The sequence below is a fragment of the Agromyces sp. Y182 genome, assembly GCF_059445385.1.
Genome location: NZ_JCAIUF010000001.1, coordinates 796037 through 850813 on the forward strand (window position 1 = coordinate 796037; position 54777 = coordinate 850813).

At 67.5% G+C, this 54777-nt stretch carries 62 protein-coding genes (2 of these 62 only partly in view); 37 read left to right on the top strand and 25 right to left on the bottom strand.

Features of this window, described 5'->3' with window-relative positions; translation table 11 throughout:
• Positions 1 to 23, top strand: the end of a protein-coding gene (locus AC1C2R_RS03620; protein ID WP_495378990.1) for a hypothetical protein. It extends 568 nt beyond the left edge of the window; the window shows 23 of its 591 coding nt (coding positions 569–591); its start codon lies off the left edge, out of view; it ends in the stop codon at positions 21 to 23.
• A gap of 73 nt (positions 24 to 96) precedes the next feature.
• A complete protein-coding gene (locus AC1C2R_RS03625) occupies positions 97 to 669 on the top strand; it encodes a dienelactone hydrolase family protein (protein WP_495351183.1) in 573 nt (190 codons plus the stop codon).
• Positions 670 to 808: 139 nt separating this feature from the next.
• On the opposite strand, the gene AC1C2R_RS03630 is transcribed toward AC1C2R_RS03625, so the two are convergent.
• Positions 809 to 1177 carry a MerR family transcriptional regulator gene (locus tag AC1C2R_RS03630; protein WP_495378991.1) on the bottom strand — a complete coding sequence of 123 codons (369 nt, stop codon included), beginning with the start codon at positions 1175 to 1177 and terminating at the stop codon, positions 809 to 811.
• A 53-nt stretch (positions 1178 to 1230) separates the two neighbouring features.
• Between AC1C2R_RS03630 and AC1C2R_RS03635 the strand changes: the two genes are divergently transcribed.
• The 6 genes from AC1C2R_RS03635 to AC1C2R_RS03660 all read left to right on the top strand — a co-directional run bounded on the left by AC1C2R_RS03635 (position 1231) and on the right by AC1C2R_RS03660 (position 6971).
• Positions 1231 to 2178 carry an aldo/keto reductase gene (locus tag AC1C2R_RS03635; RefSeq protein WP_495378992.1) on the top strand — a complete coding sequence of 316 codons (948 nt, stop codon included), beginning with the start codon at positions 1231 to 1233 and terminating at the stop codon, positions 2176 to 2178.
• A gap of 215 nt (positions 2179 to 2393) precedes the next feature.
• Positions 2394 to 2861, top strand: coding sequence for a hypothetical protein (locus AC1C2R_RS03640; RefSeq protein ID WP_495378993.1), 468 nt, complete (start codon positions 2394 to 2396; stop codon positions 2859 to 2861).
• A 194-nt stretch (positions 2862 to 3055) separates the two neighbouring features.
• The gene (locus AC1C2R_RS03645) at positions 3056 to 3664 is read left to right on the top strand and encodes a hypothetical protein (RefSeq protein WP_495378994.1); all 609 of its coding nucleotides are present in this window, start codon (positions 3056 to 3058) and stop codon (positions 3662 to 3664) included.
• 31 nt (positions 3665 to 3695) lie between these two features.
• Complete coding sequence (locus AC1C2R_RS03650; protein WP_495351188.1) at positions 3696 to 4475, top strand: PspA/IM30 family protein; 780 nt, start codon at positions 3696 to 3698, stop codon at positions 4473 to 4475.
• Positions 4476 to 4608: 133 nt separating this feature from the next.
• Positions 4609 to 5004, top strand: coding sequence for a hypothetical protein (locus AC1C2R_RS03655; RefSeq protein WP_495351189.1), 396 nt, complete (start codon positions 4609 to 4611; stop codon positions 5002 to 5004).
• 8 nt (positions 5005 to 5012) lie between these two features.
• Positions 5013 to 6971: an acyl-CoA dehydrogenase family protein gene (locus AC1C2R_RS03660; protein WP_495378995.1), complete on the top strand. Its 1959-nt coding sequence runs from the start codon at positions 5013 to 5015 to the stop codon at positions 6969 to 6971.
• 228 nt (positions 6972 to 7199) lie between these two features.
• On the opposite strand, the gene AC1C2R_RS03665 is transcribed toward AC1C2R_RS03660, so the two are convergent.
• A complete protein-coding gene (locus tag AC1C2R_RS03665; protein ID WP_495378996.1) occupies positions 7200 to 11927 on the bottom strand; it encodes a family 78 glycoside hydrolase catalytic domain in 4728 nt (1575 codons plus the stop codon).
• Between the two features lie 129 nt (positions 11928 to 12056).
• A complete protein-coding gene (locus tag AC1C2R_RS03670) occupies positions 12057 to 12407 on the bottom strand; it encodes a metallopeptidase family protein (RefSeq protein ID WP_495351191.1) in 351 nt (116 codons plus the stop codon).
• Between the two features lie 124 nt (positions 12408 to 12531).
• On the opposite strand from AC1C2R_RS03670, the gene AC1C2R_RS03675 reads away from it, so the two are divergent.
• The 10 genes from AC1C2R_RS03675 to AC1C2R_RS03720 all read left to right on the top strand — a co-directional run bounded on the left by AC1C2R_RS03675 (position 12532) and on the right by AC1C2R_RS03720 (position 21915).
• Entirely contained in the window at positions 12532 to 13089 is a 558-nt protein-coding gene (locus AC1C2R_RS03675) for a DUF1697 domain-containing protein (protein WP_495351192.1), read from the top strand.
• Positions 13090 to 13226: 137 nt separating this feature from the next.
• Positions 13227 to 14522: an ABC transporter substrate-binding protein gene (locus AC1C2R_RS03680; protein WP_495378997.1), complete on the top strand. Its 1296-nt coding sequence runs from the start codon at positions 13227 to 13229 to the stop codon at positions 14520 to 14522.
• An 87-nt stretch (positions 14523 to 14609) separates the two neighbouring features.
• Complete coding sequence (locus tag AC1C2R_RS03685) at positions 14610 to 15605, top strand: carbohydrate ABC transporter permease (RefSeq protein ID WP_495378998.1); 996 nt, start codon at positions 14610 to 14612, stop codon at positions 15603 to 15605.
• Positions 15602 to 16513, top strand: a complete 912-nt coding sequence (locus AC1C2R_RS03690) for a carbohydrate ABC transporter permease (protein ID WP_495351195.1) — start codon at positions 15602 to 15604, stop codon at positions 16511 to 16513. Before AC1C2R_RS03685 ends, AC1C2R_RS03690 begins: the two co-directional genes overlap by 4 nt.
• Position 16514: 1 nt before the next feature.
• Complete coding sequence (locus AC1C2R_RS03695; protein WP_495351196.1) at positions 16515 to 17954, top strand: GH1 family beta-glucosidase; 1440 nt, start codon at positions 16515 to 16517, stop codon at positions 17952 to 17954.
• A 91-nt stretch (positions 17955 to 18045) separates the two neighbouring features.
• Entirely contained in the window at positions 18046 to 19074 is a 1029-nt protein-coding gene (locus tag AC1C2R_RS03700) for a LacI family DNA-binding transcriptional regulator (protein ID WP_495378999.1), read from the top strand.
• A 102-nt stretch (positions 19075 to 19176) separates the two neighbouring features.
• Positions 19177 to 19902 (top strand): NADPH-dependent F420 reductase, encoded by a 726-nt coding sequence (locus AC1C2R_RS03705; protein WP_495379000.1) that lies wholly within the window; start codon positions 19177 to 19179, stop codon positions 19900 to 19902.
• Between the two features lie 53 nt (positions 19903 to 19955).
• Positions 19956 to 20486 carry an NAD(P)H-binding protein gene (locus AC1C2R_RS03710; protein WP_495379001.1) on the top strand — a complete coding sequence of 177 codons (531 nt, stop codon included), beginning with the start codon at positions 19956 to 19958 and terminating at the stop codon, positions 20484 to 20486.
• Positions 20487 to 20559: 73 nt separating this feature from the next.
• A complete protein-coding gene (locus tag AC1C2R_RS03715) occupies positions 20560 to 21228 on the top strand; it encodes an NADPH-dependent F420 reductase (RefSeq protein ID WP_495379002.1) in 669 nt (222 codons plus the stop codon).
• Between the two features lie 102 nt (positions 21229 to 21330).
• Entirely contained in the window at positions 21331 to 21915 is a 585-nt protein-coding gene (locus AC1C2R_RS03720; RefSeq protein ID WP_495379003.1) for a TetR/AcrR family transcriptional regulator, read from the top strand.
• A 114-nt stretch (positions 21916 to 22029) separates the two neighbouring features.
• On the opposite strand, the gene AC1C2R_RS03725 is transcribed toward AC1C2R_RS03720, so the two are convergent.
• From AC1C2R_RS03725 to AC1C2R_RS03735, 3 genes are all read right to left on the bottom strand, one after another.
• Positions 22030 to 22905 (bottom strand): RNA polymerase sigma-70 factor, encoded by an 876-nt coding sequence (locus AC1C2R_RS03725; RefSeq protein ID WP_495379004.1) that lies wholly within the window; start codon positions 22903 to 22905, stop codon positions 22030 to 22032.
• Positions 22902 to 23495 carry a carboxymuconolactone decarboxylase family protein gene (locus AC1C2R_RS03730; RefSeq protein WP_495379005.1) on the bottom strand — a complete coding sequence of 198 codons (594 nt, stop codon included), beginning with the start codon at positions 23493 to 23495 and terminating at the stop codon, positions 22902 to 22904. Before AC1C2R_RS03730 ends, AC1C2R_RS03725 begins: the two co-directional genes overlap by 4 nt.
• 187 nt (positions 23496 to 23682) lie before the next feature.
• A complete protein-coding gene (locus AC1C2R_RS03735) occupies positions 23683 to 24027 on the bottom strand; it encodes a RidA family protein (RefSeq protein ID WP_495379006.1) in 345 nt (114 codons plus the stop codon).
• A gap of 228 nt (positions 24028 to 24255) precedes the next feature.
• Here AC1C2R_RS03735 and AC1C2R_RS03740 point away from each other — a divergent pair, with 228 nt between their 5' ends.
• Positions 24256 to 24666, top strand: coding sequence for a hypothetical protein (locus AC1C2R_RS03740; protein WP_495379007.1), 411 nt, complete (start codon positions 24256 to 24258; stop codon positions 24664 to 24666).
• Positions 24667 to 24737: 71 nt separating this feature from the next.
• On the opposite strand, the gene AC1C2R_RS03745 is transcribed toward AC1C2R_RS03740, so the two are convergent.
• From AC1C2R_RS03745 to AC1C2R_RS03770, 6 genes are all read right to left on the bottom strand, one after another.
• Complete coding sequence (locus tag AC1C2R_RS03745; protein ID WP_495379008.1) at positions 24738 to 25805, bottom strand: winged helix DNA-binding domain-containing protein; 1068 nt, start codon at positions 25803 to 25805, stop codon at positions 24738 to 24740.
• 92 nt (positions 25806 to 25897) lie between these two features.
• Positions 25898 to 26380, bottom strand: coding sequence for a recombinase family protein (locus AC1C2R_RS03750; protein WP_495379009.1), 483 nt, complete (start codon positions 26378 to 26380; stop codon positions 25898 to 25900).
• A gap of 97 nt (positions 26381 to 26477) precedes the next feature.
• Positions 26478 to 26795 (bottom strand): ArsR/SmtB family transcription factor, encoded by a 318-nt coding sequence (locus tag AC1C2R_RS03755; protein ID WP_495379010.1) that lies wholly within the window; start codon positions 26793 to 26795, stop codon positions 26478 to 26480.
• A complete protein-coding gene (locus AC1C2R_RS03760; RefSeq protein WP_495351209.1) occupies positions 26792 to 27271 on the bottom strand; it encodes an SRPBCC family protein in 480 nt (159 codons plus the stop codon). Before AC1C2R_RS03760 ends, AC1C2R_RS03755 begins: the two co-directional genes overlap by 4 nt.
• A 30-nt stretch (positions 27272 to 27301) precedes the next feature.
• Positions 27302 to 28504: an MFS transporter gene (locus AC1C2R_RS03765; protein ID WP_495351210.1), complete on the bottom strand. Its 1203-nt coding sequence runs from the start codon at positions 28502 to 28504 to the stop codon at positions 27302 to 27304.
• Positions 28505 to 28566: 62 nt separating this feature from the next.
• Entirely contained in the window at positions 28567 to 29361 is a 795-nt protein-coding gene (locus tag AC1C2R_RS03770) for an SDR family NAD(P)-dependent oxidoreductase (protein ID WP_495379011.1), read from the bottom strand.
• A 241-nt stretch (positions 29362 to 29602) separates the two neighbouring features.
• Between AC1C2R_RS03770 and AC1C2R_RS03775 the strand changes: the two genes are divergently transcribed.
• The 4 genes from AC1C2R_RS03775 to AC1C2R_RS03790 all read left to right on the top strand — a co-directional run bounded on the left by AC1C2R_RS03775 (position 29603) and on the right by AC1C2R_RS03790 (position 32865).
• Positions 29603 to 30022, top strand: coding sequence for an acyl-CoA thioesterase (locus tag AC1C2R_RS03775; RefSeq protein WP_495379012.1), 420 nt, complete (start codon positions 29603 to 29605; stop codon positions 30020 to 30022).
• A 919-nt stretch (positions 30023 to 30941) separates the two neighbouring features.
• Positions 30942 to 31547, top strand: a complete 606-nt coding sequence (locus tag AC1C2R_RS03780) for an RNA polymerase sigma factor (RefSeq protein WP_495379013.1) — start codon at positions 30942 to 30944, stop codon at positions 31545 to 31547.
• Positions 31522 to 32559, top strand: coding sequence for a hypothetical protein (locus AC1C2R_RS03785; protein WP_495379014.1), 1038 nt, complete (start codon positions 31522 to 31524; stop codon positions 32557 to 32559). The genes AC1C2R_RS03780 and AC1C2R_RS03785 overlap by 26 nt, the downstream gene beginning before the upstream one ends.
• A 111-nt stretch (positions 32560 to 32670) precedes the next feature.
• Positions 32671 to 32865, top strand: a complete 195-nt coding sequence (locus AC1C2R_RS03790; RefSeq protein ID WP_495379015.1) for a hypothetical protein — start codon at positions 32671 to 32673, stop codon at positions 32863 to 32865.
• Here AC1C2R_RS03790 and AC1C2R_RS03795 read toward each other — a convergent pair.
• Complete coding sequence (locus AC1C2R_RS03795; protein ID WP_495379016.1) at positions 32862 to 33932, bottom strand: epoxide hydrolase family protein; 1071 nt, start codon at positions 33930 to 33932, stop codon at positions 32862 to 32864. The two genes, AC1C2R_RS03790 and AC1C2R_RS03795, sit on opposite strands and share 4 nt — an antisense overlap.
• A gap of 151 nt (positions 33933 to 34083) precedes the next feature.
• On the opposite strand from AC1C2R_RS03795, the gene AC1C2R_RS03800 reads away from it, so the two are divergent.
• Positions 34084 to 34398 carry a hypothetical protein gene (locus AC1C2R_RS03800; protein ID WP_495351214.1) on the top strand — a complete coding sequence of 105 codons (315 nt, stop codon included), beginning with the start codon at positions 34084 to 34086 and terminating at the stop codon, positions 34396 to 34398.
• An 80-nt stretch (positions 34399 to 34478) separates the two neighbouring features.
• On the top strand, positions 34479 to 35807 hold the full coding sequence (locus tag AC1C2R_RS03805; protein ID WP_495379017.1) for a glycosyltransferase: 1329 nt from the start codon (positions 34479 to 34481) through the stop codon (positions 35805 to 35807).
• 38 nt (positions 35808 to 35845) lie between these two features.
• On the opposite strand, the gene AC1C2R_RS03810 is transcribed toward AC1C2R_RS03805, so the two are convergent.
• Both AC1C2R_RS03810 and AC1C2R_RS03815 read right to left on the bottom strand, forming a co-directional pair.
• The gene (locus AC1C2R_RS03810) at positions 35846 to 36457 is read right to left on the bottom strand and encodes a LysE family translocator (protein ID WP_495351216.1); all 612 of its coding nucleotides are present in this window, start codon (positions 36455 to 36457) and stop codon (positions 35846 to 35848) included.
• A gap of 140 nt (positions 36458 to 36597) precedes the next feature.
• Positions 36598 to 37053, bottom strand: a complete 456-nt coding sequence (locus AC1C2R_RS03815; protein ID WP_495379018.1) for a MarR family winged helix-turn-helix transcriptional regulator — start codon at positions 37051 to 37053, stop codon at positions 36598 to 36600.
• A 100-nt stretch (positions 37054 to 37153) separates the two neighbouring features.
• Here AC1C2R_RS03815 and AC1C2R_RS03820 point away from each other — a divergent pair, with 100 nt between their 5' ends.
• Positions 37154 to 37924: an SDR family NAD(P)-dependent oxidoreductase gene (locus AC1C2R_RS03820; protein ID WP_495379019.1), complete on the top strand. Its 771-nt coding sequence runs from the start codon at positions 37154 to 37156 to the stop codon at positions 37922 to 37924.
• A gap of 87 nt (positions 37925 to 38011) precedes the next feature.
• Here AC1C2R_RS03820 and AC1C2R_RS03825 read toward each other — a convergent pair whose 3' ends face one another.
• The 6 genes from AC1C2R_RS03825 to AC1C2R_RS03850 form a co-directional block, all read right to left on the bottom strand.
• Positions 38012 to 39025, bottom strand: coding sequence for a redoxin domain-containing protein (locus tag AC1C2R_RS03825; RefSeq protein WP_495379020.1), 1014 nt, complete (start codon positions 39023 to 39025; stop codon positions 38012 to 38014).
• A gap of 5 nt (positions 39026 to 39030) precedes the next feature.
• Positions 39031 to 40245, bottom strand: a complete 1215-nt coding sequence (locus AC1C2R_RS03830) for an epoxide hydrolase family protein (RefSeq protein WP_495379021.1) — start codon at positions 40243 to 40245, stop codon at positions 39031 to 39033.
• 57 nt (positions 40246 to 40302) lie between these two features.
• Entirely contained in the window at positions 40303 to 41280 is a 978-nt protein-coding gene (locus tag AC1C2R_RS03835; RefSeq protein WP_495379022.1) for an alpha/beta fold hydrolase, read from the bottom strand.
• 187 nt (positions 41281 to 41467) lie between these two features.
• Positions 41468 to 42352, bottom strand: coding sequence for a helix-turn-helix transcriptional regulator (locus AC1C2R_RS03840; RefSeq protein ID WP_495351222.1), 885 nt, complete (start codon positions 42350 to 42352; stop codon positions 41468 to 41470).
• 73 nt (positions 42353 to 42425) lie between these two features.
• Positions 42426 to 43058 (bottom strand): MEDS domain-containing protein, encoded by a 633-nt coding sequence (locus tag AC1C2R_RS03845; protein WP_495351223.1) that lies wholly within the window; start codon positions 43056 to 43058, stop codon positions 42426 to 42428.
• 236 nt (positions 43059 to 43294) lie between these two features.
• Complete coding sequence (locus AC1C2R_RS03850) at positions 43295 to 43756, bottom strand: GNAT family N-acetyltransferase (RefSeq protein WP_495379023.1); 462 nt, start codon at positions 43754 to 43756, stop codon at positions 43295 to 43297.
• Positions 43757 to 44114: 358 nt separating this feature from the next.
• Between AC1C2R_RS03850 and AC1C2R_RS03855 the strand changes: the two genes are divergently transcribed.
• The 5 genes from AC1C2R_RS03855 to AC1C2R_RS03875 all read left to right on the top strand — a co-directional run bounded on the left by AC1C2R_RS03855 (position 44115) and on the right by AC1C2R_RS03875 (position 47168).
• A complete protein-coding gene (locus AC1C2R_RS03855; RefSeq protein ID WP_495379024.1) occupies positions 44115 to 44996 on the top strand; it encodes an RNA polymerase sigma-70 factor in 882 nt (293 codons plus the stop codon).
• Positions 44983 to 45348: a hypothetical protein gene (locus AC1C2R_RS03860; RefSeq protein ID WP_495351226.1), complete on the top strand. Its 366-nt coding sequence runs from the start codon at positions 44983 to 44985 to the stop codon at positions 45346 to 45348. The genes AC1C2R_RS03855 and AC1C2R_RS03860 overlap by 14 nt, the downstream gene beginning before the upstream one ends.
• Before the next feature lie 96 nt (positions 45349 to 45444).
• Positions 45445 to 46203, top strand: a complete 759-nt coding sequence (locus AC1C2R_RS03865; RefSeq protein ID WP_495351227.1) for an SDR family oxidoreductase — start codon at positions 45445 to 45447, stop codon at positions 46201 to 46203.
• A 6-nt stretch (positions 46204 to 46209) separates the two neighbouring features.
• A complete protein-coding gene (locus AC1C2R_RS03870; protein ID WP_495351228.1) occupies positions 46210 to 46992 on the top strand; it encodes an SDR family oxidoreductase in 783 nt (260 codons plus the stop codon).
• Positions 46992 to 47168 carry a hypothetical protein gene (locus AC1C2R_RS03875; RefSeq protein ID WP_495379025.1) on the top strand — a complete coding sequence of 59 codons (177 nt, stop codon included), beginning with the start codon at positions 46992 to 46994 and terminating at the stop codon, positions 47166 to 47168. The genes AC1C2R_RS03870 and AC1C2R_RS03875 overlap by 1 nt, the downstream gene beginning before the upstream one ends.
• Positions 47169 to 47243: 75 nt before the next feature.
• Here AC1C2R_RS03875 and AC1C2R_RS03880 read toward each other — a convergent pair whose 3' ends face one another.
• Positions 47244 to 47495 (bottom strand): winged helix DNA-binding protein, encoded by a 252-nt coding sequence (locus AC1C2R_RS03880; RefSeq protein ID WP_495379026.1) that lies wholly within the window; start codon positions 47493 to 47495, stop codon positions 47244 to 47246.
• Between AC1C2R_RS03880 and AC1C2R_RS03885 the strand changes: the two genes are divergently transcribed.
• From AC1C2R_RS03885 to ectB, 5 genes are all read left to right on the top strand, one after another.
• Positions 47494 to 48111 carry a sigma factor-like helix-turn-helix DNA-binding protein gene (locus AC1C2R_RS03885; RefSeq protein WP_495351231.1) on the top strand — a complete coding sequence of 206 codons (618 nt, stop codon included), beginning with the start codon at positions 47494 to 47496 and terminating at the stop codon, positions 48109 to 48111. The genes AC1C2R_RS03880 and AC1C2R_RS03885 overlap by 2 nt on opposite strands.
• A gap of 29 nt (positions 48112 to 48140) precedes the next feature.
• Entirely contained in the window at positions 48141 to 49106 is a 966-nt protein-coding gene (locus AC1C2R_RS03890) for an alpha/beta hydrolase (protein ID WP_495379027.1), read from the top strand.
• Between the two features lie 54 nt (positions 49107 to 49160).
• Positions 49161 to 49892 (top strand): alpha/beta fold hydrolase, encoded by a 732-nt coding sequence (locus AC1C2R_RS03895; RefSeq protein WP_495379028.1) that lies wholly within the window; start codon positions 49161 to 49163, stop codon positions 49890 to 49892.
• 94 nt (positions 49893 to 49986) lie between these two features.
• Positions 49987 to 50904, top strand: coding sequence for an alpha/beta fold hydrolase (locus tag AC1C2R_RS03900; RefSeq protein WP_495379029.1), 918 nt, complete (start codon positions 49987 to 49989; stop codon positions 50902 to 50904).
• A 116-nt stretch (positions 50905 to 51020) separates the two neighbouring features.
• Positions 51021 to 52295, top strand: a complete 1275-nt coding sequence (gene ectB / locus AC1C2R_RS03905; RefSeq protein ID WP_495379030.1) for a diaminobutyrate--2-oxoglutarate transaminase — start codon at positions 51021 to 51023, stop codon at positions 52293 to 52295.
• A gap of 50 nt (positions 52296 to 52345) precedes the next feature.
• Here ectB and AC1C2R_RS03910 read toward each other — a convergent pair whose 3' ends face one another.
• On the bottom strand, positions 52346 to 52855 hold the full coding sequence (locus AC1C2R_RS03910) for a MarR family winged helix-turn-helix transcriptional regulator (RefSeq protein WP_495379031.1): 510 nt from the start codon (positions 52853 to 52855) through the stop codon (positions 52346 to 52348).
• 101 nt (positions 52856 to 52956) lie between these two features.
• Here AC1C2R_RS03910 and AC1C2R_RS03915 point away from each other — a divergent pair, with 101 nt between their 5' ends.
• Positions 52957 to 54003 carry an NADP-dependent oxidoreductase gene (locus AC1C2R_RS03915; RefSeq protein WP_495379032.1) on the top strand — a complete coding sequence of 349 codons (1047 nt, stop codon included), beginning with the start codon at positions 52957 to 52959 and terminating at the stop codon, positions 54001 to 54003.
• Here AC1C2R_RS03915 and AC1C2R_RS03920 read toward each other — a convergent pair.
• A complete protein-coding gene (locus tag AC1C2R_RS03920) occupies positions 53997 to 54563 on the bottom strand; it encodes a hypothetical protein (protein ID WP_495379033.1) in 567 nt (188 codons plus the stop codon). The two genes, AC1C2R_RS03915 and AC1C2R_RS03920, sit on opposite strands and share 7 nt — an antisense overlap.
• Positions 54564 to 54653: 90 nt before the next feature.
• A protein-coding gene (locus AC1C2R_RS03925; protein WP_495379034.1) for an ABC transporter ATP-binding protein crosses the window boundary here: on the bottom strand, positions 54654 to 54777 show its 3' portion. 1508 nt of this gene lie beyond the right edge of the window; the window shows 124 of its 1632 coding nt (coding positions 1509–1632); the start codon falls outside the window, past its right edge; it ends in the stop codon at positions 54654 to 54656.

Here is a 54777-nt window from a genome sequence, read left to right on the forward strand (position 1 = left end):
TGCTGCGCATCGACCCCGCCTGAGTCGACATCGTCTGATCGAGCGAGTAGCTTCTCGATCGGAACCGGAGAACGCTCGGCGAACGGGGAAATCACGATGTCAGAGGTACTACTCTTCCACCACGCGCTCGGCCCCACCGAGGGGCTGTACGCCTTCGCGAACGAATTGCGCCAAGCGGGCCACGCCGTGCACACGCCCGATCTGTTCGAAGGGCGCACATTCGCCTCGATCGAAGAGGGCGTCGGATACGCCAACGAGGTCGGATGGGGCGAGATCATGGCGCGAGGCGAGCGCGCGGCGGAGGCGCTGCCGAGCGAGCTCGTCTACGCGGGATTCTCGCTCGGGGTCGTGCCCGCGCAGAAGCTCGCCCAGACCCGCCCCGGTGCGAAGGGCGCGCTGTTCTTCTACTCGTGCCTTCCGCCCGCGGAGTTCGGCGCGTGGCCGGCCGGCGTCCCGGTGCAGATCCACGGCATGGACGCCGATCCGATCTTCATGGAGGAAGGCGACGTCGACGCCGCCCGTGAGCTCGTCGAATCCACCGACGACGCCGAACTCTTCCTCTATCCCGGCGACCAGCACTACTTCGCGGACTCCAGCCTGCCGAGCTACGACGAAGGAGCGACCACGCTCCTCCTGCGGCGCGTGCTCGAGTTCCTCGCGCGCATCTGACCGTGTGGGGGCGGCGCCATACGCCCAGCCGAACCCGCGGAGCCGAGCATCACCGTCGAGCGTGCGGCGGCTCCGCTCTCGCCCTTCGCTATTTCGATCGGGAATCGACCGTCGGTCTCCGTCGCGCTACGCGCCGCGCCTAAGCGTCGTCACCCACCTGCCCCCGGTACCACGCGATCTTCTCGCGCAGGTGGTTCTGCTGCTCGATGAGCCGATCGATCGACGCCTGCACCTCGAGGTCGTGGCTCTCGAGCAGCTCGAGCCGTTCGTTGAGAGTCGACGCATCGTCGGAGAGCGCGGTGTAGAGCTTGAGGTCGGAGATCGGCATGCCCGTGTCGCGCAGGCATTTCACGAGGTCGAGCCAGTCGAGGTGCTCCTGCCGGTAGGTGCGGCGACCACCCGCGGTGCGCTCGATCGGCCCGATGAGACCTTCGCGCTCGTAGTAACGCAGGGTGTCGAGGCTGAAGCCGGTGCGTTCGACGACCTGCGACGGTGTGAAGTGGTTCATGATCTTCCCGTTCGGCTTGAGCTGGAGTGCACTCCAGCATGCACGGTGGAGGCATGACGATTCCAGCACTTGTTCTCGGCGCGATGAAGTTCGGCACCGAGATCGACGAAGACACTTCGTTCGCACTGCTCGACCGCTTCGTAGAAGCCGGCGGCGTGTGGATCGACACCGCGAACTGCTACTCCTTCTGGGCGAGCGAGTCAGGCTACGGCGGGCAGAGCGAACTCGTGCTCGGCCGCTGGCTCGCAGCACGGCCGGGAATGCGCGACCGTGTGCGCCTGTCGACCAAGGTCGGGGCCGAGCCATTGGATGCCTCCGACTGGCCCGCTTCCCGCGAGGGACTCTCAGCACGCGTCATCCGCAGCGCATTCGAAGGCAGCCTGCTGCGCCTCGGTACCGACCGGGTCGACATGCTCTGGGCGCATATGGAAGACCGGCGCGTGCCGATCGAGGAGACGGCGGATGCATTCTCTGAACTCGTGCGCAGTGGCGGCACCGCCCGCGTCGGCATGTCGAACCATCCCGCCTGGCGGGTCGAGCGGGCACGCGCCCAGGCGATCGCCACGGGCGGGCACCCGGTCGACGCCATGCAACTGAGCCGCAGCTACCTCGCGCCCCGTCCGGGCGCGCAGCCCGAGGGCCAGAACCACCGCTTCGGCATGATGAGCGACGAGCAGGTCGACTTCGCACACGAGAACGGCCTCGAGCTCTGGGCGTACACGCCGCTGCTGAGCGGCGCCTACGACAACGCGGCCAAACCTCTGCCGACCGCATACGAGCACCCGGGCGCCGAGCGGCGCCTCGCCGCGCTCGACACGGTGGCGGCTGAGCTCGGTGTGCCGCGGGGGCAGGTCGTGCTTGCCTGGATGGTCGGCGGCACACCGTCGATCACGCCGATCCTCGGCGGCAGCAAGCTGGAGCAACTCGACAGCGCGCTGCAGGGGGCCGCGCTGCAGTTGCCGCCGGAGCTCCGAGCACGGTTGGATGCCGGCATCCCATGAGTATGCACCGGCGCGTCAGCGGCTGATCGACCCAGGCCCGAGCCGCAGGAACCCCGTCAAGATGACGGGTCCTGACATATCTGTTCGAGTCGGTCACGCTGCACTTCGTTTCAGAGATCAGGGAACCCACTGAAGCGCCCTCGGAGGCTGTTCGAATACGCTGGCACGGCCTCATCGCTCGAACCATCGGTGTCACCAGCGAAGGAAGGTGCGTCATGGAGCACGAGCAGATCATCGTGCCGGCATGGCTCGGTCCCGCCGGCATGTTCATTCCAGAGCGAGGCAGGGCCTACACGTTCGGTGCGTTCATCATCACCGACGAGGAGTTCACCTTCAGCGATGACTCCGACCTCCTGCTTCGGCTTCCTCGAAACGGCACAGTGATCGCCTGGCCCCGGCGCTTCGTCGGCGGCGGGATGACCCTTCAGGGTTCGGGCGTGAAGAAGTCGATCGCGTTCGGGCGCCCCTTCCCCGACGCGCCGAGTCCGGATCCGACGCGCTACCGCGTTATCGCCGACGCACTGGGCGGCCTTTCCGAAGGACTCGGAGATTCGCTCGCCGGCCTCCTCGCCGGGTCGGGTGGCGAGCTTGCCGAGGTATTCCGCAGCGTCAACGACCTCAAGAGCGGCAAGATCGTCGGCGATCGAATCCGCCAGCTTCTCGATACGACACCCATGGCCTGAGCTGCCCGACGCTCCGAATTCGCACAGAGCCCTAACGCTTCGGCTGCGGCGAGCGTAGATTGCGTTATATCGCGTTTACGACGTGACGATGGCGCAGCGACGAAGCTTGACGAAGGCGGACACATGAACCCGAATCACGAACGACGGCTCACCGCGGGCAACGACCTCGAGCGCACCGACGGGAGGTGGGAGTCGTGGATGTCTTGCTCTGGATATTCCTCTCGTTCCTGATCTTCGTCGTCGTCGCGATCACCGCAGTCGTCTTCATCCTGCGAGCGGTGTACCGACGGCTTCGCCGCAATCGCGCCCTGGCCGGCACGGCGCTGCGAACACGCGCCGGTTTCAGTCGGGGTCCGCAGCGAAAGATCCTCTACCTGCGGCTGCGGCTCGCAGAAACGCTCGACAGCGGACAGGCCGCGGTCGACCTCGCAGGCCGCAGCGAAGGGCCGCGGGGCGAGCTTCCGCGACTCTTCCGCCGCATCCAGGAGGAGAGCGTCGCTCTGGACCTGCAACTGCGGCTGCTGGAGAGCGAGACGGACTCCGCCGTGCTGGCCGAGGAACTTCCCGCGGCCAACCATCGCGTCGATCAGGTAGCAGGACTGGTGCGGCGGTTGCGTTCCGCGGTCGCGTCGGGGCTCGCGGGCTCCACCGACGACACCCTCACCACACTGCACTCCGACATGGAACGGGAAGTCGCCGCACTGCATGCCGGAGTGCAGGAACTGCACCGACTCAACCAACGGGACGAACGCTTCGAGCCGACTCGGCCACCGACGGTCGACCGCGTCCGTCGTCCGAGATAAGTCCGTCGTCCGAGACAAAGGGGACACAACCATGAGCAACACCTCGCGGATCAAGACCATCTTCCGGAGCAAGACCACCAAGGCCCTCGACAAGGTCGAAGACCCTCGCGAAACCCTCGATGACAGCTACGAGCAACAGGTGAAGCTGCTGCAGGAGGTGCGAAAGGCGGTCGCCGAGGTTGCGACGGCGAAGAAGCGCATCGACCTGCAGGGGCAGGAGATGGGAACCCGCTACCAGCGCCTGGGCGACCAAGCCCGTGAGGCGATGGTGCAAGGCCGCGAAGACCTCGCCCGCGCGGCGCTCGAGCGCCGCGCGCTGCTCGAGGGTCAGGTCGCCAAGCTGCAGGAGCAGTACACCGTGCTCCAGAAGCAGACGTCGCAATTGCAGGAACGGGAACGCCACCTCGACGAGCAGGTCGCCGCGTTCCGCATCGAGAAGGAGACCATCAAAGCCACTTACACCGCCTCGGAAGCACAGGTGAAGGCGAACGAGGCGGTGGCGGGCATCGGGTCGAACATGAACGATATCGGCGTCAGCCTCGACCGTGCGCGCGACCGGGTCGCCCAGATGCAAGCGCGTGCCGCCGCCACCGATGAGCTGCTGGCGAGCGGTGCTCTCAAAGACCTCACCGCGGCACCGGATGCCGACATCGAGCGACAACTGGCAGTGCTTTCAGCGAAGGCAGACGTCGATCGTCAACTGCAATCCATGAAGCAGGCCGGCACCACCAGCGACGACCGGGCATCCGAGGCTCGCCGCGGCGGGCCCGACGCGTGGCTGAGCATCGGCCAAGCCCCGAACACGCCCTGAGCCGCGAACGGCACGCTCACGTCAGCCCGCGGCCGTCAGCGTCCTCCGTTCCCCGCCGGATGTCACCCGCCCACGCGTTGACGCACAGCGGCCACGAGCGTAAACCTGAGGTATCCGAGAAGGAGGAGCCGCGATGGCGAAAGATCTCTTGGTCATCCTCGAGGACCAGCCCGGTGAGGGGGCTCGACTCGGCGAGGCGCTCGGCAACGCGGGTGTCAACATCGAGGGCCTCTGCGCGTTCATGAACGGCCGCACGGGCACCGTGCACGTGCTCGTCGACGACGTCGCGGGCGCCAGAGCGGCGATCGAGGGCGCTGGCATCGCGGTCGAGGCCGAAACGGACGTCATCGTCAGTCCGGCGCTGCACGACCCCGACTTGGACACGCCAGGCGTGTTCGGTGGGATGGCGCGCGCCCTCGCCGAGGCCGACATCAACATCACGCTCGCCTACGTGGCCTCCAGAAACCGCGTCGTGCTCGCGACGAGCGACAACCAGCGGGCAACTCAGCTGCTGCAGTCGATGATGTAGCGGCCCGCGTGAGCATCGTCGGTAAGCCCACCGTCTCCCACGTCGACGAGATCGACGAGAAGCAGTCGCGCGCTGTCGCCGAGGCAGCGCGCGAGCAGGACTGGCGCAAGCCGAGCTTCGCACGGGGCCTCTACCTCGGGCAGTTCGACCTGTCGCTGATCCATCCGCACCCCCGACCTGATCCGGGCCGCCGCGAGCGCGGCGAGAAGTTTCTCACGGCACTCGAGTCGCTCCTGCGCGCGGTCGATGTCGCACGCATCGAGCGGGAGTCGCGCATCACCGACGAGACCTTCCAGGCGCTCGCCGACATCGGCGCGTTCGGCATGAAGATCCCGGTCGAGTACGGCGGCCTCGGGCTCGGGCAGTTCTACTACAACCGCGCGCTCGTGATGATCGGGGCGGTGAACGCCAGCCTCGGCGCGGCGTTGTCGGCGCACCAGTCCGTCGGTCTGCCCGAGCCGCTCGTGCTCGCGGGCACGGAGGTGCAGAAGCGGCAGTACTTACCGCGCTGCGCGAAGGGTGCGATCAGCGCCTTCCTGCTGACGGAGCCGGAGGTCGGCTCGGACCCCGCGCGGCTGCGGGCCACAGCAGTACCGACCGAGGATGACGCGGCGTACGTGCTGAACGGCACCAAGCTGTGGACCACCAACGGGGTCGTTGCCGAGCTGCTCGTCGTGATGGCGCGCGTGCCCGAGTCCGACGCCCACCGCGGCGGCATCAGCGCGTTCATCGTCGAGGCCGACTCCCCCGGCATCACCGTGCACCGTCGCAACGCGTTCATGGGGCTGCGCGGCATCGAGAACGGATTGACCTCGTTGCGCGACGTGCGCGTGCCGCGCGAGAACCTGATCGGCCGCGAGGGCCAAGGCCTCAAGATCGCGCTTACCACGCTCAACGCCGGCCGCTTGGCCATACCCGCCATTTGCGCCGGCGCAGGCAAGTGGAGCCTCAAGATCGCACGCGAGTGGTCGCAGGCCCGGGTGCAGTGGGGGCGACCGGTCGGCGAGCATGCCGCGGTCGCACACAAGATCGCCTTCATCGCCGCGACGACGTTCGCGCTCGAAGCGGTGGTCGACCTGTCGGGGGTGCTCGCCGACGAAGACCGCAAGGACATCCGCATCGAGGCGGCGCTCGCCAAGATGTGGGCTTCCGAGATGGGATGGCGCATCGCCGACGAACTCGTACAGATACGTGGTGGCCGCGGCTTCGAGACCGCGGCGTCGCTCGCCGCCCGCGGCGAACGCGCCGTCGGCGCCGAGCAGGTGCTGCGCGACATGCGGATCAACCGCATCTTCGAGGGCTCGACCGAGATCATGCACCTGCTCATCGCGCGGGAGGCCGTCGACGCGCACCTCACCGCCGCCGGAGACCTGATCGATCCGCATCTGGAGATCTCCCGCAAGCTGAAGGCCGCCGCCTCCGCGAGCGGGTTCTACGCCCGCTGGCTGCCGCAACTGGTCGCAGGCAAGGGCGACCTGCCGACGTCGTACGACGAGTTCGGCGCGCTCGCGTCGCACTTGCGCTACGTCGAGCGCACCAGTCGCAAGTTGGCGCGCGCGACCTTCTACGGGATGGCGCGCTGGCAGGGCGCCCTGGAACGCAAGCAAGGCTTCCTCGCCCGCGTCGTCGACATCGGCGCCGAGCTGTTCGCCGTGTCGGCTTCGTGCGTGCGCGCGGCGATGATCGCCGCCGACACGCCGGAGCGGGGCACGGCCGCGTACCAGCTCGCCGACACGTTCGCCGAGCAGTCCCGCCATCGCACCGAGCAACTGCTGGATGCCCTGTGGCGCAACACCGATTCCGCCGACGAACGCCTTGCCGCCCGAGTGCTCGACGGACGCTACGACTGGCTCGAGGAAGGCATCATCGATCCCAGCGAGGGCACCGGTCCGTGGATCACCGAGGAGCTGCCCGCCGACGCGACGGAGAACGTCGCACGCCGCGTCATCCGGCCGACGAAGGAGTAGTTGGCGGCCGGGTCTCGATACGCGTCGCTTCGCGGCGCTACTCGACCAACGGGGTACCGACTCTGCTCATCGACCACCTCAGTTGATCTTGATCCATTGGCGGGGCGCCACCCGCGACAAACTCTGAAAGCGGCGCGAATTGCGGGTTAGCGGCGGAATCTCGGCGCGAGCGACCTGTGCTGTCGCCTGCGCCGAGGTCGATTCCCTCCTGTGCTCCACTCTCGTGCGCTACGCGGCACGCCGCCGCAAGAACAGGAGACCTGCGCCAAGGGCGAGCGCGAGAAGTCCGCCACCCACTGCCCAGGGCAGCCAGCCGCCGACTCCGGTCTCACCAAGAACTTCGACGTGGATGCCGCCGCTACCAGTGTCGCCAGGAATCTCGCCTCCAGGAATCTCGCCTCCATCGTCGACGGCGATGAAATCGAGCGAGTACTCGCCCGGTTCCAGTGACGACGGGATGCCGGCGGACAGCGAGATGACGCCGTCTGCGTCTCCCGCAACGGATCCCAACTCGGTCGCACCCGGGTTCAGCTGGATCCGAACCTGCTGCGACTCGTCGAAGCCGTTCCGCTCGATGAAGACCGTGGAGCCGGGAGTGAGTTCCAACCTCGGAGATTGCGCGGAGACCTGCAAGCGCACCGGAGCGCTCACGTTGCCGGCGATGTCGCCGGCACGCTGCCACAACTCGGTTTCCGCAGCGCGGAGTGCGCGCGGCGTTTCCACATCGCTGAGCGCGCCCAGCGTTTCCACATCACCGAGCGCGCCCAGCGACTCCACCCAGACGTCCCCGTCGCGGGAGTACTGCACCGACTCGACCCCCGACAACAGATCGCTCGCAACCGAAGTGGCGACGCCGTCGGGGTCGAGCCAGCCCCATGCTTGCGGCGCCGAGGCGTCGACTCTCAGCTGGCGCGTGCCCGTTTGCGACGAATTGCCCGATGTGTCGATCGCCCGGTACGAGAGTGTGTAGTGCCCCTCGGGAAGCTCGAACGGGTCGACGTAGTCGGTCCAGTCCACGTCGCCGATCTTGTACTCGATAGATTCAACGGATGCGTCGGGGTCAGCCGTCATCGTCGCGACGCTGTCACCCGCCCACCAGCCGCCGTGCTCGGTTCCTGCGATCTCGAGGGTCACCGTAGGAGCTTCGACGTCGGCTTCGGCCGTGGAGAACGCGTAGACGCCGGACCCGACCTCGATGATGGCGCGCCCGTCGACGGTGCCGGTGTGCTCGGCACCGTCGACCCGTTCGACCGGGACGCCGCCTTCGAGTACGACTTCGCCGTCGTCGATGGGGAGCTCCACCGTTGCCGTCGTTCCGGGCGGAACGGTCACATCGAGGGAGACGCCGCGCTCGGCATCATTGGTCCACTTCGAGGCGACGAGGCCGAACCGGGACTGGAACGAGTAGTCACCCTGCTGGAAGGTGCCGCGCGGCTCCGGACGCACGATGAAGTGGCGGTACCCGGGCTGAGCCGGGTCGATGTGCACACCACCGATCTCGTTGTACATCCAGTTGCCGACGGACCCGTACACGGCGTGGTTGTCGGAGCTTCCGTTGAGCTTGCTGTGGAAGGTGCCGGTGTTGGGGTCGATGAAGTCCCAGCGCTCCCAGATCGTGGTGGCTCCGTTGTCGACCATGTATCCCCACGACGGGAAGTCCTCGTTCAAGAGCAGCTCATCCGCGAGGTCGAGGTGGTCGATCCGGCTCAGCACCGGAAGCAACCATCCGGTCGCCACGAAACCGGTGGACAGGTGGTTGTCGCGGTCGGCGAGCGATTGGATGAAGCGCTCGATCACCGCCCCGCGGAGCGTGTCGGGCACGAGTTCCGCGTAGAGCGCGATCACGTACGCCGCCTGGGTGCCCGGCTGCACCGTGCCATCCTCGGCAATGTACGCAGCTGCGAACGCGGCTCGGATACTCGCATGAATCGCCTCGAAGCGTTCAGCATCGGCTTCGTGCCCGAGTTCCCTGGCCATGTCGGCCATCACCTGTGCGTCCCACGCGAAGTATGCGGTGGCGGTGTATCTCCCGGAGGTGCCGGCGTTGACCGACATCCAGTCGCCCGCTTGGCCCATGTCGTCGCCCAGAAGGTAGGTGCCGTTCGAGTGCTGCTCGAGGAAGAGCACCCACTTCTTCATGGCTTCGTAGTTCTCCTTGACGATGGTGGCGTCGCCGTACCGCTGCCACGCCGCGTACGGGATCGCGACGACTGCGTCACCCCAGCCGCCGCCGTAGCCGCCGTAGTTGGCCCGCCAGTTCGGGGCGAGGTTGCTGACGAGTCCGGCCTCCGTCTGGGTTTCGACGACGTCGTGCATCCACTTGCGATAGAACTCGTAGACATCCCAGTTGTAGGTGGCGACATCTGCAGAGAAGGTCGCGTCACCTGCCCAGCCGAGCCGTTCAGCGCGCGCGTTGGTGTCGGTCGGCACCGAGACCAGGTTGCCGCGGAGGCTCCATTCGATGTTGCTCTGAAGATTGTCGAGCATGGGATTGCCGGTCGAGAAGGATCCGGGCTGCTTCAGCTCGTTCGAGATCACGATGGCCGTGACATCCGAAAGTTCCGGCACTCCCGGGTACCCGCTGACCTCCACGTAACGATAGCCGTGGTACGTGAACTTCGGCTCATACACCGTTTCGCCGCCCGCGAGGGTGACGGTGTCGAGCTGGGCGGCGTAGAGACCGTCATCGCCGGCGGTGAGGTTCTCCCAGTAGAGGCTGCCATCGGCTTTCACCTGCTGGGCGTGCCTGATCGAGATCTTCGTGCCGGCCGGGCCGTCGGCGCGAAGGCGAACGACTCCGGAGATCTGCTGGCCGAGGTCGAAGACGTAGACCCCGGGCGAGATCTCCTTTCGCTCGACGAACGCCATCTCCTGCACGGGCCGAACCGGCGGGCCGACCTCAGACATCATGAGCTCGGCATCAGCGGCACGGCTGAGCACGTCACCCCACGCGGAGTCGTCGAAGCCGGCGGCATCCCAGCCAGGCGTCGCCTTGCGTTCGTCGTAGCGTTCGCCCTGCAGGATATCTGCGGAGACGACCGGCCCTTCGCCCGCCTTCCACGAGCCGTCGGTACCCACCTGTTGCGTGGTGCCGTCGGCGTAGTGGATCAGGAGCGTGCCCCAGAACGCGGTGCCCTGGCCGTAGTGGCCGGCACCGAACCATCCGATCTGGCCGGCGAACCAGCCGGGTGCGAGTTGCGCTGCCAGCGCGTTCTCGCCCTTTACGAGCAGCTCGGTCACATCGGTGGATTGGTACTGTGTGCGCTGCCGGTAGTCGGTCCACCCTGGTGCGAGACGATCATCGTTGAGCGGAGCGCCGTTGATGCGGGCTTCGTAAATTCCTTGAGCGCTCGTGTACCAGGTGGCGCGTTCGATGGCGGCCGGACTCTGTTCGAGCGTGAACTCCGATCTCAACTGCGGGGTCACGTTGCCTTGGGCGAGGCCGATGTCGGCGTTCGCGACGCGCAGACCTCCGGCGACGAGCGCGCCCCCCGTGAACGGGTTCGTCTCCGACCGCAGCGCGCTCGTGAAGTACACCGCGTCGCCATCGGGCGAACGCACCGTGAGATCGCTGAACACCGCGGATTCGGTGTTCGACGCACGGAAGCCGATGGTTCCGGAAGAGCGTTCCGTCTGCTGGCGACGGTCGATCTCGATGCCGTCGATCGAGGTGATAATCGTGTCGCCGACAGCTGTGATCTTGAAGGTGTGCGGCGAGTACACCGCAGTGCGCGGAACGACGCGCTCGTCGATCGGAATCGTCGCGATGGTGCGGTAGCCGCCGCCGACTCTCACGTGCGGCTTGAAGACGAGCAGGCCGTCACCGATGGCGGCGTTGAGCTGCCACATGTAGGAGTTCGACCCGCCGCCGTCTGAACGGAAGTACACCGTTGCCGCTTCGGCCTTGATCTGCAGGGTCGTCTCGAGCTCGAAGTCCGTCCAGCTCTCACCGCTCGCAAGCATCGGAGATTGGTTGGCGACGGTGAGACCGTCTTCGCCGATCGACCCCGCGTTGAACGGGTTGCCGGTCGCATCGTTGCGGAACAGCACCGTGCCGTCGCGGTCGGTCACCGTGATGTTGCTGAAGACGGCGGATTCGGTGTTCGACTGTCGAAACCCGATGCCGCCCCCGGTGAGCGTCGAGTCTTCGCGCGTGTCGATCTGCACCCCGTTCAGGAAAGTGGTGATCGTTGCCCCTTCGACCGTGATCTTCAGCGACTGCTTCGCGAACCGGTTCGCCGACGGCACGACCGCTTCGCTCACGGGCACGTTCGCCAGGGTCGTATACGTGCCGTTCATTCGGAGGTGAGGCTTGAAGTTCAGCTGCCCGCCACTGCCGAGCGTGTTGAACTGCCACATGTAGCTCGTGCCGGCGCCAGAAGTTCTGAACAGTACTGAAGCAGCTTCCTGTTCGATCTGGAAGTCGAGTTCGACGGTGTAGTCGGTCCAGTCCTGGCCGATCGACGGCAGACCCACCCACTCGGCGTCCTGGTCGCCGCGCAGCCCGGTGTCGAAGTACGACGGCTCGCTCCACACCTCGCCCGCGGTGTCAGTCTCGACCAGCACCCGCCAGGAGTAGCGGGTGTCGGCGTCGAGGTCGGGCCCGCCATACGCGTGGCCGACGACAGCATCGGATTGTTGCAGCCCGCTGTCCCAGACATCAGATTCACCGCTCTCGACGAGCTCGGGAGAGGAGGCGACCTGGATCCGGTAGCCGGTCTGCAAGACCGCCCGCTGTTCGGCTTCGAATCGCCAGCTGAAGTTCGGCTGCGGATTGTCGACACCGCTGGGTTGAACGGCGCCCTCCACTTGGAGGTCGACGACAGTGATGCCGGATGCCGCGGCCGCAGCCTGTGTCGCGCTGCCGATGACGAACAGGGTCATGGCGGCAGCGAGCCCTATCGCAGTGACGGATCGCACCTTCCGGGCAGCGCTCGTCGGGAGGTCTGCGGTCATAGCGGTGAGTCCAATCGTCATTGATCTGGAACGCGGCGTCGCCTCGATCGTCAGAAATGAATCGATTCAATGGGCGCCCGATCGAGACTATCAGCTCCTCGCGCGAATCTGACGATGTCGGGCGACGCCCTACGCCCAGCCGAGCTCGCGGAGCCGAGCATCGTCGAGCCCGAAGTAGTGACCGATCTCGTGCACCAACGTGATGCGCACCCGCGCACGCAGTGCGTCGAGGTCGGCGCTGTGCTCCGCCAGGTTGTTCTTGAAGAGCGTGATGCGGTCGGGAAGCTCCCCGAAACCGTAGACCCCGCGGGTCGTCAGCGGACGCCCGCTGTACAGCCCGAACAGCCGCGGTCGCTCCCCCAGCGGCTGGTTCGCGATCATGATCGCGACATTCTCGACCCCGCGCACCATGTCGTCGGGGAGCGCGTCGAACACCTCGCCGACCATTCGCTCGAAGTCGTCCTCAGAGATCTCGACCATGTGACAATTGTGCCCGCTCACGAGCTGCCTTCCGGCACCGCGCCCAACCTGTGCACCGCGCCCACCGCGCCCGCCGCGCCGGCGCGCCCGTGGGAGTGTCACCTGCAGGTGGCAGGATCTGGCTATGGACTCGACGACGTACATTGCACTGCTGCGCGGCATCAACGTCGGCGGCAGGAACCCGGTCGACATGGGGGCTCTCGCTGAGTGCTTCCGCGACGCCGGCTACAGCGACGTTCGCACCCACCTGCAGAGCGGAAACGTGCTGTTCACGGCGAAGGGCACGGCCGACTCGACGCTCGAAGCCGCGATCGAGCACGCGCTCGAACAGCGATTCGGCATCGCGATCCCGACCTTGGTGCGCTCCCGCGACGAGTTCGCCGAGACGATCGCGGCGGCGCCCCACGACCATGATTCCGAAGAGCTGCGCAGCGAGGTGCTCTTCCTCAAGGCGCCGCTCACGGTCGAGGCGGTGCTCGACCAGATGCCCGAGCTCCGCGAGGGCGTCGACTCGATCGCACCCGGGCCCGGCGCGATCTACTTCTCACGAGTGAAAGCGCTCGCGACGAAGACGCGCATCCAGAAGCTGATGGCGATGCCCGTCTTCCAACAGATGACGATGCGAAGCTGGCGAACCGCCACCCGGCTGCTGGAACTTCTCGACGAAGGGGCGACAGCCTGATCCATGGGCGCGCTCCCATGATTGTCTTGACGGGGCTGTTGATGAGGCCGTAGGGTGTTCCTCACCTCGTGGGAGCGCTCCCATCCGTCGGGATGGGAGCGCTCCCACGGCCTGCCCACGCACACAAGGGAGTGACCGTGAACTCATCACGAAACAGGATCGCCGCATCCATCGCCGGCGTCGCAGCATTGGCCCTCATCACCACGGGCTGTTCATCCGGCGAGAGCGGGGGCGGCGGTGATGAGAACATCACGCTGTCCATCACGACGTTCGGCACGATGGGGGTCGAGGCCACCTACGAGCAGTACATGGAGGACAACCCCAACATCACGATCGAGGCGACGAACCTCGAGGGCGGCGGGGCGGCACGTGACGACGCGTACGCGAAGATCGCCGCCGGGTCAGGCCTGAGCGACGTCGTCGCGATCGAAGAAGGCTGGCTCGGCACGATCGCCGAAGTCTCCGACTCCTTCGTCGACCTGCGCGACTACGGCATCGAAGATGTCAAGGACTCGTGGCTCGAGTGGAAGTACAAGCAGGGCACCGGCCCCGACGGCCAGGTCATCGGCGCCGGGCTCGACATCGGGCCCCAGGGTCTCTGCTACCGCGGCGACCTGTTCGAGGCCGCGGGCCTGCCCAGCGAACGCTCAGAGGTCGCCGCCTACTTCGGCGGAGAGGATGCTACGTGGGATCGCTTCTTCGAGGTCGGCCAGGAGTACGTCGACAAGAGCGGCAAGGCCTTCTACCACAGCCCGCGATTCTTCTGGAACTCCTTCGTCAACCAGCAGGAGGAGGGGTACTACAAGAAAGACGGCGAGACGCTCAACATCGAGGGCAACGACGTTCTGAAGACCCACTTCGAGAAGATCGTCGAGGCTGAGAAGGCCGGCCTCGGTGCCGGGCTGCCCGGTTGGGACGTCGGACCCGAAGCCAAGGAAGACCAGTTCGCCGTCTACATGTGCCCGAGCTGGATGCTCGGCATCGTGCAGGGCTACTACGACGAGGGAACCACCGACAGCGGCTGGGACTTCGCCGACGTGCTCCCCGGTGGGGCGGCCAACTGGGGCGGTGCCTTCCTCGGCGTCTCCGAGTCATCCGAGCACAAGGAAGAGGCCGCGAAACTGGCGCTCTGGCTCGCCTCCCCCGAGCAGCAGGCTGCGGCGTTCGAGGTCGCCGGTCCGTTCCCCAGCACCCCCGACGGCCAGGAGCTTGTCGCCGACACCACGAGTGCGTTCTTCAACGACGCTCCTGTCGGCAACATCTTCGCGGCCCGATCGGAGGGCGTGATCGCGCAGGTCAAGGGCCCCGAGGACTCCAACATTCAAGACAACGTGTTCGGGCCGATCTTCGACCGGGTGAGCCAGGGCGAGATCACCGATGGCGACACCGCATGGAACGAAGCCATCAAGCTGCTCAACCAGCTCGTCGGCTAGTCCACCGGGGCGGCTCGTCGCATCCGTTCGAGCCGCCCCTTTTCCCTGATCGCCGCACCACGCATCGTCTCGCGGATTGGCTCAACGATGACCAGCTCCACACTGGGCCGACCGGCCCGCTCGGACCTGACTTTCCGGCAGAAGGTCAGTCGCTTCGACTACAAGTTCTCCCCGTTCCTCTACGTCGCGCCGTTCTTCGTGCTGTTCGCCGCAATCGGCGTCTTCCCGATCGCATACACGCTGAACGTCTCCCTCTACGACTGGCACCTGCTCAAGGGGCAGGGCGATTTCGTCGGGCTGCAGAACTACGTCTCCGTGCTGTCCGATCCGTTCTTCTGGAACGCCTTCGGCAACACGGTCAGCATCTTCCTGCTGTCGGCGATCCCGCAGCTCGTGATCGCCACCGGCGTGGCTGCGCTGCTCGACCAGGCGATCCGCGGAAAGACCTTCTGGCGGATGAGCATCCTGCTCCCGTACATCGTGGCGCCGGTCGCCGTCACCGTCATCTTCCTTCAGATCTTCAACCAGTATCACGGCCCCATCGCCGGGCTCCTCGAGCTGTTCGGCCTCGAACCGATCCGCTGGGCGTTCGACGTGCTGCCGTCGCACTTCGCCATCGCGAGCATGGTGAACTGGCGCTGGACCGGGTACAACGCCCTCCTCCTCCTTGCCGCCATGCAGGCCGTTCCCCGCGACGTGTACGAGTCGGCCGCGCTCGACGGTGCGAACAAGATCCGCCGCTTCTGGTCCATCACGATCCCGATGATCCGGCCGACGCTCATCTTCGTCGTCATCACCGCGACCATCGGCGGTCTGCAGATCTTCACCGAGCCGAAGCTCTTCGACACACGGACGAACGGTGGCGGCGATCGCCAGTTCCAGACGATCGTGCTCTACCTCTACGAGCTCGCATTCCCCAGGCGCGACTTCGGCCGAGCGTCGGCGACCGCGTGGATCCTGTTCCTCATCATCGTGCTCGTCGGGCTCATCAGCTTCGCCATCACCCGCGCCATCCGCACCGCCGACGTGAAACCGACTCGGATCAGCGCCGCCTCGGTCGGCGCCCAGCAGGGAGAGTCATGACCGCCACCGTCACGTCGCCCAAACCGCCGACGGTCGAAGACCGCCGGATCGTCGACGGAGAACGTCGCGCTCGGCGCAAGCGCGCCTACGAACGACCAGGCGTGCTCACCTATGCGCTCCTCGCCGCCTTCTTCATCGGCTCGGCGTTCCCCCTGTGGTGGTCGTTCGTCATCGGCAGCCGCCAGTCGTCGGACACGAATCTCGTGCCGCCCGCCGTGCTGCCCGGGCCCAACTTCATCGCCAACGCCGTCAAGGTGTTCGACACGGTTCCGTTCCTCCAAGCGCTGCTGAACAGCATCGTCATCTCGGGGGCCATCACCGTCTCCGTCGTGTTCTTCTCCACGCTCGCGGGGTATTCGTTCGCCAAACTGCGGTTCCGCGGCCGGAACGGCATGCTCTTGGCGGTGATCGCCACCATGGCGATTCCGACGCAGCTCGGCATCATCCCGCTGTTCATGCTGATGGCGGAATGGGAGTGGATCGGCACCCTGCAGGCGGTCATCGTGCCCGGCATGGTCACGGCCTTCGGCGTCTTCTTCATGCGTCAGTACCTCGTCGACGTGATTCCCGACGAACTCATCGAAGCCGCCCGCATGGACGGGGCCAGCATGTGGGGCACGTTCCGGCATGTCGCGCTTCCCGCGGCGCGGCCGGCGATGGCGGTACTCGCCCTCTTCACCTTCATGGCGGCGTGGACGGACTACCTGTGGCCGCTGCTCGTGCTGAGCCCTCGCAACCCGAGCGTGCAGACGGCGCTGGCTGCGCTGAGCGCCAGCGGCGGACAGAACCCCGACAACGCGATGGTCCTCGCGGGCGCCGTGTTGTCGGTCGTCCCCCTGCTCATCCTCTTCTTCGTCGCGGGCAAACAGCTCGTCGCCGGAATCATGCAAGGCGCAGTGAAAGGCTGACATGACCATCGAGAGTTCACCGCGAATCAGGGAGAGCCCGGACTATCGGGAGTCTGGACTCGAGTTCCCGGCCCGGTTCCTCATCGGCTCAGCCACGGCCTCGTACCAGATCGAAGGCGCAGCGACGACAGACGGGCGGGGTCCGTCGATCTGGGACACGTTCAGCGCCACGCCCGGCAAGATCGTCAACGGCGACACGGGCGCCGTCGCCGACGACCACTACAACCGCCTCGACGCCGATCTCGATCTGATGGCCGAACTCGGGCTCGAGGCCTACCGCTTCTCCATCGCGTGGCCACGCATCCAGCCGCTCGGAGCGGGAGCGGTGAACCAGGCCGGCCTGGACTTCTACAGTCGGCTCGTCGATGGACTCCTCGCCCGAGGCATCCGCCCCATCGCGACGCTGTATCACTGGGACCTGCCGCAAGCGCTCGAAGACGCCGGCGGATGGACCAATCGGGAGACCGCCGAGCGATTCGCCGAGTACACGCGCCACGTTGCGGAGGCGCTCGGAGACCGCGTCGATGTCTGGACGACATTGAACGAACCGTGGTGCAGTGCGTTCCTGGGCTACGGCTCGGGCGCACATGCGCCAGGGCGTACGGATGGCGCGGCAGCCCTCCGCGCCATGCACCACCTCAACCTCGCGCATGGTCTTGCGGTGCAGGTTCTGCGCGAGGTCGTTCCCCGGGCAGAAGTGTCGGTCACGCTGAACTTCCATGTCGTCCGCGGCGACGGCGACTCGAGTTCCGACGCTGTCCGTCGCATCGATGCGCTCGCGAACCGCGCCTTCACCGAGCCCATGCTGCACGGCGGGTACCCGGCCGACCTGATCGAAGACACGGCGTCGATCACGGACTGGTCGTTCGTGCTCCCCGGCGACGCCGAGATCATCCGGCAACCGCTCGACTTCCTCGGGGTCAACTACTACTCCACGACCCGCGTGCGCACGTGGGACGGGGTGTCACCGCGCGAACGAGCCGACGGACACAAGGCTGCCGGAGGATCCCCGTGGCCCGGCAGCGAGCAGGTCGAGTTTCTGCGTCAAGACGGGCCGTACACGGCGATGGGCTGGAACATCGCCCCCGACGGGTTCGAGGAGCTGCTCCTCTCGCTCAGCCGCCAGTTTCCCGACCTGCCGCTCATGATCACCGAGAACGGGGCGGCCTTCGACGACGAACCGATCGGCGATCGAGTGTTCGACGATCAACGCACCGACTATCTTCGGCGGCACTTCACCGCCGCCCATCGTGCGATGCAGCAGGGCGTCGACCTCCGCGGTTACCTCGTGTGGTCGCTCCTCGACAACTTCGAATGGGGGTACGGATTCAGCAAGCGATTCGGCATCGTCCACGTCGACTACGACACCCAGAAGCGCACGGTCAAGGACAGCGGGCGATGGCTGGCTTCGCTCATCGACGGCCACGTGATCCCGGAATGAAGCGCCGCTCGGTTTTGACATACGGTGATGACGTGCAATGTCCGACACGAGCAACCACCGGATGCGACCGACCGGTAGCAGGAGACGAGGCGTGACGACCGAGACACCCCGGAACCCGCCGATGCTGAGCCCGACCCTCGAGGGGGTCGCGGCGCTGGCCGGCGTGTCCAGTTCGACGGTGTCGCGCGTCATCAACGGTTCGCCCCAGGTCACGGAGCACGCTGTGGCCCGGGTCAACGATGCGATCGCGCGGCTCGGGTACGTGCCCAATCGGGCCGCCCGCAGTCTCGTGCGTCGGCGCACGCAGACGATCGCGATGATGATTCCCGAACGCACGGCGGAGTTCTTCGCAGACCCGTACTTCGCCGAGGTCATTCAAGGAGCGGCGATGTACGCGTCGTCGACCGACTACTCGCTGACACTGCTGATCGAGTCGGAGACTGATCCCGAGAAGACGCACCAGTTCCTTCGGCGAGGCAACGTCGACGGCGCCTTGATTCTCTCGCATTTCAGCGCCTCGTCGGCGTACCTCGAGTTGTCGCGATCCATTCCGGTGGTGTTCGGAGTGCGCCCCACGGGCGACCTCGACGCAGAGATCTACACGGTCGACGTCGACAACACCGCTGCTGCTGCACTCGCGACGCAGCACCTCATCGATCGCGGGCGCACCCGCATCACGACGATCACCGGCCCGCTGAGCACGTCGGCCGGACGCGAGCGGCTGGAGGGGTGGCGCGCGACCATCGATGCCGCCGGGCTCGTGCCCGGCGCGTGGGAAGAAGGCGACTACACCCCGGCCGGCGGAGCGGCGGCCGTTGAGCGGCTTCTCGACGGCGCGACGCCCTTCGATGCGATCTTCGTCGCCTCCGCGCAGATGGCTGCAGGGGCACAGCTCGTGTTGAACAAGAGGCGAGTGCAGGTGCCGGGTGACGTCGCCATCGCGACCCTCGACAACAACGTCTTCTCGACGAACACCAGCCCGCAGTTGACCACGGTCGACCTGCACACTGCCGACAAAGGAGCGGGGATGGTGGAGGCGCTCGTGCAACTGATCGAGGGAAAGTCGATCGACTCGAGCAAGCTCATCCCGATCGACCTCATCGAGCGCGACTCCACGTAGATCCCCGCAACGCCAGTTTGTCGGAACTTGCTTATACGGAGCGCTGCTCCGTATAATCGGACTACTGCTCCGATTAGAGCAGCTGAGCTGTTCGACCTCGAGGTGCCGTTCATCGACGGCGCCTGCCCAGTGGTCGGCCGTGGGGGCGCCTTCTGCCTCGACCGCGGAGAGTTCGATTCGACGAGCGAAAGAGAGTACTCATCCATGAGCAGCATCAGTTTCATCGGCCTGGGGGGCATGGCCCGCGCCATAGCCGCTCGCGCGGTCGCGGGTGGCAATGCGGTCGAGCTCATCGGCCGCAACGCGGCCAAGGCTCGGAGCCTGGCTGCGAAGCTCGGCGGCGGGGCCACGGCTGGGGTGGTCGGCACTGTCCCTGCCGGCGACATCGTCGTGCTCGCCGTGCCGTACACGAGCGCCGTGCAGGTCGTCACCCAGTACGGGGATGCACTGGCCGGCAAGGTCATCATCGACATCTCCAACACCTTCAACGCCGACGCCACCGACCTGGTTACACCTGTCGGCACTTCCGGTGCGCAGGAGATCGCCAAAGCCGTGCCGGCGAGCGCGCATGTCGTGAAGGCGTTCAACACCGTCTTCGGACACGTCCTGGCCCAGGGAGGTCCGTTGGACGTGTTCTTCGCCGGAGATGACGCGGAGTCCAAGGCGAGTGTGTCGGCGTTCATCGAGAGCCTCGGACTGCGTCCGCTCGATGTCGGCGGCCTGGAGATGGCCCGCTGGTTGGAAGGGGTCGGTCCGCTGATGATGGGCCTGGCCCGCCACGGCGCGGGGAGCTTCGACGTCTCCCTCAGCGCCAACCTCCCCGACTGAGCGCACTCGCACCGCCATTTCTTCCGCAGCGTCAATTCACAAGGAGTCGCAGCATGCGCGTTTTCGTCACTGGCGGGACCGGCCATTCCGGTTCGTACATCATTCCCGAGCTCATCGCCGCCGGGCACGAGGTCACCGGTCTTGCCCGGTCGGACGCTTCCGCGGCGGCGGTGTCCGCGCTCGGCGCGAAGGTGCGCCGCGGCGACCTCCAGGACCTCGACGGGCTCAAGGAGGCAGCCGCAGACTCCGACGGTGTCATCCACGTAGCCCACAGGCAAGACCTGCTTCCGACCGGCGGGATGGACGCCGTGTCCGCCGCGGAGCTCCCAGTCATGCTCGCGTACGGCGAGGCACTCGCGGGAACCGGAAAGCCGCTGGTCGTGGCGGGGAGCATAGGGTCGCCCGGGCAGCTGGGCCGGCCGGCCACCGAGGAGGACGAAGCCCTTTTCGTCGGCGACGAGCACAAGGGCACCCTCCGGGTTCGCAACGTCGTGGAAAGTGCCGTCATCGGGCTCGCCGAGCTGGGAGTGCGGCCCGGCCTGCTCGCCGATTTGGACAACGGCCACTACTTCGCCGCCAGCTGACGGCAGGGACGCCGGACCGCTACGGTTCCGGCAGATGACGAGGGTACGACTGTTCGAGACGGAAGGTACGAATATGACAACTGTGGGAATCCTCGGAAGCGGACAGATCGGCACCGCCATCGCACGGCTCGCCATCGAGGCCGGACACCAGGTGGTGCTCAGCAACTCGCGCGGCCCCGAAACGCTCGCGGACACGGTCACGGCACTGGGACCGCGGGCATCCGCTGCGACGAGCTGGGATGCCGCGGCGGCCGGCGACATCGTTGTGGTCACTGTGCCGATCAGCGCCTTTCCGCACTTGCCCGCCGGGCCACTGGCGGGGAAGACGGTCATCGACACCTGCAACTACGGCCCCGAGCGTGACGGGCACATTCCCGAGCTCGACGGCACGTCGCTCACCTCGAGCGAGCTGCTGCAGCGGTACATCCCGGACGCCATGCTCGTGAAGGCGTTCAACAACATCTTCTACAAGCACCTGGTGTCACTCGCCCGTCCGTCAGGGGCGGCCGACCGTTCGTACCTGCCGATCGCCGGCGACTCAGCGCCGGCGAAGGCGGCTGCGACCGTATTCCTCGACTCCATCGGGTACGGCGTGGTGGACGCAGGAACGCTGGCCGAGAGCTGGCAGCAGGCGACGGGCACGCCGGTGTGGGCAACCCCGTATGGACCGTACTCGGACGAGTTGGGCCAGCCGGCCGGTGAGGACGCCATCCGCGCAGCACTGGCCGCCGCAACGCGTTGACCGCAAGCCGGTCCTTCCATTCGTTCCGTAGACGGGCTAGCCTAAGTGGATCAGTGCACCGATTATTGAGAGCACTCCCCCACTCAGCAATCCCGGAGGCATATGCGCGCCGACGCCAGGAAGAACTACGATCGCCTGCTCTTGGTCGCGCGCGACGTCGTGACCGAACACGGTGCCGATGCATCGTTGCGTGACGTCGCCCGCAAAGCGGACGTCGGGCTCGGCACCCTCTACCGTCACTTTCCCACGCGAGAGGCGCTGCTCGAGGCCTTGCTCCGCACAGATGTCGACGAGCTGACGGCTCACGCAGCCGACCTTGAGATGTCGAGCACACCCGAGGATGCCCTACTCACGTGGCTTCGCGGCTGCGTCGCGATCACACATGAGTACCGGGGTGTCTCGGGCCTGCTGATGGCCGCGATCGATGACACGGAGTCCGCACTCCACGCGTCCTGCGTTGCGCTGCACGATACAGGCGCTCGGCTTCTCGACCGCGCTCACGCCGCAGGCGTAGCGCGGGCCGACATCGACGGCACCGACTTGTTCGCGATGGTCGCGGCGCTTGCGTGGGTCTATGACCAGCCTTCACTCGCGCTACGCGCCGATCATCTCTTCGGGGTGATATCGAGCGCGATCCTGCCCAATCAAGCGGGCAGCGGCGTCAGTCAGGAACGCCCTCGGGCCTGACGCTGAAGTTCTTCGAGATCCAGCCGAATGCTCCGGCGAACGAACTCGAGCAGGGCGGTCGTGCCGATGCCCGGCGAGGCCGCATCAGGCAGCCGCCCCGGGTGCGCATGCGCGTCACCGAGCCAGCTCGGACTCCGCCCCCAGCCACCCCAGCTTGTCTGGGTTCGCCATCGAGAAGATGCGCGTGATCCGGCCACCCTCGACGGTCAGGCTCACGACCCCCGCCACCTGTCCGTCCAAGTCGACCCGGATGCCCGGCTGCCCGTTCAGCCACGTCGGAGAAGCGACGAACACACCGGGGTACTTCGCGAGCCCGGCGACCAGGTACCTCGCGATGCGATCGGCACCGATGATCGGCCGAAGTGCTGCGCCCTTCACCTTGCCGCCCCCGTCGGCGACCGACACGACGTCGGGCGCGAGCACGTCCATCAGCCCCTGCACGTCGCCCGTATTCAGGGCCGCGACGAATCGCTCGACCGCCTCCTCGTGCTCCGAACGCACGACGTCCATGCGCGGCCGCCGGGCGGCGACATGGTCCTTCGCCCGGTGCGCGATCTGCCGCACGGCCGCCGGCGACTTGTCGACGGCGACCGCGATCTCGTCGTACGGCACGTCGAACACCTCGCGCAGCACGAACACCGCGCGCTCGGTCGGTCCGAGGGTCTCGAGCACCGTGAGCATGGCGATCGAGACGCTCTCGGCCAACTCGACGTCGTCGGCGACATCCGGACTCGTGAGCAACGGCTCGGGCAGCCACTGCCCCACGTACGACTCGCGGCGGCGCGACACCGTGCGCAAGTGATTCAGCGCCTGCCGCGTGACGATGCGCACGAGGTACGCGCGCGGGTCGCGCACCTGCTCCTGCGCGACATCCGCCCATCGCAGCCACGATTCCTGCAGCACGTCTTCGGCGTCGACCGCCGAACCGAGCAGCTCGTACGCGACCGTGAAGAGCAGGCTGCGGTGGGTGACGAACGGATCGTCGGTCATGCCGGCGAGCCTACGACAGCCGGCCGGGTCGCGAGCGGGGGCAGGCCGCACGAGTCCGAGAACCCCTCCGAGCGGATGCCGAGCGTGATGTTCATGCGCGCGCTCATGTTCATGAACGCGACCCGGGCGGTGAGTTCGATGAGCGCCGCCGGCCCGAGCTCGTCGAGCAGCGCGGCCGACATCTCGTCGGTCACCGCCGGCGGGGTCTGACTCATCGCCTCTGCGTAGCCCATCACGCTCCGCTCGAGCGGCGAGAAGACGGATGCCTCGCGCCAGCGCGGTACCTCGCGCACCTTCGCCTCGTCGAGCTTGTCGTTGTGCGCCATGAAGTAGTTGAGGTCGAGGCAGGCGCTGCAGCCCACGTACGCTGCGGCGGCCATGACGGCGTACGAGTCGAGGCTGGGGTCGAGCTCCTTCCATCGCAAGACCTTCTGGCCGATGCCCATCGCGTCTTTCATCACGCGCGGGTGGTGCCACAGCACGCCGAGCGAGTCGGGCACCTGGCCGATCATCTTGCGGGCGCCGAACTTCACGAGCGCGCCGTACAGACCGGTGACTTCGGTCGGGGGGATGCGGGTGTCGGTGGTCATCGTGTCCTCCAGTGGTGTCGTCGACGGACTCTGCGTTCAGCCCGTCGACATGGAGACACCGGCCGGCCGGAGGATGTGACATCCGCGGTGCCCACCGCCAGGGAGTTCGACGAACCGAGACCCGCGGATGTCGCGTGCCAACGCCTGCCCATTGCCGGTCGGTACACCGCATCGGCCGGCGATGCGCTCAGTCGAGCTTCGCTATCGCTTCGATCTCGACGCTGAATCGCGGGTCGATCAACGCCGACACCTCGACCAAGGATGCAGCGGGCGGCGGGTCGCTCCACCGCCTCATCAACACCTGACGTACCGCGGGCAGATCACCGATATCCGTGAGGAAGTACGTCACCTTCACGACATCGTCAACGCCCAGAGCATGCGCCCGAAGTCGTGCTTCGATCTTGTCCAGTACGGCATCCACCTGGTCACCGACGCCACTGTCCACAGAGCCGTCTTCAAGCAGTGGCGTCTGTCCGGAAATGAAGACCAACCCCGCCGCAGATCGGTCGTCAGAAAACACACGAGTCGCCATGACACGACTCTATGCTCACGCGCATCGGGCAGGAGTCGCGGCCGCAACCAATGCACGCCTCGTCTCGACGGTGGGCAGTGGGTGGTGCGCCGATGACCGATCTGAGCGGGTACGCGAAGGGGTCCACTGCATGCCCCAGTTCGGGCGAATCGGCGCATTCGCTCGGTGTAACCTGCCAATACCGATGCCCCGATCGGCGCATCGGGCCCGTCGATCGAGGAGCGACCCATGCGTCTCCGTGCTGTCGACGTCGTCGACGTCTTCGTCTATCTCGTCGTGCTCGGGCTCTTCACCCAGCTCCTGCCCGGCGTCATCACCGAGTCGTTCATCGTCTCGCTGCTCACCGCCGTGCTGTTCAAACTCGCACTCGAGGTCATCGCGATGCTCAAGACGCGCATCCTCGATCGGGTGCGCGCCTCGCGATCACCCGCGCGTAAGACGCTGAACGCAGCCTTGCTGCTGTTGCTCGGCGCCGGCAGCAAGTTCCTCATCCTGTGGATCACCGACCTCGTGTTCGGCGATGCGGTGCAGCTCGGCGGGTTCTTCTCCGTCACCCTGCTGATCATCGTGCTCATGGCTTCGCGCCTCGGCATCCGCCTGCTCATCGACCGCGCGCGGCCGCGCGACGGGAGCGCGTAGCGGCCGCCGACGGGAGTGCGACAACCGATCGAGCCCGGAAATCAGGGAGCGCGCGCCCGCACGCTGACACCTCAGACGCCGTCGAGCTGCACTCTCGCCTCGAGCCCGAGGTAATCGCCGTACCGCGCCGCGGCATCCTGAACGGCCCCGACCTCGCGTTTGCCCAGCGCGCGATGGGGCCGCACCTCGAACGTGACCGCCTTCGGCGTCACCGTGCGCTTCATGCCGGCGACGAGCTGCGCGTCGACGAGCGCCATGCCGATCGCCGTCTCGCGAGCCCTCGGCAGCACACCGTCGGCGTCGAGCACCCAGCGCGAGTCCTGGTAGCCGCGGTACATCTCGTCGAGCACCTGCAGCAGATGGCCGGCGGGGGCTGCGGATGCCGGTACGTCGCCGGGCGTGTGCCAGAACGTGCGGCCGTCGTGCTCGAACGAGTCGAGCCGGTCACCGACCGCGGCGAGGCCGCGCCGCACGTCGGTCACGGTGAGGGTGGCCCAGTACGCGAGGTCGCGCTCGGTGGCCGGCCCGTGCGACGTGAAGTACCGCAGGGTGATCTCGGCGAGCGCCTCATCGCGGTCGAGCCCTCGCGGATCGGGAACGCGATCGGCGAAGAGCGCGTAGGTGTGCACGCCGTCGCGCGGCGCACCGCTGCAGACCAGGCCGAGCACCTCGAGCCGACCGAGCAGCATCATGAGCTGATGGCCGGTGAGTTGCTCGCCGCGCTCTGCCAGGGCATCGGCGAGGTCGCCGCGCGTGCGATCCGGCGATTCCGCGAGCATCGCCTCGACCGTGTCACCGAGTACTCCCAGCCGGTCGCCCAACGGCTGCAACTGCTGCTCGAAGACCGGCATCACCCGCGGCGCGGTGAGCTCTTGCAGCCACTGCGCGTCATCGGCGTGCACGTAGTGCCACGTCGAGCGCAGCACGTGGATGCGCAGCACGCGACCATCGGCGATCGCGCCGCCCAGATCGCCCTGGCGCGGCGCAGCGGTACGCGTCGCGACCGCCCACGCCGATTGCGACGGGTTCTCGGCCTGCACGGCCATCAGGGTGCGCACCACGTCTTCGGCGGTGCCGACCGGTGCGGCGAGCAGTTGCGAGTGCAGCCGCCAACGGGCGATGTCTCGGTCGGTGATCACCATTGCAGCGTATGGGGTGACTCGAGCGGTCCGCGCGCATTCACCCGCGCGGCCGGCGGTGCCGCAGCCACGCCCCGCCTACTCGGACGCGATCAGCTTCGGGCATCCTCGAGGTGCGGCGCGCCGTGGTTCAGCACCTTCACGACGAGGTTGTGCCGAGCCAGGGTTCGGATGGTGCGCGCGGCCTCGTCGCGATTGCGGCCGAGCGCGCGCTCGTTCGCGACCACGAGCACGTCGCCGGCCCGCAGCGTGCCGAACAGGCGGCCGAGCCGCTGCTCCCAGGTCTCGGGCGCTTCGGCAGCCGGATGCTTGAAGTCGAGGAGGGCGACACCGAAGGCGGTCAGGTCGTTGCGCTGCTCGACGACCGACGGCATGTCGTCACGTGCGACGACGAGCCCGACGAGGCGCGCGCCCTCGGGGCGGGCCTTCCACCAGTCGCGGTTGCGCTGCAGCTCTTCGAAGCACTCGGGGCAGTCGAAGGCGTGGTGTCCGGGGCCGTGCGGCGCGCGAGAGGCATCCGGTGCCGACGTCGGTGCAGTGGCATCCGTCGCCGAGCCTGTCGTGCGCTCACTCATGCCGTGCCCCTTCGCGTCGCCTTCCATTCTGGCCCTCATCGCGGCCGGCTGCGACTCGCTCGGCGATTCTTCAGTTCGGTTCAGCGGCAGTGAGACGTTAGAGCCCCTCGGCGATCTCCCTGATCGCGGCGAGTCGGCGGTCCCACGTCGCCCCGATGGCCTCGAGCCTGCGGGCGGTGTCGCTCAGCTGCGAACCGATCACTCGGTATTGCACCTCGCGCCCGACGCGACTGGGTTCGACGAGGCCGACCTCCTGCAGCACCGCGAGGTGCTTCGCGATCGCCTGCCGGGTGACGGGCAGGCGCCCGGCGAGGGCCGACGCCGACGCGTCGCCCTCGCCGAGTGCAGCCAGGATGCTCCACCGGGTCTCGTCCCCGAGTGCGGCGAACACCGGAACCAGCGTTTCGGTCGTCACGCGTCGCCCTCGAGCAGGGCGACGAGCTTGTCGAGTTCGGAGACCCAGCCTTCGGCATGGCTCGCCATGTTCGCGGCCGGGTCGGAGGTGCGGTCGAAGCCGGTCTCGACGACGGTGAGCTGCGTGCCGTCGGGCACCGGCTCGAGGGTGAAGGTGAAGACCGTCGAATGCTCGTCGTCGACGGCGTCGGGCAGCTGGTCAGCCGCGTCGTCGTTGCCCCAGCGGTACGAGACCATGCGCGGGGCATCCACCGCCTCGACTCGCAACGGCACGGAGCCGTATTCGGGGAACGTGATGGTTCCGGATGCCCCGGCGCCCGTTCCATCGAGCACGGTGAGCCCGAACCACTTGGAGATGTGCTCGGGCTCGGTGACGGTGGTCCACACTTTCTCGATGGGGGCGGCGATGCGAATGGTGCGCCGCACCGTGAAGGTGCCCTCGTCGACGACGGATGCCTGGTTGTCGGTCATAGTCATAATGATCTTCCTTTCGATGGTTGCCTGCAGCTATCGGGTTGCGACAGGTTCTGGTGCGGCGACGGCCGCGGGCTTCAGGAACCCGGTCGCCCACGCGGCGACGATCGAGATCGCCCCGACGACGGCACCGGTCAGTACTGCGGCCGGGATGCCGCTGAGATCGATCGCCACTCCCCCGGCGAAGGCGCCGCCGGCGATTCCGGCATTGACCGCGGATGCCGGAAGCGACGCTGCGAGCGGGGCGCCCGGTCCGGCGAGGCTCACGACCCGATGCTGCAACGACGGCCCCGTCGCCATGCCGAACAGCCCGATGCCGATCACCGCGATGGCGACGACGAACGGGTTGCCGCCGAAACCGAACAGCACGATCAGCGAGAGCGTCACACCGGCCGCACCGACGATCAGCGCGCGTGTGGAGTTCGCATCGGCGAAGCGGCCACCGACGAACGAGCCGACCGTGGTCGCCACGCCGTAGGCCAGCAGGTACGCGCCCACGACCGGCCCCGAGACATCCGTCACCTCCGCAAGGAACGGCACGAGGTAGGTCACCGCCGACTGGATGGCCACGAAGATCAACGCCGCCAGGCCGAGCACGGCGAGAACGCGAGGGGCGAACGCGAATCGGGCCTGACCGACGGCACCGCTCTCACGCGGCGTCGGCACCGAGGGGAGGACCCGGATGGCGATGACCAGGATGACGACCGCGACCGCGACGACCGCCACGAACGATCCGCGCCACCCCGCTGCCTGCCCCAGCAGCGTACCGAGTGGCAGGCCCAGCGCACTCGCCGACGCGAAGCCGGTGATGACGATGGCCATCGCCCGACCGGCACGCTCGGGCGGTGCGATCGACGTGGCCGTCACCATCGCAGCAGCGATGAACAGGCCCTGCGCCGCGCCGATGACGACCCGGGCCGCGAGGAAGGTCGAGTAGTCGGCGCCGAACGCAGGCAGGAGGTTCGCCAACACGAAGACGACCATCGTGGTGAGCAGCACCCGCCGTCGATCGAATCGCGTCGTGAGGAAGGTGAGCAGGGGGCCGCCGATCGCGAGCCCCAGCGCATTGGCGGTGACGAGTGCGCCCGCCGCCGGAACGGTCACGGCCAGATCGGCGGCGATCAGGTCGATCATGCCCACGACCAGCATCTCGGCGCAGCCCATCACGAACGCGCCGGCGAAGAGCACGGTGAGCACGAGCGTCGGGCGGGTCGGTGCGTGGCGGTTGTCGGTCATTTCTCACTCCTCGGTTGTTGCAGGCTGTCGGTTGTTGTTCGCCGGGGCGGATCGCACCCGGCTCAGTCGACGAGCGCCCCCGCCGACAGGTTTGCGATCGCCCCGGTCATCGAGCGCGCACGATCGGATGCCGCGAATGCGAGGTACTCCGCGATCTCGTCGAGCACCGGCAACCGGCCGAGCAGCGTCGAGCCGACCAACCCCGTGAGCCACTGCTCCAAGGGGATGCCGCCGACGTCGGCGGTGCGGCCGAACATCTCGCCCGTGTACGAGGTTTCGAGTGCGTCGGACATGGCGTGCGGACGCACGCAGACCACGCGCACCCCGTCGGGCCCGAGTTCGCCGGCGAGCGCGCGCGAGAACCCCTCGAGCGCGGCCGACTGGGCGGCATTGCCGATGAGCCCGCGACCGGTGAGCCGCGCGCCGGGCGTCGAGATCGTGAGGATCACGCCACTGCCCCGCGCGATCATGTGCCGCGATACGGCCTTCGCGGTCACGAAGTTCGTCTGCAGGTACCCGACCACGGGGTACAGGTAGTCCTCGAGCGATGTCTCAGCGATCGGCAGGCCCTGCACATGGTCGAATCCCACGGTGTTCAGGGCGATGTCGATGCGACCGGCGGCATCCGCAGCTTCTTCGACGTGCCGGTCGACCGCGGCCTGGTCCATCGCGTCGACGACGGCGATGGAGACATCCGCCCCCTCGGCTCTCGCGACGGATGCCGCAGCCTCGAGTCGCGGCAGGCTCTTGCCTGCGAGGAACAGCCGTGCGCCCTCGCGGGCGAACACTCGCGCGGCCGCGCCTCCGATCGATCCCCCACCGCCGTGGATCACGGCCACCTTGTTCTCCAGCAGCATCACGCCGCCTCCATTCCTGTCATCGTTTCGTTCGCTATTGCATCTTGCAACCTGATGGTTGCAGATCGCTCGACGAATTGCAACCTATAGATTGCATGTCGTCGCCGCGCAGTTGCCGACGACAGAATGACGCCCTTGAACGATCGGTCGCCGGATGCCAGCATGGCAAGCACCCCGAAGAAGGCGGAGCACGATGAGCCGCCGGTCGCCACCGACGGCTCCATTGAGACGAGGAAATGCGATGACGAGCTCGCCGATCATCTACGAGACCACGCATCGCATCGCCTTCTCCGAGCTCGACCCGTTCCAGCATGTGAGCACCGGCAACTACGCCCGGTACTTCACCGACCACCGCATGGAAGGGCTCGCGAAGTACGCCGGCTGGGATCTTCAGACACTCGGCACCCTGGGGTTCATGACCTGGGTGCGGCGCATGGAGATCGACTTCATCAAACCGGTGAGCGCAGATCACGAGATCACGATCACCTCCTTCGTGCGCGAATTCCGCGGCCCCGACGCGATGATCGAGTGCACGATGACGGATGCCGCGGGCGCAACGGTCTCCACGTGCCTGATGGTCGTGGCGCACGTCGACGCCCGCACGCGGCGTGCGACCGCCTGGCCCGACGAGCTCCGGGCACTGTTCTTCGAGTCCGACTGAGAGCACAGCTGCCGAGGATGAACGATCGCCGACGACGGGCTCCTTCCCGATCTGACGCGCGGGAGGCGCCTCCTAGGGCTTGTCGATCAAGTGGTTTGAGGGTGTGGTCGGTGAGTCTTGATGGGTGACGCGTCGCGAGGTCTCTGATGGGGTGTGGGTTGTGCTGGAGCCGCTGATGCCGACAGTGACGGGCCGTTCGCGTCCGTGGGTGGATCACCGGCTCGATCACATCCGCGTCCCGCGATCTGCGGCCGGCAGGCCGCGGACTCGTCCCGACCGGGTACTCGCGGACAAGGGCTATCCGTCGAAGACGAACAGGGCGTGGCTGAGGCAGCGCATTATCGCTGCGACGATCCCGAGCGCGACGACCAGATCGCGCACCGGCGAAAGAGGCCGGGCCGACCGATCGACTTCGGTGCCACACTGATCTGGATCAGAACGGACCTGACCAGCGCACGTTAGCCCGTCGTCGTACGATCCCGATCAGCCGCGGAAGCCTGAGCCGGGACCGTGGAGGGGTCAACACGCGCCGGCCACGTCACCATCAAGAACGCCGCGATCGGACCAAGGAAGAGCGTCAGCAGGAACCAGGTCCACGCGGACCTGTTCCGCGTTCGCGCATAGCCACCCGCCAGGATCGCCACGGTCATCCACAACGCTGAGATCACTCCCGTGATCGAGGGGTCTACCTGCACCGTTCGCACACTAGCACCGATGCCTGCCCGACTCCCCGGCCCATCGAAGCAAATTGATCAACACGGCCTAGCTGTATTGCCCAGGGCGTGTTGGTAAACGGGTACGGAGCAGCGGTGTAAGTTCCACGTGAAGATGGCGTTTCCACGACGATTGGCAAAAATGGCATTTGCGCCGATTGTCGGGTTTCCGTGAACCGATTGAGGCCGATCCCCCAATACTCCATGTGAGCACAGACAGCGAGATCATCCGCCGTTCCCTCGATATTCCCTCGGCATTCGCCGAGCTGTTCGAGCGGCACCAGAGGGTCGTGGGCGCGTTCGCGGCCCGACGCGTGGGTTCTCACGGCGCCGAGGACGTTCTGAGCGAAACGATGCTCGTCGCGTTCAGGCGTCGTGGCGACTTCGATCTGGCATGGGACTCCGCCAGACCATGGCTGCTCGGCATCGCCTCGCGTGTGATCAAGGCGCACCGCGCGCAAGAGGCAGCGCAGTGGCGATCGTTCGCGGCATCCGCTGCGAGTGGCGGGCATGTCACGGATGCTGCGATCGAGGCCGCAGACGATCGCGCGGACGCCACGGCCACGGTCCGCGCGTTGGCCCCTCGCATTGCGAGTCTCGCCCCTCGTGATCGCGAGACGTTGCTGCTGTACGCATGGGGCGACCTCACATACGAGGAGATCGCCATCGCCCTCGGCGTGCCGGTCGGAACGATCAGATCGCGATTGAATCGCGTGCGTCGAAAGCTCGCACCGCCGGGCTCGCACTCGTCTGTGCGTCTCACTTGGATTGCGAAGGAGGACGGCCATGGAGCTGTTGGAACGAGTGCGTGAAATCGGGTCGGAAACTCCGGCCCTCCGTCAGGAGGCGGTGAACGCTGCGCGGCAGTCGCTGTTGCGGGAGATCGCACGCGAAGAACGCATTGAAGCGGAACGCGTCGCCCGGCGTCGGCGCTGGATCGGCGGGTCAGCCCTCGCAGGCGGCGTGGCAGCAGCGGCGCTGGTGATTGGTGTCGTCGCCAACCCGTTCGCGGCGCCGACCGCCGCAGCAGCGGTCTTCGAGAAAGCGGCGGCGACGACCCTCACGGCCGAGGTGCTGAACCCTGCAGCTGGCCAGTACATCCGAATCGACGAGAACTACGAGCAGAGCAACCTCGGTTATGCGCCCAAAGAGGGAGTGGAACACGACGTCGACTACACTCTCTCGTCCTCACGATCCCTTTACGTGCCGGCGGACCGATCGGAGGACTGGGTCTCGGACGTGCGTCCGCAGACGGTGAACGTCACTCGAGGCGACACCGAACTCGCCGACGACATCGCGGAGTGGCTCGGGCTGGGCACAGCAACCGGGGCGGCAGGAGTGGCGGCAATCGAGGCATATCCCGGCGGGCGAATCATGGCCGGCGACGGATGGGAAACGCACGACTTCCGACTCAACCCGATGGAGCGGTACTACGACGAGATGCCACGGGATCCGGCTGCGCTCTTGGACTGGATCGAAGGCTACGAGCCGGAGCCCGGCGTCGCACCACCGGTCCTGGTCGATCTCTACGGCTTCAACCTCGCGCCGCCGGATCTCCGCGCGTCGATCTTTGGCGCTCTGGCCCTCCAAGAGGGCGCGAGCGTGCTCACGGTCCAAGACGACATCACATCCATCGCCTATCCCGAGCATGGTGAGAACACCGCACGCGCGGTGATCGATGTCGACACCGCTCGAGGCTTGATCGTCGGCTTCGGACATGAAGAGACCACAGGCGATGGCACCACGACGATGAGCGACAACGTCGGGCGCCTGACGATCTCTCTCGCCGACACGGCACCCGAGGGAATCCGAATCGACGGTTGAGCCGTGTTCCCCGGCAGGGACGGTAGGAGTCGCCTCACGTCCCTGCCGGGCCTTCGCCATCGCGAGCGGCGGTCATCCGCCACTCACCGTCGAACCCGAAACGCTGAATTGATGACGTGGCGTTGGATTCGTGACCTCAGATGCCAGAACCACGCGATCCAACATTCGGGGCCTGGCTTCAACAAACTCAAGAACTGGCGCGGCATCGCCACCCGAAGCGACAAACTCGCCCGCAACTACTACGCCGGCGCCTGTCTCGCCGCGACCCTCGTCTGGCCCAATTCAGGGTTTACCAACACCGCCTAGCCGACCTCGCGCATGAACGCACTGAGCTCGTCGGCCACGAGCTGGGGCTCTTCGAAGGCCATGAAGTGCCCGCCGCTTTCGGCCGCTGAATAACGACGGATGTCGCTGGCCGCGCGATCGGCGATCGAGCGCGGGAAGAGGGGCATGTTCCACTCGTGGCTCTGCGTCACCGCGACCGGCACCGTGATCGTCGGCCGCTTGCCGTTCTGCAGCCGGTCGAGGTCTTGCCGGAACGAGGTGCCGATCGAATCGGTCACCCAGTAGAGCGTGAGCATCTCGCACAGGCTGTCGCGGTCGAAGCGAGACTCGAGGTCGCCGCCGCAGTCGCTCCACGCCCAGAGCTTGTCGATGATGAAGGCGGCCATGCCAGCCGGTGAATCGATGAGGGCAGCCGCGATCGTGTCGGGCCGCGTGCCGATGATTGCGCCGTACCCGCTGTCTTCTTCGCCGCGCTCGTCTTCGGAGTCGAGCCAGACCTGCTCGGCGGGGGTGATGGGCTCGTCGTAGTCAGCCGGGAACGGCCCGTGGATGACGTGCAGCCCGGCGACCTCATCGGGATACATGGTGGCGAGCCATCCGCAGGCCGACCCGCCGATGTCACCGCCGAAGGCGAAATACCGCTCATAACCGAGCGTCTCGGTCATGAGCGTGTGGAAGGTCTCAGCGACCGCGGCACGGGTGGCCGGCCCGTCGGGCAGCTCGGACCACAGGTACCCAGGCAGCGATGGGACGACGACGTCGACGTCGAGCAGGTCGGCGAGGCGCAGCAGTTCGAGGTAGGTGCTCGGCCAGCCGTGGGTCAGCAGCACGGGCGGTCTGCTCGAATCGCGACGGATGTGCACGAAGTGCATGCCACGTTCGATGAACTGCGGATACGTGTTGAGCCGCGCCTCGGCGCCGCGCCAGTCGAACTCATTCGCCCAATATTCGACCAGCGTGCGCAAGTACGCCGGATCGACCCCGGCCTTCCAACCCTCTGCGCTCGGCTGCGTGAACCGGGTGCGTGCGAGCCGCGACCGCAGGTCGTCGAGCACGTCATCGGGCACAGCGATCGTGAATGCAGGCATTCAGCCATTGTGCAGGAGCAGCAGGGCCTGCAGTGCCCGGCATGCGGCCAACGACTACCCTGAGTCGGAGCGAACCACGAAAGGCAGTGCGGATTGAGCGGACAACCCACCCTCGTCAGGGCGCGTTCGCGCTCGGGCGGTCTCACTCCCGATGAACTCTGACGACCCGGCGGCCCGCCGCATCGAACTGACCCTGCGCAAGCCCTGGTTCGCGCTCTATGCCCGAATCAAGCCCACGCTCGTGATCGGCGGGCGCGGGCAGCCGGCTCAGTGGGGCATCGGCACGTGGCAAGTGCCGGCCGACGAGACGGTCGTCGTCGGGGTATTCCTGTTCAACCGGCTGTGGCGGTTCGGCCGTGCCGAGTTCGCGCTCGACCCGAAGCATCCGCCGGCGCTCGTATACCGAGCGCCGGCGCTCCCATTCCTGCGCGGTCGCATTCGCACGAACGCGAGTTCGGCTTCGTAACGCGATCTGCGTGATGTCGGGGCATCCGCCCCCGAGTTGGTGTCTGGTGCGCGGGCGACCGCATGCGTACGATGACCGCCATGAGCGACGACGAGTCGGCACCCGGCACCGGCCCGCACGCGGCGCCTGGCGGCCGTCGCACCTATCTCTTCGTGCTCACCGATGCCGGCGGCACCGTTCCCCCTGAGCTCGGCGTCGTTCGTCGAATCGTCGATCGGGGGCACCGCGTCAGCGTGCTCGCCGAAGTATCGATGGCCGACCAGGTGCGCAAGACCGGCGCGTCGTATCTGCCCGGAACCGGGGATGCCGCCGGCGAGTTCCGCGACTGGGAGCTCAAGTCGCCGACGAGCCTCGCCCGTGGCATGGCCGAACACATGATCTCCGGGCCCGCTCCAGTTCAGGCGCGCGACACGGTCGCGGCGATCGAGGCGACGCGGCCCGACCTCGTCGTGACTTCCGCCTTCGCCGTCGGTGCGATGATCGCGGCCGAGGCGGGCGGGATTCCGTTCGACGTTCTGCTTCCGAACGTCTACCCGCTGCCCGCTGAGGGCATGCCGCCATTCGGCGCCGGGCTTTCGCCCGCGCGCGGGCCGACCGGCCGACTGCGGGATCGCGTACTGAGCACAGCGAGCCGCCGCTTGTTCGACCGGTACTCGCTCGCACCGGTCAACGAGGTGCGCGCCGAGCACGGCCTCGACCCGATCACGACGACATCAGACCAGCAGAATCGCGCCCGCCGTCAACTCGTGCTCTCCTCAGCGGCGTTCGACTTCCCGGCGACCCTGCCCGGCAACGCCCGCTATGTGGGGCCGATACTCGACGACCCGACCTGGGCGGCAGACACGGCCTGGACTGCGCCCGCGGGCGACGGACCGCTCGTGCTCGTGGCCATGTCGTCGACGTTCCAGAACCACGTCGACTGCCTGCAACGCATCACCGACGCGCTCGGCGCGCTTCCCGTGCGCGGACTGGTGACCACCGGGCCCGCGGTCGCCGCCGACGCGATTCGCGCCCCGGCGAACGTGACGGTGGTCGAGTCGGCGCCGCACCGTGCGGTGATGCGGCAGGCCGACCTCGTCGTCACGCACGGCGGCCACGGCACCGTGATCAAGACCCTCGCGGCGGGCCTGCCGCTCGTCATCCTGCACCACGGCCGCGACCAGGCCGACAACGCGGTGCGCGTCACCAACCGCGGAGCCGGCGTCAGCGTGTCGCGCCGCGCCCCGGCGAAGAAGATCGCGCGGGCCATCGCCGAGGTGCTCGACGGCCCCGGCTACCGCCGTGCTGCGGAGGAGCTCGGCGAGATGGTGGCGCGCGACGCCTCAGGCACGATGCTGATCGATGAGCTCGAGCAGATCGCGCCGCCCGAGGCCCGAGAGTCCGAGCGCCATGAAGCATCCGGTCCGTAAATGGGCATGACCGGCCACGTGCCGTTCCACAGCCCCGCCTACCGTTCCGCGAGAGCGAGCCGCCCGGCGAGCAGTACATATGTGGCGGCGAACGTGCGCCGCATCCATGTGACGACGCGGGGGCGGCCGATCACCTGGCGACGCATCGTTGCGGCGAACAGACCGTAGACCGCGAACACGAGGAACGTGACGGCCATGAATACGAGGCTCAGCCAGATCATGGTCAACCCGCCCGTCGGGTCAGACGCAGGCACGAACTGCGGCAAGAACGCGAAGAAGAAGATGGTGAGCTTCGGATTGAGCAGATTGATGAGCACCGCGGTGCGGATGACGCGCCAGAACGAGGTCGGCGCGCGTTGCTCGTCGATCTCGATCGCGGACTTGTCGCGCATGGTCTGCCAAGCGAGGAAGAGCAAGTAGGCAACGCCGAGCCATTTGATGGTCTGGAACGCGAGCGCGCTCGCGTTGAGCAACGCGGCGAGCCCGGTGATCGCGGCGATCATGTGCGGAACGACGCCGATCGTGCAGCCCAACGCGGCGACGAGGCTGGCCCGCGATCCACGCGCGAGGCCGGCCGCGATCGTGTAGACCGCCCCCGTGCCCGGAGTCGCGACGACCACGAGCGTGGTCAACAGGAACGCCACCGTCATCTCGATCCCCTTCCTCGCTCTGCGCCGCCCACAGTAGCGGAGGTCGCACGAGGCGGTAAGGGCGAATCAGCATGTGTTCCGGAGCCGCCTGTACCAGACTTCAGCCGTTCAGTCCGGTACGCGAGGTGCGGGGTGCTTCGTCAGGCGGACGGTGCAGGGTGCGCTTCGAGGAGCTTGGCCAGAAGTCTGCTCAGCTGCTCCTTCTCCATTGCGGACAGGTTGGCGGTCAGATCGGCCTGGACGGCATCGGTGGCGGCCTGCACCTCTTCGAGATATTGCCGCCCAGCCGGGGTGATCGCGACGGTGTTGCGGCGACGATCGGTCGGGTCCGTCGCCCGGACGATGTGGCCACTGCCATCGAGTCGAGTGGCGATGCCGTTGATGTTGTTGCGATCCAGGCCGAGTCGGCGGCCGAGGTCGGCCTGGCTGAGGGCGCCGTATTCCTCCAGGGCGGCGAGGACCGCGAAGTCGGACCGCGCGTTCGCCGGCATCCGCGACCCGGTCAGCCGCGACCCCACGACGTTGACCTTATTGACTTGCCAGCTCACCAGCGCCCGCAGCCGGGCCGGCGGCCGTGTCTCGCCATCATCCGTCATGCGTAGATCCTAACCGTTGCATTGACCAACGAGTTGGAGATACTGTTGTAATTACCAACGTTGGTACTCACAACGAATTACGCTCGAGACTGGAGACCTGATGAATGCAACCCCGAAGACGACGTCCGATCTGACCGGACACCGGGTCCTGGTACCCGGTGGAACTGGCGCAGTAGGGGAGGGCATTGTGCGCGCGTTCCTCGCGGCGGGCGCGGAAGTGATCGTCCCGACCCGATCCGAAGAACGATCGGCTGAGTTCCAAGCCGTGCTGGGAGCGGTCGCGGATGAGCATCTGCATCTGATCGTGCACGACTACAGCACCTTCGCCGGCGCCGAAGATCTCGTGCGGCAGGTCGTGCACTTCCGCGGCGGTCTCGATTCCGTCGTCGCGCCGATCGGAGGCTGGTGGCAAGGTCGCACCCTCGCGGAGATCACCGAGACCGACTGGGACGCTGCGTTCACCGGGCTCACGACCACGCACATGGCAGTGCTGCGTGCGGCGCTTCCGCACCTGAGCGACAGGGGTGCGTACCAGATCATCGTCGGTGATTCTGCAACGTGGCCGGTTCCGGGCAGCGGTCTGGTGAGCATGGAGCAGGCGGCGCTGCTGATGATGCAGCGCGTCGCTGCTGCCGAGAGTGGGGAGTCCCGGCGAGTGTTCTCGCTGGTCCTCGGTCCGGTCACCACCCGGCACGCACAAGGCGCAGTGGATGCGGTCGATGTCGGCGAGGTGGCGGTCGCGATCTCGGCCGGCACCGCTCCGAGCGCCTCGATCGGCCTCCACGGGCCGGACGAGGTGCAAGCGGCCCTCGCCGGACTCGCGACGGAGGCTGACCTTGAATCGACGTCGGGCCAGTCGCTGGTCAGGTAGGCCTCGACAGCGCGATGGCGGAACGTGTACGGCTTGCCTCGTTCGATGACGCCTCGAACCGCCTCACTTCCAGGCGGGCGCCCGCCGTCATCCGAACGTGAAGCAGTACACCTCCGCGCCGGCCTCGAGGAACTGGATCTCGAAGACGCGTTCGGTGACCAGCTCCGACTGGCGGATCAGCTGGTGTGTGTTCTGGTCGGTGACCACGCCTCGGCCGTCAGCGTCGACATCGCTGCCGTGGGCGCCGCCGACGGGCTGACCGTCGAGTGAGACCTGGAACGGAATGGCGGCACCGGCGGTCGCAGGCCCCATGACGAGGTTGACGTCTCGTGCTTGGAACGCGAACGAGATGCGCCCGCCGGGCTCGTTCAGCACGGCGGCGTGCTGTGCGACCGTCCAGTCGCCGTTGAGGTCCCATGAGTTGAGCGGCGGCCGACGGGATGCCTCGTAGACGTGCGGGCGGTCGAAATACGCGGCATCCTCTGCGATGAACCCACTGCTCTGGCCGTACCCGAGGTATGTCTCAGGCGACCGCAGCGAACGCCAGTCCGCGGCGACCTCCAAACCCCGGGGCTCGACCATCACCAGGTCCAGGTCGAGATCGCTGGCCCCCGCGTCGACGAGGAGTTGCTGGATCACCATCTCGGTTCGGGCGTACTCGCCCTCGCCGAAGTGATGGAAGCGGATGCGTCCCTCCGCGTCGGCGATGTAGACCGCGGGCCAGTAGTGGTTCGCGAACTCGTCCCACACGCCGTAGTCGCTGTCGACGGCGATCGGGTAGTCGACACCGAGGTTCCTCGACTGCGCCATGACGTTGCGCAGGTCACGCTCGAAGCCGAACTCGGGGGTGTGCACGCCGACGATGGTCAATCCGGCATCCTCGTACTTCGCAGCCCACGCCTTCAGGTAGGGCAACGTGCGCAGCCAGTTGATGCACGTGTAGGTCCAGAAGTCGACGAGGACGACGCGCCCCCGGAGCCCCTCGGGAGTGACCGGTTCGGAGTTGAGCCAGCTCGTCGCACGATCGAACGACGGCAGGCGCCCCTCGTCGGGGAGCGCCTCCTGGTCGCCGGCCGAACGATGGGCGATGGATCGGAACATGCCGCTCACCGCAGCGACCGGAAGGCGGCGCGCATCTCCTGCGAGAACAGCTCGGGCTGCTCCCAGGCCGCGAAGTGCCCGCCGCGATCGAGCCGGTTGAAGTGGATCAGGTTCGGATACGCCTGCGTCGCCCAGCTGCGCGGCGCCGCGTAGATCTCCTCGGGGAAGACGCTCACGGCGACCGGCAGCGTCACGCCCTTCGGCGCGAAGAAGGCGAGCTTGCTCTCCCAGTACAGTCGCGCCGACGAGACCGCCGTGTTCGTCAGCCAGTACAGCGTCACGTTGTCGAGAACGTCGTCGGGCGTCAGGCCCTCGGATGCCCCGGCGAACACGAGCGCGATGAGGTCGTAGCTGCGTGCGTCGTGGTCGAGCATCCACGCCGCGAGGCCGACGGGCGAGTCGGCGAGCGAATAGAGCGTCTGCGGCCGGTTGGCCATCTCCTGCGCATACCCCAGCCCGTGGGCGTAGAAGAATGCGAGCTGATCCCACGCCCCGCGCTCCTCGGCGGAGAGGTCTGCGGGTGCCGGGTCGCCGTTGTCCAGCGCCGCCTGGATCGCGTTCGGCACGGTCGCCGGCATGTTGGTGTGGATGCCGATCAGCCCCGGAGGTGTCAGGAGCGCCATCTGCTCGGTCACGGCGTTGCCCCAGTCCCCGCCCTGGGCGACATAACGGTCGTAGCCGAGGCGGCGCATCAGCTCGATCCACGCGCGGGCGATGCGGATCGGATCCCAGCCCGTCTCCTCGGGTTTGCCCGAGAAGCCGTGCCCGGGTAGCGACGGGATGACGAGGTCGAACGCGTCGGCGGCATCCGCACCGTGCGCGGTGGGATTCGTGAGCGGATCGACGACCTTCAGCTGCTCGATGACCGACCCCGGCCAGCCATGGGTGACGATCATGGGCAACGCGTCTTCATGCGGCGAGCGCACGTGGATGAAGTGGATGTCGAGCCCGTCGATCTCGGTGACGAACTGGGGCAGGTCGTTGAGGCGCGACTCCACCGCCCGCCAATCGTGTCCCTCCCACTGCTTCGCGAGTTCCTGCACGACCTCGAGCTGAACGCCTTGCGAGGCGTCGCCGACGGTCTCGCGCTCGGGCCAGTGGGTCTCGCGGATGCGGCGATGCAGGTCGTCGAGGTCGGACTGGGGGAAGTCGACGGTGAACGGACGGATCGCGGTGTTGTCGTCGGGCTGTTTGGTGGGTCGGGGTTCGGTGATGGTCATGTTGCTCTCCTTGGGAGTCAGTGGTTGTCATTCGAACTCTTCGAGCGGCTCCCACTCTCAGACCGCGACGACCGTCGGTGCGGCGCTTCCCGCCGCCTGTGCGGCGCGGGACGAGGCCAGGAACGGGATCATCGCTGCGAGCACCTGGTCGGGTGCTTCCTCGACCGCCCAGTGACCGGCTCCGAGGATGACGGCGCCCTGCACATCTTCGGCGACGGCGTGAAGGGCCTCGGCGACGTGTTCGCCATAACTGCGCTCGCCGCCGATGCCCAGGACCGGCACGGTGAGCTTGCGGGTCGCACGCTCCGTGTTCTGCGCGAGGGTCGCGTCGAACGCCCGGTAGAACCCGAGGCTGCCGCGCAACGACTCGGGGTTCGAGAGCAGGCCGACGTAGTAGGCGATCACCTCGGCGGGCAGGTTGCCGCCTTGAACGGCGAACTCGTAGCCGAAGAAGGCGTCTTCACGCCCGGTGATCAGCTGCTCGGGGAGGTTCTCGACACGGTTGAAGGAGAGATGCCAGAGCTTGTCGTTGAGCGGCGCGGGAACGAAGAAGGGCGGCGCCGGCGTGGTGCCGGGGGCGCCGGGGATCTCGGCGAGCACGGCCCGGTCGATCCGGTGCTCGTGGTCGGCGACGAGCGCGTAGCTGATCGCGAGCCCGGTGTCATGGCCGACGACAGCGAACCGCTCGTGGCCGAGCGCGTCCATGAGCGCCACCAGGTCGTTGGCGAGCGTGCGAGTGTCGTACCCGCCTTGCGGCTTCTCCGACAGGCCCATGCCGCGCTGGTCGACAGCGATGACCGTGAAGTGCTTCGCCAGCTCCGGCATCAGGTGGCGCCAGGCGTACCAGTTCTCGGGCCAGCCATGCACGAGCAGCAGGGCCGGCCCATCGCCGCCGATCACGGCATGCAGGCGGACGTCGCCGGCCTGTACGTACCGGCCGGTGAATGTGTCGGTGAACCCGTCAGGAAGTCCGAGTGCTGCGGTGACGGAGCCGGGGCCTTCAGCGACGGGAAACCGGGTGAGTGATGCGTTCATGGTCATTTCCTTTCAGAGGGCGGAATCGAGGGCAGTGTGGCCAGAGTTGGTCGGAGACGCCGCATCTCCAACCTGTCGCGGACGTGGCCCGGGCGCGTCCGTAGGACTCCGCAACTCCAGAGCGGAGGCAGAGCGAGGTGAGGGGAACCCCTCAACGCGCGCGGAACCGGTTGAACCGGACTTCGAGCTATCCGGCGCCGTGGCGAAGGGCGAAGACGGTGGCTTCGCTGCGTCGAGCCACGCCGATCTTCCGGTACAGGGTCGTGATGTGCCGCTCGACCGTGCGGTCGCTCAGCCACATCAGGCCGGCGATCTCCTTGTTGCTCAGACCCTGCGCGAGCAGCCCCAGAACCTCCGTCTCGCGGCGGGTGAGCGGGAGCAGCGGCGATTGCGCGCGAGGGCTCTCCGCGCGGTCGACGGGTGCGAGCGGGATCGGACGACTGGCCTCCGATCGCGCCCCTCGCAACGAGTCGACCTCGGAGACGAGCTGCGCAGCATCCTGGATGCGACGGGAGATCGCGGTGAGCGACGGTTCGACGTCGTCGACGAGCGACCTGAGGAGTTCGTTCTGCCGGAGTAGCGCCGACTCGGCCACGGAACGCGCCGCGTGCTCCCGCGCGAGGCGCCGTGCGGTGTGGATCGCGATCGCCGCCTGTCCGACCGCGATGCGCAGCAGGTGCGTCTCCATCGCTGTCGGAAAGTCGCGCCGATCGGAGGACACGAGCACCAGCCCGGTCTCCCACGGCAGCGCGAGCGGGAGGCTCGTGATCCGGAAATTGCCGAGCTCTTGCGTGTCGATCTCCGTCGTCGTGATGCCCGGTGCCTTCGTTTGGTCCGAATCGAGCGCGAACAGCAACTCGGCGGGCATCCCCGGCCCGGACGGGCGCCACGACTCCAGCGGAGGGCCGCCTGCCTGGGTATCGTCGAATCGCGCGTACGCCCCGTCGAGTTGGAGGATACCGAAGAGCACGCTCAACAGTCCCGTGGCGATCTCGACCGGTTCGTGGTCCACCCACATCGACGGCAGCGCGAGGAGCGCGCCCAGATCGCGCATCCACCGGCGCGAATCCATCCCCGAAGCGTCGCCGTGTTCCGGCTCCACCGAACCACTGGTTGACGCAGTGTCCATGTCGGCCTCAACCCGTTCAGCGATCCGCTCGCAAGACCCGCTCCTCCAGGAACTCCGACGGAGGAACGAAGAACGGGTTCTCCTGCAGCATCCCGCCGATCAGGACCATTGGATGAGTGCGCAGGATGTCGATGATGAAGGAACCGTCGAACTTCGTGGCGTCGTAGGAGCAGATCACGACGTGCTCATGGCGCGCGTGGATGAAGTTCGCCCGCGCTTCGAACTCGATGAGGTGCTCGGCGACGCCAGGCAGATCGGCTGCCCAACCCATGTCACACAGCATGCGGATTCGAGGCGACTGGTCGTCGACCAGCACGCGATCGAGCAGATCGAGCATCGCCGTCTGGTCGAAGCTGCCACCCCGGAGGTACGTGTCGGTCCAGGTTCGCACCTCGCACTGATGCTGCTCCAAGAGATCTCCCGCGTCGTACCCGAGCTGTCGAAGCCGGTTGACAGGCGCGGCGGATGCTGCGGGGTCGACGAGGTACAGCAGGCGATCACCCCGATCGATCCCCTGACTGACGAACGGATCGAGCACGGCATCCTCTTCGCCCGGTGCATTCACGAAGACGCACACGTGGCGGTATCGATCGAGCACGCCTCCGGCGAAGGTGACGGGTTCGGCTGCAGGCGGGTTGTCAGCGGCCATGTTCGATCTTCTCCCTCTGCCGAGTTCGGGCTGGTCTCGGGAGGTGTCGAGACGCGAGCGCCCGTGTGGAGAGCTCATGACCTGAGTCGAATCGCCGAACGTTGCGGGAGCCGGCTGAGGATGGTGTCCGAAGTCTGGAGAATACCAACGACGGTCGACGACCACAACGATCGGGGCGCGACGGTGAGCCCGGCACCGACTGGCACCGCCTCGAGAGGCCACCGGGGTGAACGCGCTCAGCGGCCCGGTTGCTCCGGATCGATCAGATCCGCGTACTGCAGGTTTCCGGCCATGAACGCGGCGACGACCGGGCAGCGCACGGTGAGACGCCGGCCTCGCTCGCGGATGTCGTCGAGCGCGTCGGCGATGAGATCTGCGGCGATGCCGCGGCCGCGGAACTCGGGAACGACCGTCGTCGTGAGCACGACGACGCGGCCGTCCACCTCGTCGTAGCGGAGGCTCGCCAACTCGCGGCCGCCGATCGTGGCCGAGTAGACGTGCTCGTCGTCGATGCGGTGCACCTCGATGTCGAGTTCGGCGTCGGCCGATGGTCGGTCGACTTCGCGAACGGCGGCGGCCGTCACCTCGTCGACGAGCGCCACGGTGCCCTCGTCGAGAAAACCCGCACCGTCGGGATATCCGGCCGAATCGAGATACTCGACCGGCTTGACCGGCGTGAACCCATCTCCTGTGCTCATCGCACCCCTCCTTCTGATCGTGACAGAAGGCTCGGCGGCGGGTGGGACCAGCCGTGGTCTGCTTGGCGCAACCTCCGGGAAGGCCGCCTGAAACCCAGTGCTCCCGCTCTTGCCTCACGACTCGACCGAACCTGTCATGAGCGAAGACCGGGCACGTGCCGAAGTTGTGACATCCAGGGCCGAACGGATGGCGCGAGCATGCATGATCCGAAATTCAGGATCTCGCACGCCCGCGGCATCCGGAATATCATCCGAAGATCCGAACGAATTCCACGGATGCTGTCACATCCGCGCGGTGCGTCCGGTCTCAGTTGAACGGGACGACTGCGCTCCCATCTGCCGACTGACGGGATCAGACATGGATGCGAATCTCGACGACGCCCTCGCCGTCTTCCAAGGCGTGCGCGGGCGCCTCTTCGGCATCGCCTACCGAATGCTCGGCAGCGCCAGCGAGGCTGAAGACATCGTGCAAGACATATGGTTGCGCTGGCAGGGCACCGACCGCTCGGTCGTGCAGGATCCGCCGGCCTTCCTCGCCACAGCCACGACCCGACTCGCGATCAACGCGCTGCAGTCGGCCCGCGCTCGTCGCGAGACCTACATCGGCCCTTGGCTTCCCGAACCGGTCGACACGAGCGCCGACCCGACGCTCGGCGCCGAGCGCGCGGAGGCCCTCGGCTTCGCCGTGCTCGTCATGCTCGAGCGGCTCACCCCGACCGAGCGGGCCGCCTACGTGCTGCGCGAGGCCTTCGCCTACCCGTACGACCAGATCTGCGAGATCGTGCAGGTCTCCGAGACCGCCGCTCGACAGCTCGTCAGCCGTGCACGCAAGCACCTCACCGGCGAGCGCAAGCGCGACGTGCCGCAATCGGAGCAGCGGCGACTGCTCACCGCATTCCTGACCGCCGCGAAGACCGGCGACCTCGTCGAACTCGAGCAACTGTTCACCGAAGACGTCGTGTCGTACACCGACGGCGGCGGCCGCGTACGCGCATCGAAGTTCCCGGTGGTCGGCCGCATGCGGGTGGCGAAGTTCGTGCGCGCCTTCCACACCCACTTCTGGGATGGGGTGGAGATCACTGAGGCCGATACGAACGGTCAACCCTCGGTGCTGCTCTCGAAGGACGGCACGACGTTCGCGGTGATCACCGTGATCACCGGCGCGCAGGGCATCGACCAGGTGCTCTGGATGATGAACCCCGACAAGCTCGGTGCCGTGACCTCTCGTGTCGCAGCATGACCTCGCCGCTCGCCTGCTCGCCGCGCTCGAACACGGTGATGAGCTCGCGCTGGCGGGCGCACTGAACCGCGACGTGTGCCTGATCATCGACTCCGGCGACGAGACCGGCGGCGAACTGCTCGGGCGCGCACGCGTCATCAGCGCACTTCATGAGCAGGTGGCGAAGCATCCGGATGCCTCGATGCAGGCCGTGCACGTCAACGGGCGGCCGGGGCTCGCACTCCGCCGCCTGAACGGCGAGGTCGTCGGCGTGCTCAGCATCGACGGCGCGGCGACGATCGAGACGCTGTGGCTCTCGACGGCGCCCCTGAAACTCGCCCGCTGGAATCGCCGCCGCCCCGACATCGACTGAATGAGTTTCGCCGCTTCGTCACAGATCGGGCCGCGACCCGGTCAGAGCTGAGTGACGGCAGCGGAACCACCGCGGCCCGGACGGAAGGCACCAGTCATGAAGATCGTCGTCATCGGAGGCACCGGCCTCATCGGCTCCAAGGTCGTCGAACACCTCACCGAGCACGGCCACGAGGCCGTCGCCGCCTCGCCGAACTCGGGCGTGAACACCATCACCGGTGAAGGGCTCGCGGAGGTGCTCGTCGGCGCGAACGTCGTCGTGGATGTCTCGAACTCGCCGTCGTTCGCCGACGACGACGTGCTCGCGTTCTTCACGACCTCGACCACGAACCTGCTCGCCGGCGAGCGCAAAGCCGGGGTCACCCACCACGTCGCGCTCTCCATCGTCGGCGCGGAATTCCTGCCCGACAGCGGGTACCTGCGCGCGAAGGTCGCCCAAGAGAAGCTCATCGAGGAGTCGGGTCTGCCGTACTCGATCGTTCGCGCGACCCAGTTCTACGAGTTCATGGGTCGCATCGCCGACGAGGTGACCGTCGATGGCGTCGCTCTTGTGTCGACCGGGCTCATGCAGCCGATCGCGGCAGCGGATGTCTCGGCCGCCGTAGCACGGGTCGCCGCGGGCACACCCCTCAACGGCACGCTCGAAATCGGCGGACCGCAGCGCGTCGGCCAAGACGAGCTCGTGCGCACCGTGCTCGCGGCGAAAGGCGACACCCGCACCGTGATCTCCGACCCCGAGGCGCACTACTTCGGTACGAAGCTCTCGGGCGGCGAACTCACCCCCGGTGCCGACGCGCAGCTCTCGACCGTGTCGTTCTCCGATTGGCTCGCAGCGCAGTCGGCCTCGGTGAAGTAGACCGCCATGCGCATCTCGGTCATCGGCGGTACCGGCCTCATCGGCACGCGACTCGTGGCACGGCTCACCGCCGACGGCCACGACGTCGTCGTCGCGTCACGCGCCACGGGCGTCAACTCCTACACCGGCGAGGGTCTCGCGGAGGCTCTCGCCGGGGCGGAGGCGCTCATCGACGTCTCCAACTCGGACTACCTCGACGAGGCGGCCGCGAACGAGTTCTTCTACGGCTCGACGCTCAACCTGTTGACGTACGGCGCCGCGGCGGGGGTGGCGCACCACGTGGCGCTCTCGGTCGTCGGCACCGATCGACTCGCTCGCACCGAGGGCGGGTACTTCGCCGCGAAAGCGGCGCAGGAGCGTCTCATCGTGCAGTCGGGTCGACCGTACTCGATCGTGCACGCCACTCAGTTCTTCGAGTTCATCGCGAACATCGCCGACGCCGGCACGAGCCGGAACGTCGTGCGGCTCTCGCAGGCACTGTTCCAGCCGATGGCGGCCGACGACGTCGCCGCCGCGGTGGCCACGACCGCCGTCGGCGCGCCCCTGAACCGGATGGTCGAGTTCGGTGGGCCCGAACAGTTCCGGCTCGAAGAGCTCGTGCGCCGCCAGCTACGCGCCCGCAATGACTTGCGCGACGTGAAGGTCGACCCGCTCGCCAGGTACTTCGGCACCGACCTCGACGAACGCGAGCTGCTTCCCGGCGCCGACGCGACGATCGCGCCGACCCGGTACGAGGAGTGGCTCGCGGCCGGCGGCCGGCCGAACGTCGACCTCGAAGGAGTGTCGTGATGCCCCGGCTCGAGGGAAAGGTCGTCCTCGTCACGGGGGCCGCAGCGGCCGACATCGCTTCATCGATGCGCACGCTCCGATCCGACATCGCCGAGGCGATCGTGTACGCGCTCAGCCAGCCCGAGCATGTCTCGGTCAACGAGATCCTGATACGGCCGACCGATCAGGTGCGTTGACACGCCGAAGGCCCAGACCGTGTATGCCCCGGTCTGGGCCTTCGTCTGTGGGCGGAGGTCACTGCTGAGCGGGGTCTACGCCGACGCTGAGCTCGACTCCGACCCCTTGCCCGCCTCGGCTGCACGGTTGGCGTGGTCGGTGACCGACCGCAGCACGGCGAGCGCGTCGGTCGCCCGCTCGGGCGTGAACCCGAAGATCTCGCAGATCGCCGCGTAGATGCCCGGCGCGTGCACACGCAGCGCCTCACCGTCGGGCGCGAGTGCCACGATCACCGTGCGCTCGTCACGCGCGCTGCGCGTGCGACTCACGAATCCGCGCGCCTCCATGCGCAACGCCTCGGGCGCCGAAGACGTCGTGCAAGAGGTGTGGATCCGCTGGCAGAACTCCGATCGCGCGAGCGTACGACGTCCGGCCGCCTACCTCGCCGCGACGACCGAGCACCTCGCCATCAACGAGATCCGCTCGGCGCACGCGCGACGTGATACCGCGCTCGACCCGATGCTGCCGGCTCCCGTCGACGAAGCCACCGATCCTGAACTCGGCGCGGAGCGCTCCGAGGCGCTCGCAGTGGCGATGACGATCCTGGTGCAGCGACTCACGCCGAGAGAGCGCGCGGCATACGTGCTGCGAGAGGCGTTCGGCTACCCATACGGGCGCATCGCCGATTTCGTGCGCGCCACCGAGCCCACCGCGCGCCAACTCGTGAGCCGTGCCCGCCACCGCCTCGCCGGTCCCGATCGCGCCATTGCGGACGACGCCGAGCGCCACCGGCTCGTGGCCGCGTTCCGCGCAGCCTCGATGTCCGGCGACGTCGCCACGCTCGAGGGCCTCTTCCGTGCACGGCGGCGCCGAGACATCCGCTCGGCCGATGTCACAACGCCGGCCCTTGTCTTGTCTTCGCTTGCAAGCCCGAACGCACCGTCGTCTCCGACTCACCGGTGACGAACGAACCATTACCGAAGGGAAGCACCATGACTCAGCACGTTCTCGAGACGTCGGCACAGGGCATCGCGGATGCCACGTCGAAGCCGCCGTTCCTGTATCAGCTCGGCCCAGACGGCGCCCGAAAGGTGCTCGACGACATCCAGGCCGCACCGATCGACAAGCCCGAAGTGGATGAGCAGTGGCTCACCGTCGCCGCAGAGGTGGGCGACGTGCGGGTGCGCATCGTGAAGCCGCTCGGGGCATCCGGCCCCCTGCCCACGATTCTGTACGTGCACGGCGGCGGCTGGATCCTCGGCAACGCCCGCACGCACGACCGACTCGTGCGCGAACTCGCCACGGGCGTCGAGGCGGCCGTCGTGTTCGTCGAGTACGACCGCTCCCCCGAGGCGCGCTACCCCGTGGCGATCGAACAGGCCTATGCGACCGCGCAGTGGATCACGCAGCACGGCGCCGACGAAGGACTCGACGCTGCACGCCTGGCGATTGCCGGCGACTCCGTCGGCGGAAACATGACCGCCGCGCTGACGATCCTCGCGAAGCAGCGCGGCGACGTCACGTTCGTGCACCAGTCGCTGTACTACCCGGTGACGGATGCCGCGCAGGACACCGACAGCTACCGGGAGTTCGCCGATGGCCCGTACCTGACGGCGAAGGGCATGGCCTGGTTCTGGGACGCCTACCTGCCCGATGCGGCGGGGCGCGCCGAGATCACCGCGTCACCGCTCCGCGCGACCCTCGACGACCTCGCCGGCCTTCCCGAGGCCTTCGTGATCGTCGACGAGAACGACGTGCTCCGCGACGAGGGCGAGGCCTACGCCCGAAAGCTCACGGCGGCGGGTGTGCGAACCACGAGCGTGCGCTACAACGGCATCATCCACGACTTCATGATGCTGAACCCGGTGCGCGAGAGCGCCGCGGCGACCGCGGCGATCGAGCAGGCGATCCACGTGCTGCGCACGGCATTCGCGCGCGTTCCCGCGCTCGCGAGCTGAACCACCTGATCGAACCATCCGACAGCGATTCATCCAACGGAAAGAAGTAGAAAAATGACTGATCAGAAGCCCACCATCGTGCTCGTGCACGGCGCCTTCGCCGAGTCGGCGAGCTGGAACGGCGTCATCGAGCGCCTCCAGGCCGAGGGATACGACACCGTCGCGGTCGCCAACCCGCTGCGCAGCCTCACGATCGACGCCGCCTACGTGCGCGACGTCATCGCGGGCCTCGCCCGGCCCGTCGTGCTCGTCGGGCACTCCTACGGCGGCATGGTGATCACCGAGGCCGCGTCGAACAACGACGCAGTGCTCGCGCTCGTCTACGTCGGCGCGTTCGCGCCCGGCACCGGCGACAGTGCCCTGTCTCTCTCGGGCAAGTTCCCGGGCAGCACGCTGGGCGAAGCCCTCACCGGCTACCCGGTCTCGACCGGTGGCAACGAACTCGGCATCCGCACCGAGGTGTTCCACCACCAGTTCGCCGCCGACGTGCCCGCCGAGACGGCGGCACTCATGGCCGCGACCCAGCGACCGGTCACCGAGGCTGCACTCTCCGAGCCCCTGCCGACGGATGCCCCGGCCTGGACGCAGCACCCGTCGTGGTTCGTGTACGGCGAAGACGACCTCAACATCCCCGCCGAGCTGCAGCGGTTCCAGGTCGAGCTGACGAAGGCCCGCGGCACCCGCGCGCTGGCCGGCACCTCGCACGCGCTGAGCGTGTCTCAGCCGGGCGAAGTCGCAGCATCCGTGCTCGACGCGGTCGCCGGCGTCTCGGCGGCTGCGGCGTAGCAGTGACGAGTGGCGGCGGCCTCGGTCGGGGCCGCCGCCCTCGTGGCCTTCGCAAACGATCAGGCTCATCTCGATCAAGAAGCTGGACACCGACATGAATGACACGCTCCAGCGGCTCGCACCGCTGCAACAGATCACGGCAGGCGTCCTCGACGTCTCGTACTTCGAAACGGGCCCAGCCGACGGGCAGCCCGTGTTCCTCCTGCACGGGTTCCCGTACGACATCCACAGCTACGTCGACGTCGCTCCTCTGCTGGCGGAGGCCGGGTTCCGCGTGATCGTGCCCTCCCTCCGCGGGCACGGAGCCACCCGCTTCCTCGACGACGCGACGCCCCGCTCGGGCCAGCAGGCCGCGCTCGGTCGCGACGTCATCGACCTCATGGATGCGCTCGGCATCGACCGCGCGATCCTCGCGGGGTTCGACTGGGGCGGGCGCGCCGCATGCGTTGCCGCCGCGCTCTGGCCCGAGCGGGTGTCCGGCATCGTCTCGGTGAACAACTACCTCATTCACGACATCCGGTCGTCGATGCATCCGCTGCGCCCCGACCTGGAAGCCGGCCTCTGGTACTTCTTCTACTTCCTCACCGAACGTGGCCGAGCAGGGCTCGAGGCGAATCGGCGCGGAATCGCGGAGGTCATCTGGCGCCGCAACTCCCCCGAGTGGGCGTTCGACGACGCCATGCTCGACCGGACGAGCGAAGCCTTCGAGAACCCCGACTACGTCGACATCGTCATCCACTCGTATCGACACCGGCTGAACCACGTCGATGGCGCCCCCGAATACCGGCGCCTCGAGGGAGCGCTCGCCGCCCTGCCGCCCATCACGGTGCCGGCCGTCACACTCGACGGGCTCGCCGACGGCAACTTCCCCGCGACGGATGCCTCGGCGAGCGCCGCACACTTCACCGGACCACGCGCGCATCACCACGTGCCACGCGCCGGGCACAACCTCCCACAGGAGGCTCCCGCCGCATTCGCGGCAGCGATCGTCGAGGTGGCGCGACTGGCCTGACGATCGCTCGACCGAACCCCAGAGCTCCTGACGGCGGACCGCGTGCAGGGAACGGTCGGCCGGAAGCCGTAAAGTCGAGTCACCGCCCACCGTGTCTCGAGAGGAGATCGCCTGCCATGAGCAGCGACGCAGCCCTGGAAGTCTTCGAACGTCGTGAGTCGGAGGTGCGCGGGTACATCCGCTCATTCCCGACGGTGTTCGACCGCGCAACCGGTTCGACTCTCATCGACGCCGACGGGCGCGAGTACCTCGACTTCTTCGCCGGCGCAGGCGTGCTCAACTACGGGCACAACAACCCTGCGTTCACGCGCGCGCTCGTCGAGTACCTCGAGCGCGACGGCATCATTCACGGGCTCGACATGGCGACCTCCGCGAAGAAGGCATTCATCGAGGCCTTCGAGCAGTACGTGCTCGAACCGCGGGGCCTCGACTACAAGATCCAGTTCACGGGGCCGACGGGCGCGAACGCGGTCGAGGCGGCGCTCAAGGTCGCCCGCCAGGCGACCGGCCGCTCCACGGTCGTGGCGTTCACGAACGCGTTCCACGGCCTGAGCCTCGGCGCACTCGCTGCGACCGGCAACAGCCACTACCGCGGTGCAGCGGGCGTCGGTCTCGACGACGTCACGCGCCTGCCCTACGACGGCTACCTCGGAGCGGATGTCGACACGCTCGACCTGCTCGAGAAGATGCTCGACGACCCGGGCTCGGGCCTCGACCTGCCGGCAGCGGTCATCGTCGAAGCGGTGCAAGGCGAGGGCGGCATCAACGTCGCGAGCACGGCGTGGCTGCGGCGGCTCCGCGAGATCACGACCGCACGCGGCATCCTGCTCATCCTCGACGACATCCAGGCCGGTGTCGGCCGCACCGGCGCGTTCTTCGCGTTCGAAGAGGCCGGAATCGTGCCCGACCTCGTCGCCGTCTCGAAGTCGATCTCGGGCTCGGGCCTGCCGATGTCGCTCGTGCTGCTTCGCCCCGAGGTCGACGTGTGGAAGCCCGGACAGCACACCGGCACGTTCCGCGGCAACAACCTCGCCTTCGTCTCTGCGCGAGCCGCGCTCGAAACCTACTGGGCCGACTCGGCGTTCACCGACGCGATCGCGGTGAAGTCGCAGCTGCTGCGCGCCGAGCTCGAGCGCATCGCCGCCGACCACCCCGACCAGGGCTTCGTCGTGCGCGGCCGCGGCCTGATGTTCGGCCTCGCCTGCGACGCCGACCGCGCGCTCGCAAGCCGCATCTCGGCCGAAGCCTTCCTTCACGGCCTCGTGATCGAGACTTCGGGCGCCCACGACGAGGTGCTGAAGTTCCTGCCTGCGCTGACGATCTCAGAGGATGAGCTCGGCCGCGGCCTCGCCATCGTGCGCGAGAGCCTCGACGCGGTGCTCTCGCGCTGAGCGGGCGGGCTGAATCGGGGTGCTCGCTCGAGCCCTGACGTCGTTCGACCTCACGCGGTCGCGTCGCCGCCGGCTCGCCGGCGCGCGGAACGCGGCGGGCGCGAGCGCATGCGACGACTCACCAGCCTGAGCAGGCGTGTGAGCTCGTCACGATCGTGCGGCTCGAGGGCATCGACGATCACATCACGAACGATTTCGACGTGGCCCGGCAGCACTCGGGCGAGCAGGGCGGTGCCGGCGTCGGTGAGCAACACGTTGACCGCGCGTTCGTCGTCGGCCGACGGCACGCGGGCGACGAGCCCGGCCTTCTCGAGTCGGTCGACCTGATACGTGAGTCCGCTGCGGCTGTGCACGAGCCGGTCGGCGAGCTCGGTCATGCTGCTCGGCGCCGACGGGTCTTGGCCGAGCATCGCGAGAATCTGAAACTGCGTGAAGCTCAGGCCCCCGGCAGTGCGCAACTGCAACTCCACGCCGTGCTGCACGAGTGCGCTCGCGTCGAGCAGCGCGAAGTACACGCCGAATTCCTCGGGCAGCGTCGGTGGTACTCCAGAATCGGACATGGCGACATTTTACGAAAAGAATCTGATTCGAATTGGAATAACCCCGCGGTGAGGTACGTTTCGAATTCGTAACACATAGTTCGAATTCGAAGGAGACACCCATGACCGACACAAGTACCGCCACCGGCACCGGCACCGATCTGGAACACACCATGCGCGCCATCCGCTACTCCACCTACGGTGACCCGAGTGTGCTCGAAGCCGCCGACGTACCGCGACCCGTCGCCGGCCCCGGCGAGGCCCTCGTGCGGGTCGCCGGCACGACCTTCAACCAGATCGATTCCGCCATTCGAGCCGGATACATGGCGGAGGCATTCCCGATCGAGCTGCCGCACACTCCGGGCATCGACCTCAGCGGAACGGTCGTCGCGGTCGGCCCCGGCGTATCCGCCGATCTCGTCGGTCGCGAGGTCATCGCCTTCCTGTCCATGACCGCGGCGGGCTCCGCCGCCGAGTACGTCACCGTGCCCGCTGAGCTGCTCGCGGCCGCTCCGCGTTCCGTTCCCTTGGCGGATGCCGCAGCGCTCCCGTCGAGCGGACTCACCGCGTGGCAGGCGCTCGTCGAGTACGCCGAAGTGCATGCCGGGCAGCGGGTGCTCGTGAACGGAGCGGGCGGGGGCGTCGGCGCGTTCGTCGTGCAGCTCGCGGCCCGCGCCGGCGCGACCGTCATCGCGACGGCGAGCCCCCGAAGCCGCGACGCCGTCGCGGCGCACGGTGCGAGCCAGCTGATCGACTACACCGCGGTCTCCGTGACGGAGGCCGTGACGGAGCCGGTCGACGTGGTCGTGAACCTCGTGCGCACGAGCCCCGAAGAGACCGAAGCCCTCGTCGCGCTCGTCAGGCCGGGCGGCTCCTTCGTCTCCACGACGACGCCCGGCGTGGCCGCGCCCGGCACCGAGGTGCGCACCATGAGCGTCTTCGCTCGTAGCGATGCCGCCCAGCTCGAGCGCTTGGCACAGCTGGTCGACGCCGGCGAGCTCGAACTCGATGTGAGCGCCCGCTACCCGCTGGAGGAGCTCGCCCGGGTGCATACGCTCGACGAGGCGGGCGCCCATCGCGGCAAGGTCGTGCTCACGCCGATCGCAGGCGCAGGCGCAGGCGACGACGACGAGGCATCCAGGGCCGCTGAACAGGCCTCTGCTCACTGACCGCCGCGCTGCTCGCGGATCCAGCGACGCCGATCGGCGAGCATGACCTCGATGTCGCGCACGCGCTCGAGTTCGACCTCGTCGATGGGATGCCCCGTCGTCTCGATCACGACGGTCACGCCGCCGATGCGGCCGGCCGCGCGCGCCGTGTCACCGCTCGACCAGAGTTCGAAGGGCTCGGCGACGCCGTCGACCGCCACTGCAATCACCTCGTCGGGAGTCGGCGCCTCCTCGACCGGCCACTGCGGTTCGAGCGTGCGGGCGAAGGCCTCATGCGCGATGCGCTCGGCGATCATGCGCCTCGGCTCGGCGGCGTCGACGAGCACACCGACGCGCGGCCGGATGTCGGCATCATCGAAGTTCGCACCGTCCCACTCGGCGGGGAGGAACGTGATCGAGCGGATGCCGCTGCCGAACGCCCATTCCGAGAGGATCGCCCGACCGGGCCATCCGCGAACCGCATAGGCCGGACGCTCCGCGAAGCCGCGGCGGATCTGCTCGTCGCCGTCGTCGATGAGCGCCCAGAATTCGTCGGGGGTGAGTTGGCCGCCGAAGTGCATGCGGTCACCCTGACGGAATCCGGCATCGCCCGCAAGGGCGACCGGCTCGTCGCCGCAAGGGCGAGCGGCTCGTCGCCGCGAGAGCGGGGCTCAGGACGCCAGCGCGGCTCCAGGGATCGCGGCGAGGAGCTCCTGCGTGTACGGGTCTCGGGGGTGGTCGAAGATCTGCTCGGGCGTGCCGCTCTCGACGATGCGGCCGCGCTGCATGACGTGC

Bases quoted from the DNA above. Each gene is read 5' to 3' on its own strand.
- AC1C2R_RS03625 (WP_495351183.1), top strand. From the start codon at position 97: ATGTCAGAGGTACTACTCTTCCACCACGCGCTCGGCCCCACCGAGGGG.
- AC1C2R_RS03630 (WP_495378991.1), bottom strand. From the start codon at position 1,177: ATGAACCACTTCACACCGTCGCAGGTCGTCGAACGCACCGGCTTCAGC.
- AC1C2R_RS03635 (WP_495378992.1), top strand. From the start codon at position 1,231: ATGACGATTCCAGCACTTGTTCTCGGCGCGATGAAGTTCGGCACCGAG.
- AC1C2R_RS03640 (WP_495378993.1), top strand. From the start codon at position 2,394: ATGGAGCACGAGCAGATCATCGTGCCGGCATGGCTCGGTCCCGCCGGC.
- AC1C2R_RS03650 (WP_495351188.1), top strand. From the start codon at position 3,696: ATGAGCAACACCTCGCGGATCAAGACCATCTTCCGGAGCAAGACCACC.
- AC1C2R_RS03655 (WP_495351189.1), top strand. From the start codon at position 4,609: ATGGCGAAAGATCTCTTGGTCATCCTCGAGGACCAGCCCGGTGAGGGG.
- AC1C2R_RS03665 (WP_495378996.1), bottom strand. From the start codon at position 11,927: ATGACCGCAGACCTCCCGACGAGCGCTGCCCGGAAGGTGCGATCCGTC.
- AC1C2R_RS03670 (WP_495351191.1), bottom strand. From the start codon at position 12,407: ATGGTCGAGATCTCTGAGGACGACTTCGAGCGAATGGTCGGCGAGGTG.
- AC1C2R_RS03675 (WP_495351192.1), top strand. From the start codon at position 12,532: ATGGACTCGACGACGTACATTGCACTGCTGCGCGGCATCAACGTCGGC.
- AC1C2R_RS03685 (WP_495378998.1), top strand. From the start codon at position 14,610: ATGACCAGCTCCACACTGGGCCGACCGGCCCGCTCGGACCTGACTTTC.
- AC1C2R_RS03690 (WP_495351195.1), top strand. From the start codon at position 15,602: ATGACCGCCACCGTCACGTCGCCCAAACCGCCGACGGTCGAAGACCGC.
- AC1C2R_RS03695 (WP_495351196.1), top strand. From the start codon at position 16,515: ATGACCATCGAGAGTTCACCGCGAATCAGGGAGAGCCCGGACTATCGG.
- AC1C2R_RS03710 (WP_495379001.1), top strand. From the start codon at position 19,956: ATGCGCGTTTTCGTCACTGGCGGGACCGGCCATTCCGGTTCGTACATC.
- AC1C2R_RS03715 (WP_495379002.1), top strand. From the start codon at position 20,560: ATGACAACTGTGGGAATCCTCGGAAGCGGACAGATCGGCACCGCCATC.
- AC1C2R_RS03720 (WP_495379003.1), top strand. From the start codon at position 21,331: ATGCGCGCCGACGCCAGGAAGAACTACGATCGCCTGCTCTTGGTCGCG.
- AC1C2R_RS03725 (WP_495379004.1), bottom strand. From the start codon at position 22,905: ATGACCGACGATCCGTTCGTCACCCACCGCAGCCTGCTCTTCACGGTC.
- AC1C2R_RS03730 (WP_495379005.1), bottom strand. From the start codon at position 23,495: ATGACCACCGACACCCGCATCCCCCCGACCGAAGTCACCGGTCTGTAC.
- AC1C2R_RS03735 (WP_495379006.1), bottom strand. From the start codon at position 24,027: ATGGCGACTCGTGTGTTTTCTGACGACCGATCTGCGGCGGGGTTGGTC.
- AC1C2R_RS03740 (WP_495379007.1), top strand. From the start codon at position 24,256: ATGCGTCTCCGTGCTGTCGACGTCGTCGACGTCTTCGTCTATCTCGTC.
- AC1C2R_RS03750 (WP_495379009.1), bottom strand. From the start codon at position 26,380: ATGAGTGAGCGCACGACAGGCTCGGCGACGGATGCCACTGCACCGACG.
- AC1C2R_RS03760 (WP_495351209.1), bottom strand. From the start codon at position 27,271: ATGACTATGACCGACAACCAGGCATCCGTCGTCGACGAGGGCACCTTC.
- AC1C2R_RS03765 (WP_495351210.1), bottom strand. From the start codon at position 28,504: ATGACCGACAACCGCCACGCACCGACCCGCCCGACGCTCGTGCTCACC.
- AC1C2R_RS03770 (WP_495379011.1), bottom strand. From the start codon at position 29,361: ATGCTGCTGGAGAACAAGGTGGCCGTGATCCACGGCGGTGGGGGATCG.
- AC1C2R_RS03775 (WP_495379012.1), top strand. From the start codon at position 29,603: ATGACGAGCTCGCCGATCATCTACGAGACCACGCATCGCATCGCCTTC.
- AC1C2R_RS03785 (WP_495379014.1), top strand. From the start codon at position 31,522: ATGGAGCTGTTGGAACGAGTGCGTGAAATCGGGTCGGAAACTCCGGCC.
- AC1C2R_RS03790 (WP_495379015.1), top strand. From the start codon at position 32,671: ATGACGTGGCGTTGGATTCGTGACCTCAGATGCCAGAACCACGCGATC.
- AC1C2R_RS03795 (WP_495379016.1), bottom strand. From the start codon at position 33,932: ATGCCTGCATTCACGATCGCTGTGCCCGATGACGTGCTCGACGACCTG.
- AC1C2R_RS03800 (WP_495351214.1), top strand. From the start codon at position 34,084: ATGAACTCTGACGACCCGGCGGCCCGCCGCATCGAACTGACCCTGCGC.
- AC1C2R_RS03805 (WP_495379017.1), top strand. From the start codon at position 34,479: ATGAGCGACGACGAGTCGGCACCCGGCACCGGCCCGCACGCGGCGCCT.
- AC1C2R_RS03810 (WP_495351216.1), bottom strand. From the start codon at position 36,457: ATGACGGTGGCGTTCCTGTTGACCACGCTCGTGGTCGTCGCGACTCCG.
- AC1C2R_RS03815 (WP_495379018.1), bottom strand. From the start codon at position 37,053: ATGACGGATGATGGCGAGACACGGCCGCCGGCCCGGCTGCGGGCGCTG.
- AC1C2R_RS03820 (WP_495379019.1), top strand. From the start codon at position 37,154: ATGAATGCAACCCCGAAGACGACGTCCGATCTGACCGGACACCGGGTC.
- AC1C2R_RS03825 (WP_495379020.1), bottom strand. From the start codon at position 39,025: ATGTTCCGATCCATCGCCCATCGTTCGGCCGGCGACCAGGAGGCGCTC.
- AC1C2R_RS03830 (WP_495379021.1), bottom strand. From the start codon at position 40,245: ATGACCATCACCGAACCCCGACCCACCAAACAGCCCGACGACAACACC.
- AC1C2R_RS03835 (WP_495379022.1), bottom strand. From the start codon at position 41,280: ATGAACGCATCACTCACCCGGTTTCCCGTCGCTGAAGGCCCCGGCTCC.
- AC1C2R_RS03840 (WP_495351222.1), bottom strand. From the start codon at position 42,352: ATGGATTCGCGCCGGTGGATGCGCGATCTGGGCGCGCTCCTCGCGCTG.
- AC1C2R_RS03845 (WP_495351223.1), bottom strand. From the start codon at position 43,058: ATGGCCGCTGACAACCCGCCTGCAGCCGAACCCGTCACCTTCGCCGGA.
- AC1C2R_RS03850 (WP_495379023.1), bottom strand. From the start codon at position 43,756: ATGAGCACAGGAGATGGGTTCACGCCGGTCAAGCCGGTCGAGTATCTC.
- AC1C2R_RS03855 (WP_495379024.1), top strand. From the start codon at position 44,115: ATGGATGCGAATCTCGACGACGCCCTCGCCGTCTTCCAAGGCGTGCGC.
- AC1C2R_RS03865 (WP_495351227.1), top strand. From the start codon at position 45,445: ATGAAGATCGTCGTCATCGGAGGCACCGGCCTCATCGGCTCCAAGGTC.
- AC1C2R_RS03870 (WP_495351228.1), top strand. From the start codon at position 46,210: ATGCGCATCTCGGTCATCGGCGGTACCGGCCTCATCGGCACGCGACTC.
- AC1C2R_RS03875 (WP_495379025.1), top strand. From the start codon at position 46,992: ATGCCCCGGCTCGAGGGAAAGGTCGTCCTCGTCACGGGGGCCGCAGCG.
- AC1C2R_RS03885 (WP_495351231.1), top strand. From the start codon at position 47,494: ATGCGCAACGCCTCGGGCGCCGAAGACGTCGTGCAAGAGGTGTGGATC.
- AC1C2R_RS03880 (WP_495379026.1), bottom strand. From the start codon at position 47,495: ATGGAGGCGCGCGGATTCGTGAGTCGCACGCGCAGCGCGCGTGACGAG.
- AC1C2R_RS03890 (WP_495379027.1), top strand. From the start codon at position 48,141: ATGACTCAGCACGTTCTCGAGACGTCGGCACAGGGCATCGCGGATGCC.
- AC1C2R_RS03895 (WP_495379028.1), top strand. From the start codon at position 49,161: ATGACTGATCAGAAGCCCACCATCGTGCTCGTGCACGGCGCCTTCGCC.
- AC1C2R_RS03900 (WP_495379029.1), top strand. From the start codon at position 49,987: ATGAATGACACGCTCCAGCGGCTCGCACCGCTGCAACAGATCACGGCA.
- ectB (WP_495379030.1), top strand. From the start codon at position 51,021: ATGAGCAGCGACGCAGCCCTGGAAGTCTTCGAACGTCGTGAGTCGGAG.
- AC1C2R_RS03910 (WP_495379031.1), bottom strand. From the start codon at position 52,855: ATGTCCGATTCTGGAGTACCACCGACGCTGCCCGAGGAATTCGGCGTG.
- AC1C2R_RS03915 (WP_495379032.1), top strand. From the start codon at position 52,957: ATGACCGACACAAGTACCGCCACCGGCACCGGCACCGATCTGGAACAC.
- AC1C2R_RS03920 (WP_495379033.1), bottom strand. From the start codon at position 54,563: ATGCACTTCGGCGGCCAACTCACCCCCGACGAATTCTGGGCGCTCATC.